General features: G+C 46.2%; 44 protein-coding genes and 1 tRNA gene (1 of these 45 cut by a window edge). 13 read left to right on the plus strand and 32 right to left on the minus strand.

Annotated features, from left to right (window positions below; translation table 11 throughout):
* The first annotated feature begins 427 nt into the window (after positions 1–427).
* Entirely contained in the window at positions 428–1,531 is a 1,104-nt protein-coding gene (locus MAF46_RS03610; RefSeq protein ID WP_219722671.1) for a hypothetical protein, read from the plus strand.
* Positions 1,532–2,163: 632 nt separating this feature from the next.
* Here the strand turns inward: MAF46_RS03610 and MAF46_RS03615 are convergent.
* From MAF46_RS03615 to MAF46_RS03655, 9 genes are all read right to left on the minus strand, one after another.
* Positions 2,164–2,248 (minus strand) — tRNA-Ser (locus MAF46_RS03615).
* Positions 2,249–2,335: 87 nt separating this feature from the next.
* Positions 2,336–3,097, minus strand: a complete 762-nt coding sequence (locus MAF46_RS03620) for a Bax inhibitor-1/YccA family protein (RefSeq protein ID WP_060785684.1) — start codon at positions 3,095–3,097, stop codon at positions 2,336–2,338.
* A gap of 86 nt (positions 3,098–3,183) precedes the next feature.
* Positions 3,184–3,999, minus strand: a complete 816-nt coding sequence (locus tag MAF46_RS03625) for a GTP pyrophosphokinase (RefSeq protein WP_060785683.1) — start codon at positions 3,997–3,999, stop codon at positions 3,184–3,186.
* A 204-nt stretch (positions 4,000–4,203) separates the two neighbouring features.
* Positions 4,204–5,358 (minus strand): class C sortase, encoded by a 1,155-nt coding sequence (locus MAF46_RS03630; protein ID WP_060785682.1) that lies wholly within the window; start codon positions 5,356–5,358, stop codon positions 4,204–4,206.
* A gap of 292 nt (positions 5,359–5,650) precedes the next feature.
* On the minus strand, positions 5,651–7,354 hold the full coding sequence (locus MAF46_RS03635; protein ID WP_060785681.1) for a SpaH/EbpB family LPXTG-anchored major pilin: 1,704 nt from the start codon (positions 7,352–7,354) through the stop codon (positions 5,651–5,653).
* Between the two features lie 255 nt (positions 7,355–7,609).
* On the minus strand, positions 7,610–13,987 hold the full coding sequence (locus MAF46_RS03640; protein ID WP_230953877.1) for a Rib/alpha-like domain-containing protein: 6,378 nt from the start codon (positions 13,985–13,987) through the stop codon (positions 7,610–7,612).
* An 893-nt stretch (positions 13,988–14,880) separates the two neighbouring features.
* On the minus strand, positions 14,881–15,849 hold the full coding sequence (locus MAF46_RS03645) for a nucleotidyl transferase AbiEii/AbiGii toxin family protein (RefSeq protein WP_230953876.1): 969 nt from the start codon (positions 15,847–15,849) through the stop codon (positions 14,881–14,883).
* Between the two features lie 110 nt (positions 15,850–15,959).
* Positions 15,960–16,691 (minus strand): DUF6577 family protein, encoded by a 732-nt coding sequence (locus tag MAF46_RS03650; RefSeq protein WP_060785679.1) that lies wholly within the window; start codon positions 16,689–16,691, stop codon positions 15,960–15,962.
* 355 nt (positions 16,692–17,046) lie between these two features.
* On the minus strand, positions 17,047–18,066 hold the full coding sequence (locus MAF46_RS03655; RefSeq protein WP_060785678.1) for an ORF6N domain-containing protein: 1,020 nt from the start codon (positions 18,064–18,066) through the stop codon (positions 17,047–17,049).
* Positions 18,067–18,485: 419 nt separating this feature from the next.
* Here MAF46_RS03655 and MAF46_RS03660 point away from each other — a divergent pair, with 419 nt between their 5' ends.
* Positions 18,486–18,764, plus strand: coding sequence for a DUF6725 family protein (locus MAF46_RS03660; protein ID WP_060785692.1), 279 nt, complete (start codon positions 18,486–18,488; stop codon positions 18,762–18,764).
* A gap of 159 nt (positions 18,765–18,923) precedes the next feature.
* Here MAF46_RS03660 and MAF46_RS03665 read toward each other — a convergent pair whose 3' ends face one another.
* The 9 genes from MAF46_RS03665 to sufB form a co-directional block, all read right to left on the minus strand.
* Positions 18,924–19,763, minus strand: coding sequence for a ParA family protein (locus MAF46_RS03665; protein ID WP_004121099.1), 840 nt, complete (start codon positions 19,761–19,763; stop codon positions 18,924–18,926).
* A gap of 63 nt (positions 19,764–19,826) precedes the next feature.
* A complete protein-coding gene (locus tag MAF46_RS03670) occupies positions 19,827–20,918 on the minus strand; it encodes a site-specific tyrosine recombinase (RefSeq protein WP_230953880.1) in 1,092 nt (363 codons plus the stop codon).
* 48 nt (positions 20,919–20,966) lie between these two features.
* Entirely contained in the window at positions 20,967–22,028 is a 1,062-nt protein-coding gene (locus tag MAF46_RS03675; RefSeq protein WP_060785676.1) for a prephenate dehydrogenase, read from the minus strand.
* Positions 22,022–23,035, minus strand: coding sequence for a prephenate dehydratase (locus tag MAF46_RS03680; RefSeq protein WP_060785675.1), 1,014 nt, complete (start codon positions 23,033–23,035; stop codon positions 22,022–22,024). The genes MAF46_RS03675 and MAF46_RS03680 overlap by 7 nt, the downstream gene beginning before the upstream one ends.
* Positions 23,036–23,146: 111 nt before the next feature.
* The gene (locus MAF46_RS03685; protein ID WP_016790104.1) at positions 23,147–23,581 is read right to left on the minus strand and encodes a hypothetical protein; all 435 of its coding nucleotides are present in this window, start codon (positions 23,579–23,581) and stop codon (positions 23,147–23,149) included.
* A gap of 55 nt (positions 23,582–23,636) precedes the next feature.
* Positions 23,637–25,562, minus strand: coding sequence for a translational GTPase TypA (gene typA / locus MAF46_RS03690; RefSeq protein WP_004574694.1), 1,926 nt, complete (start codon positions 25,560–25,562; stop codon positions 23,637–23,639).
* A 66-nt stretch (positions 25,563–25,628) separates the two neighbouring features.
* Positions 25,629–26,405 (minus strand): Fe-S cluster assembly ATPase SufC, encoded by a 777-nt coding sequence (sufC, locus tag MAF46_RS03695; RefSeq protein WP_020757535.1) that lies wholly within the window; start codon positions 26,403–26,405, stop codon positions 25,629–25,631.
* A 9-nt stretch (positions 26,406–26,414) separates the two neighbouring features.
* The gene (gene sufD, locus MAF46_RS03700) at positions 26,415–27,740 is read right to left on the minus strand and encodes a Fe-S cluster assembly protein SufD (RefSeq protein WP_060785674.1); all 1,326 of its coding nucleotides are present in this window, start codon (positions 27,738–27,740) and stop codon (positions 26,415–26,417) included.
* Complete coding sequence (gene sufB / locus MAF46_RS03705; protein ID WP_060785673.1) at positions 27,740–29,329, minus strand: Fe-S cluster assembly protein SufB; 1,590 nt, start codon at positions 29,327–29,329, stop codon at positions 27,740–27,742. Before sufB ends, sufD begins: the two co-directional genes overlap by 1 nt.
* 175 nt (positions 29,330–29,504) lie before the next feature.
* Between sufB and MAF46_RS03710 the strand changes: the two genes are divergently transcribed.
* Positions 29,505–29,768: a type II toxin-antitoxin system RelB/DinJ family antitoxin gene (locus MAF46_RS03710; protein ID WP_004113434.1), complete on the plus strand. Its 264-nt coding sequence runs from the start codon at positions 29,505–29,507 to the stop codon at positions 29,766–29,768.
* A gap of 36 nt (positions 29,769–29,804) precedes the next feature.
* On the opposite strand, the gene MAF46_RS03715 is transcribed toward MAF46_RS03710, so the two are convergent.
* The 6 genes from MAF46_RS03715 to coaD all read right to left on the minus strand — a co-directional run bounded on the left by MAF46_RS03715 (position 29,805) and on the right by coaD (position 34,838).
* On the minus strand, positions 29,805–30,917 hold the full coding sequence (locus MAF46_RS03715; RefSeq protein ID WP_060785672.1) for a tyrosine recombinase XerC: 1,113 nt from the start codon (positions 30,915–30,917) through the stop codon (positions 29,805–29,807).
* Between the two features lie 42 nt (positions 30,918–30,959).
* On the minus strand, positions 30,960–31,904 hold the full coding sequence (rnc, locus tag MAF46_RS03720; RefSeq protein WP_060785671.1) for a ribonuclease III: 945 nt from the start codon (positions 31,902–31,904) through the stop codon (positions 30,960–30,962).
* Positions 31,905–32,209: 305 nt separating this feature from the next.
* Positions 32,210–32,404, minus strand: a complete 195-nt coding sequence (gene rpmF, locus MAF46_RS03725; RefSeq protein ID WP_004113441.1) for a 50S ribosomal protein L32 — start codon at positions 32,402–32,404, stop codon at positions 32,210–32,212.
* 111 nt (positions 32,405–32,515) lie between these two features.
* Positions 32,516–33,157 (minus strand): YceD family protein, encoded by a 642-nt coding sequence (locus MAF46_RS03730; RefSeq protein WP_060785670.1) that lies wholly within the window; start codon positions 33,155–33,157, stop codon positions 32,516–32,518.
* A 1-nt stretch (position 33,158) separates the two neighbouring features.
* On the minus strand, positions 33,159–34,130 hold the full coding sequence (locus MAF46_RS03735; RefSeq protein WP_060785669.1) for a hypothetical protein: 972 nt from the start codon (positions 34,128–34,130) through the stop codon (positions 33,159–33,161).
* A gap of 156 nt (positions 34,131–34,286) precedes the next feature.
* Positions 34,287–34,838, minus strand: a complete 552-nt coding sequence (gene coaD / locus MAF46_RS03740) for a pantetheine-phosphate adenylyltransferase (RefSeq protein ID WP_018633895.1) — start codon at positions 34,836–34,838, stop codon at positions 34,287–34,289.
* Between the two features lie 466 nt (positions 34,839–35,304).
* Between coaD and MAF46_RS03745 the strand changes: the two genes are divergently transcribed.
* Positions 35,305–35,589: a DUF3039 domain-containing protein gene (locus MAF46_RS03745; RefSeq protein ID WP_414101494.1), complete on the plus strand. Its 285-nt coding sequence runs from the start codon at positions 35,305–35,307 to the stop codon at positions 35,587–35,589.
* A gap of 49 nt (positions 35,590–35,638) precedes the next feature.
* Here MAF46_RS03745 and MAF46_RS03750 read toward each other — a convergent pair whose 3' ends face one another.
* Positions 35,639–37,048: a nicotinate phosphoribosyltransferase gene (locus MAF46_RS03750; RefSeq protein WP_060785667.1), complete on the minus strand. Its 1,410-nt coding sequence runs from the start codon at positions 37,046–37,048 to the stop codon at positions 35,639–35,641.
* Between the two features lie 366 nt (positions 37,049–37,414).
* On the opposite strand from MAF46_RS03750, the gene cysS reads away from it, so the two are divergent.
* The 7 genes from cysS (at position 37,415) to trmD (ending at position 44,687) form a co-directional block, all read left to right on the plus strand.
* Entirely contained in the window at positions 37,415–39,103 is a 1,689-nt protein-coding gene (cysS, locus tag MAF46_RS03755; RefSeq protein ID WP_060785666.1) for a cysteine--tRNA ligase, read from the plus strand.
* 105 nt (positions 39,104–39,208) lie between these two features.
* The gene (ffh, locus tag MAF46_RS03760; protein WP_060785665.1) at positions 39,209–40,912 is read left to right on the plus strand and encodes a signal recognition particle protein; all 1,704 of its coding nucleotides are present in this window, start codon (positions 39,209–39,211) and stop codon (positions 40,910–40,912) included.
* A gap of 22 nt (positions 40,913–40,934) precedes the next feature.
* Entirely contained in the window at positions 40,935–41,996 is a 1,062-nt protein-coding gene (locus MAF46_RS03765) for an endonuclease/exonuclease/phosphatase family protein (protein WP_060785664.1), read from the plus strand.
* A 499-nt stretch (positions 41,997–42,495) separates the two neighbouring features.
* Positions 42,496–42,957 (plus strand): 30S ribosomal protein S16, encoded by a 462-nt coding sequence (gene rpsP, locus MAF46_RS03770; RefSeq protein WP_004113466.1) that lies wholly within the window; start codon positions 42,496–42,498, stop codon positions 42,955–42,957.
* Between the two features lie 2 nt (positions 42,958–42,959).
* Positions 42,960–43,193, plus strand: coding sequence for an RNA-binding protein (locus MAF46_RS03775; protein WP_004131855.1), 234 nt, complete (start codon positions 42,960–42,962; stop codon positions 43,191–43,193).
* A gap of 8 nt (positions 43,194–43,201) precedes the next feature.
* Positions 43,202–43,786, plus strand: coding sequence for a ribosome maturation factor RimM (gene rimM, locus MAF46_RS03780; RefSeq protein ID WP_060785690.1), 585 nt, complete (start codon positions 43,202–43,204; stop codon positions 43,784–43,786).
* Between the two features lie 31 nt (positions 43,787–43,817).
* Entirely contained in the window at positions 43,818–44,687 is an 870-nt protein-coding gene (gene trmD / locus MAF46_RS03785) for a tRNA (guanosine(37)-N1)-methyltransferase TrmD (RefSeq protein ID WP_060785663.1), read from the plus strand.
* Between the two features lie 408 nt (positions 44,688–45,095).
* Here trmD and MAF46_RS03790 read toward each other — a convergent pair whose 3' ends face one another.
* Positions 45,096–45,677 carry an RsmD family RNA methyltransferase gene (locus tag MAF46_RS03790; RefSeq protein ID WP_060785662.1) on the minus strand — a complete coding sequence of 194 codons (582 nt, stop codon included), beginning with the start codon at positions 45,675–45,677 and terminating at the stop codon, positions 45,096–45,098.
* Positions 45,678–45,919: 242 nt separating this feature from the next.
* Between MAF46_RS03790 and uriH the strand changes: the two genes are divergently transcribed.
* Together uriH and uriT are read left to right on the plus strand one after the other, a co-directional pair.
* Positions 45,920–46,867, plus strand: a complete 948-nt coding sequence (gene uriH / locus MAF46_RS03795) for a uridine-preferring nucleoside hydrolase UriH (protein ID WP_004131838.1) — start codon at positions 45,920–45,922, stop codon at positions 46,865–46,867.
* 125 nt (positions 46,868–46,992) lie between these two features.
* Positions 46,993–48,414: a uridine transporter UriT gene (gene uriT / locus MAF46_RS03800; protein WP_004131836.1), complete on the plus strand. Its 1,422-nt coding sequence runs from the start codon at positions 46,993–46,995 to the stop codon at positions 48,412–48,414.
* 611 nt (positions 48,415–49,025) lie between these two features.
* Here uriT and MAF46_RS03805 read toward each other — a convergent pair.
* The 6 genes from MAF46_RS03805 to mvk form a co-directional block, all read right to left on the minus strand.
* Positions 49,026–50,174, minus strand: coding sequence for a PfkB family carbohydrate kinase (locus MAF46_RS03805; protein ID WP_004574712.1), 1,149 nt, complete (start codon positions 50,172–50,174; stop codon positions 49,026–49,028).
* Positions 50,175–50,282: 108 nt separating this feature from the next.
* A complete protein-coding gene (locus MAF46_RS03810) occupies positions 50,283–52,664 on the minus strand; it encodes an ATP-dependent DNA helicase RecG (protein WP_060785661.1) in 2,382 nt (793 codons plus the stop codon).
* 482 nt (positions 52,665–53,146) lie between these two features.
* On the minus strand, positions 53,147–53,341 hold the full coding sequence (gene rpmB, locus MAF46_RS03815) for a 50S ribosomal protein L28 (protein WP_004105392.1): 195 nt from the start codon (positions 53,339–53,341) through the stop codon (positions 53,147–53,149).
* 142 nt (positions 53,342–53,483) lie between these two features.
* Positions 53,484–55,952: a type 2 isopentenyl-diphosphate Delta-isomerase gene (gene fni, locus MAF46_RS03820; protein WP_060785660.1), complete on the minus strand. Its 2,469-nt coding sequence runs from the start codon at positions 55,950–55,952 to the stop codon at positions 53,484–53,486.
* A complete protein-coding gene (mvaD, locus tag MAF46_RS03825) occupies positions 55,945–57,099 on the minus strand; it encodes a diphosphomevalonate decarboxylase (RefSeq protein ID WP_060785659.1) in 1,155 nt (384 codons plus the stop codon). The genes fni and mvaD overlap by 8 nt, the downstream gene beginning before the upstream one ends.
* A gap of 21 nt (positions 57,100–57,120) precedes the next feature.
* A protein-coding gene (gene mvk, locus MAF46_RS03830) for a mevalonate kinase (protein WP_081090800.1) crosses the window boundary here: on the minus strand, positions 57,121–57,671 show its end. It continues 613 nt past the right edge of the window; the window shows 551 of its 1,164 coding nt (coding positions 614–1,164); its start codon lies off the right edge, out of view; the stop codon is at positions 57,121–57,123.

The raw sequence follows: 57,671 nt of genomic DNA on the forward strand, positions 1-57,671 counted from the left end.
ACACTACACAAACACGCAGTCCTGTAGTGCGATTGTACCGAATTTCGGTGTTTTTTAATACAAACACACTACACAATCATTAAAAAATAGCCTTTAACCACATTGCTAAAAATCTATTTACAAGAAAAACGTCGCCACTTATTATCAGCCTATGGAAAGTAGAAAAGTTTTATACAACACAGAGACATCTTGTAGAAATACAAATCTCCCTGCCAGACTCATGAACAATTTACTTGAGTCGGAGCGAAATAATTCATGCCTAATGGCCTCAAAAGTCAACTCTCGCAATGATTTGCGTCCTAATTTCAAATCTGGAAATTTAGTTGAACCGTATTGCGGTCTATATGTAAGAACTGAAATTTGGAACAACATGCACTACAAGGACAGAGTTAGATTTGTTGCTACGGGAATTTCACAAAAAATAAAGATGAAAAAATGGAAATTCACAGCATCAACTGGCGCAGCATTGCTTGGACTGGAAGTTGTTGCACTACCAACAACACATGCCAACAATATAGAAATTTTTATAGCATGTAGCAAAAAAGCTAAGCGCAATCATGATATAAATATGCGCAAAATCAAAAATCCTGTGTTGCGAAATCAGATTAAAAAGATTGCAATTCAAGATATTATTAAAAATCAAAACGGAATTTATCTAGATTCAGATGCTGACAATTTTAATAAATTAGATGAGAATACGAATTTTTTGACGACATCGTCATTTGGACATATTGCAACTGATGAAGAGCTTGCGATTAGTCATGTTGCCAGCATTTACAACGTTCTCTACGTGTGCGCTTGGAAGGGGTCGTTCGCCGAGTCGCTAGCAACTTTCGATTCTGCTGCTCGAAAAGGTGAAGATCTTAACAAAATTTTGCGTGTTTGTCGTAAATTTTACGGCTCCATGGATTGTTGTAGTGATACGCCGCAGTTCTTGAACAGTGTTCAGAATCCAAAAAACGCGGATTTTTATGGTGTAAATTATTCGCCTATCAACAATCCAAATTTTCTTGGCACCGATGAATTTGATGTTTTGTCGCGAATGGAGACTTTGGTAAACTATGCGAACCCTAAGAGCGAAAACGGCGGAGAATCGCTTGCGCGGGCGATAATGCTTGAGCTTGGTTTTGTGGAGCCAGAGTTGCAGCACGAGTTTCCAAACCCGAATTATCCACAGAGCCCATATCGCGCAGATTTTATGTGGAAAGTTAACGGAAAAATTATTGTTGGAGAGTTTGATGGCACTGATAAATATTTGATTGAAGATAGAACTTTGCTTGATAGCCGCTCGGCTGCTTACGACTTGCGCACTGAGGATTCTGATGGAAGTGTTGAAAATATCAACAACTTAAGCACAAATACCTTATATAGATATAATCGTGATGCAGTTAGGAAGGAACGCAATAGAGAACGGTGGCTTATGGATTGCGGAGTTGTTAGGGTTGTGCGATTTGATTATTGCGATATCTTGAATCCGATTGAGTTTAAGAAGAAGCTGCTTTCTGCGGGAGTTCCTGTGGCCGTTGCGTAACCAAAACAAGTATTAAGGGTGTAGTGCGATTGTACCGAATTTCGTCATTTTTTTATACAAACGCACTACACAAACACGTAAAACTGTAGTGCGATTGTACTGAATTTCAGCGTTTTTTAATACAAACACACTACACAAATAAACAAAACCGTAGTGCGATTGTATCTAAAATACGGCAGGTCGTCGTTCGCGCAGATTAGCTGCGCTCACGTCTTCGCCGCCGTAGAAGCACACCGTGCTTCTACGCTAAGCGGCTCAGCGAGTCGAGGTGATTTCTCGCGCATTATGCAGCTCGAAATCGTCGACTCGCACGCAGATTAGCTGCGCTATTCCTCACGGCTATTAGTAGCCGTTCGGCTGATTTGGCGCATGCTAAGCCACGCATAGCGTGGTGTCTGCTGCGTCAATCGAGACGCAGCAGACCTCGCTTGCGTTGAAAGCACACCGTGTGCTTTCAACCTTAATCAAGCTCAGCGCTCCGAATTACCTTTTCGCGTGACTCTCAAGCGAAAAGGCAGGTCGTCGCGCAAACACACTACACAAAACCACTAAAAACAAGCCAAAAACGTTGATATATCGAGGGTTTTCGGCATGAAAAAGGGCTTCTAGCGATTTGCTAGAAACCCTATTTGCGGATGAGGCGAGATTCGAACTCGCGGTAGGTTTCCCTACAACGGTTTTCAAGACCGTCTCCTTAGACCGCTCGGACACCCATCCATGTGTGCTCGCTACGCAATATGCGTGTCAATCACACAAGCGAATAGCCTACCATAATCCCTAGGAAAAAACGCGCAGGCTCCGCACCTAGTCGCGTCTATTCCCCAGTAACTCTAGCAAGTACACAAACATGTTGATGAAGTCCAAATAAAGATTAAACGCGCAAATAATCGAAACGCGCTTAATCATTTCTGGCTGATTAGCATACGCTTCAAAAATCGCACGAGTTTTTTGTGCATCGTAAGCCGTAAGACCTGCAAAAATCAGCACTGCAATCGCAGCAATAAGTCGCATTGTTCCAGCGCTTGGAGCAACAAACATAAGAATTACCTGGCTCACGCACAGCACCAACAAAGCCACCATAAGAATCGGGCCAGCCTTAAGCATATTCACTTTTGTAGTAAGCGCAAGCATTGTAAGACACAGGAAGAATCCAGCCGTTAAAGCCAGAACCATTGCAATAGAGCCTAGGCTAAACACAGTAAAAATCGTGCTAAGTGTAAAGCCTGTCAGTGCCGCATACGCGTAGAACATTGCGCGCGCAGCAAAAACGCTCATTTTCATAACGCGCATTCCAAGAATAACAGCAAGCACCACTTGCGCAATAATAATGCCAAAGAAGCCGAACCTACCAGTAGCATACAAGTAAGAGTAAAGAGCACCCGTGCTTTGCGTAAACATTGCAACAAGCGTTGTGACGATTAGACCAACGGTCATCTCTGCGTAAACGCGACGCACACTCACTCGCTCTGCCTGCTCGCGCACATAAGTAGCTTGCGAGTCTACAATTGTTGGGTTTTGCGCAAAATCGCCAGCATAATTGCCGTTAAAATTTCCAAAATCTCCCATATATCCTCCTAAATCCTTATTAAGTATCTAATTATAGTACATTTGTACGACTATGCGTGTCGAACAGATCAATATGTATTGGCTTGCTACGACTCAGGCGCATCCTCCACGCGCGGCGCACCATTAATATCGCGATGAATACCCTGCATTTGCGCCTCAATGGCCTGCAAATTCTGCGCACACTCAAGCAGCGTCTTGGAATGCTCCGCCAACTTTGCGTCCGGCAAATCAGCCTTATACCGCAGCGCATGCTCCAAGCTCGCCCAATAATCCATTGCAATTGTGCGGAATTGCACCTCCACCGGCGTGTAATGCGCGCCCGACGACAAAAACACCGGCACAGCGTAAATCACATGCAAACTGCGGTACCCATTCGGCTTTGGGTTTTTAATGTAATCCTTAACCTGCAGCACCTGAATATCCGTTTGCTTGGAAAGGTATTGCGCAACCGCGTACACGTCGTCGCGATAGTTGCAAATCACGCGGATTCCAGCCACGTCGAACAGGTTGTCGCGAATCGAACGCGTTGATATGCTTAGGTTTCTGCGGCGCAACTTCTCAAAAATCGAGTGCACGGATTTTAGTCGCCGCTCCATGTGATGCACGGGGTTGTGCGAAAATCGCACCTGAAACTCGCCGTCCAAAATCTCCAGCTTCGTGCTAATTTCGTACATCGCGCCTTCGTACACCTGCATCATGTTTACGAATTCGTCCATTTGCTCGGGCGGAAGATGCGGCGTTTCGCTTTTTATAGGTGATTTTTGCGCGGACTTTTCGTCGGCGGTTGCTTGCGACTTTTCCGCGGCGGGTGCAGAGGCGCCTTGCGCCCCACCATCGCTAGCCCCTTGCAAGCTTGCGTAAAGTTCGGACAAATTTAAACGATTATGACGATCAAGTATCACGTCTTTTTATTTTACTCGCAATTTTGTTATAAGTCTGATAATCGCCTGAGAATATGCGCGCTACGCTTTAAGCGCTCATGCAGGTCGATTCGTGTGCAGTTTAACCTCTCCGCGCATCGTTCGCGCGGTCTAAGCGCGCGAACGTCTTCGCTTGCGTTGAAAGCACACCGTGCTTTCAACCTTAAGCAAGCTCAGCGCTCCGAATTACCTTTTCGCGCTACGCTCGAAGCGAAAAGGCAGGTCGTCGCGCAATATGTGCTTGCCGCGAATATCCCACTTGCGCCGCCTCTTACCAGCCGCCGCCGTAATCATCATGGAAAGAATTGCCGCCGAGAATATCATCGCTATAACAAACAGCGTCATCCAAAGCGGCCACTGCACATGGTCCTCTGGCGCCGCAACAGGGTCTGGCAGCACGCGGTAGCCAGTCACCAGCAGCCTGTGCGAGTTGATTCCGTACGGCGTGCACGTAAGCAGCGTTGCCAAATCGCGCCCATGCTCGCGCTGCAGCAGGCTTATGTCGTGCGGATCCACCACGTTTATGCGGAACACCTTGTATCGCAAGGTCTCGCCTTGCACGTCAAGGTAAAAGTAGTCGCCCTTTTTAAGCTCGGTTAGCGAGTCAAACATGGTTGCGTTCGGCAATCCCGTGTGCGCGGTGATAACGGTGTGCCGCCCCTTGCCGCCCACTGGCAAATCCGTGCCGTACAAGTGCCCAGCGCCTCGCGCCAGAGTATCTTGCAGCGTGCCGTGGTAAATCGGCAGCTTTACGCCAATCTTCGGAATTTTTACGATGCCAATAATGCCCATCGGCTCCTCAAGCGTTTTAAGGTAACGCTTGTACGCGGGCGTGTTGACTATGCTTTCCTGGCCGTCGCCGCCGTACGGGTCTCGCGTGAGCATATCTTTGCGCGTTGCGTTGTAGCGCTTTGCTGCGCGGATATGCGCGCGCCGCACGTCGCCAGCCTGGTCGTGGTTGTATTTATCGTACGCAGTGGAAATCTCCTTAGAAACGTGATTATTCCACAGCGTTGAGCACACAGGGTAGCTAAAGCACAAAATGCCTGCAAGAACCAGCGCAATCGGCTCTAGAATGCGCATCAGCGCGCTTTTCTTTTTAGTTATTTTTTTAGTTGTTTTTTTAGTTTTAAGTGTATTTTGGTTTATATTTTGGCTTGAGATTGAACGTGGAGTTTGCTCTTCGGAAGCTTCCGACTTTTCCGCTAGCAAATCACTCGCACCAGCCACACTGCTCGTGCTAACCACACTGGAGGTACGCTTCGCCTTATTCTTAAACAACTTAGCAACCGCGCGCTCGCTCAACGAGTGGCACCAATTGCTAATATCGGCTAGCTTCATAACTCCTCCAAGCTCAAGCTATTGAATGAAAGATAATATTTGGTTTGATTTTGCTACAAAAGCTGTAGTGCGATTGTACCGAATTTAGGTATTTTTAGTACAAACGCACTACATAAATACGTAAAACTGTAGTGTGTTTGTATTTGATTTTGGTGTTTTTTGGTACAAACGCACTACATAGGATTGAGTCTAGGGTTTTTGCCCTAGACTCAATCATTTATAGACTCAATCATTTATAGATTTAATCTTTATAGACTCAATCACTTATGATTTGCTGATTAACTAAAGCAAATCACGCAGCCTGCTCTTCTTCCTTCTTGCGATTCTTAAGGAATACGAACATACCAGAGCCAACAAGACCGAGGCCAATAAGCGCAAAGATAATCACGCCAGCAGCACCAGTCTTTGGAAGCTTGAACCAAGAACCGTCGTCTTTAGTTGGAACATCCTTAAAGCTGTAGGTGAAGGTAGCAGTTTGAGCATCATAATGACCACCATCGGTGACACCTGCAGCATCTGCTGTATTGCGAGCAACAACCTTCTCAACTATTGGAGACAAAGCAAACTTTTCTGGAGCTTTAGTTTCCACAACGTAGAATGGCTCTTGAGCATCTGTAACCTTTACCTTAAATGTGTTAGTCAAACCAGTATCAGGCGTTCCAGTTGCAGCATTTTCAAAGCCCTTAGCAGACTTGTTCTTGCAGTTAACATCAGAACGAGCAGGATCCGCTGCGCAAGCCTTTGCTTCTGCTTCGTTAGCGAAAATTGCAAACTCAGCGCCAGCAAGAGGAGTTTTACCGTCGGTTCCGTTAACCTTCTTAATATTGAACTTAACAAGAGTTACCTTAGACTCTGGACCTGGAGTTGGATCTGGCGTTGGATTTGGCGTTGGATCACCAGTCTTATGACCCTGCTGGAAACCATACTTGTTAATAACATCAGTTAAAGTAGTATCCTTCTTAAGCGTAAACTTAAGCGAAACAATTACTTTCACGTTAGTGCTAGTTTTGCGCTGATTAGCAATCTCAGTAAGACCACCTTCATTAAACGTAATCTTTAAACGAGAATAGCCTTCACCGATGCCATTTGTTGCACTACCCTCTTCTGGAGCATTAACCTTATAGTCAGTCTTTTTAAGATCCTTAGTAGTAGAAGCAGTCTCTTTACCACTAGTAGTTGTATAAGTTACAACACTAACACCAGTTACAGCAGTTGTTGCAGCAGCATACGCTTTAGTTGGCACATCATCCCACACAGCAAAATCGGTGAAGTCATCCTTCGTATACTTGCTTGCCTCGGTATTGCTGGTAGTGATTGCAGAAGCAGAAATCGTGTATGGCACTTCATCGCCTACGCCAACCATGCCCTTAGTATCAACGGTCTTCTTAACAGCATTCTTAATGTATGCGTTCTTAGGATTAACCTCTACGTTGTACGTGTAGGTGTTATCCTTGTTTGTTGCATCGCGCGTAATTTCTGGAATAGTCATGAAGAATGGGTTAGCAAGCTTTTGGTAGCCATCCTCAACACTTTCTTCTTCAACCTTATACAAGCCGATACCAAGATTGTCGAACTCTGCAACACCGTTAGTAGTATCTTTTTCGGCTGGAGTACCTAAAGTGATACTAGTTGTATCATTTGGAGTTGCATTAAGTGTTGGCACTGTAGCAGCAAGTGCTAACCAATCATCTTTTGATGTTAAATCAAGGTTTTGTTTGGTGCCAGATTTAGTAATCTGCGTTACCTTGGTAACCTTAAACTTGGCTTTAACGTGTGTATTCTTTACGTTATCGCCTTCATACTTCCACTTATTGATGGTAATTTTACCAGTGCAATTCTTCTTTGTCTGATCCCATGGTGCCTTAGAAGCATCACAGGCAGTTCCATCAGCAGCCCAAGCGGAGCTGCCAGCAACCACGGCGCCAGCAACGCACAGCGTGCCAGCCATCGCGAGCGAGGCCACCGCGGCCACGCACTGCTTTGTTATCTTATTCATAATTTCTCCTTGTTTGTTTTGTTCTTGCGAACACTTTGAGAGATATGTGTTATGTTTTGTGTTGCGCACGGTCGGCGGAGTCATCGCAAAGCCGCATGAACTCTGTCGGCGGCTACGATTTGCGCCGCGCGCAGCAAGATTAAATCCGAACCATGCTTCGGCATAATTGTCGTTACTATGTAATGCAACTACGTAACGCCATTGCCGTCATATGGAACGTTGACACTGCAGTTTTTAAGCTGCAGAAAATTTTCATCAGCATCGCCACCTTTCGCTACGTCGCCTTAAAGCGCGAAGCTTTTTGGCAGTTTTGCGGATAAAAGCTTTAATTTTCACATTGCGCATCAGTGTCTCGCGCAGCAACGCCTTACGCAGCAACGCCTCCAGCATCGCGCGCCCCCACTTGGTCTGTTCAAGGAAGAACCCAGCCGCCATAGCGCCCGTGCCAAGCACGCACACAACGCTCATCACCATGTTCCAGTTCACGCAATCTTCCCCACCTGTCTTTGGCAGAGCGAATTTAGGCGGATCGATCACGGTCACATTAACAGCAATTCTGTTCCAGTCTTTTCCAACGACTACGCCGGTAAGCTGAGTTGTTTGCATATTTGTAGACGAATACTTTTTATCAGCACTAAGCCCAGCATCAACAGTGTTATTAAACACCGTCAACGCATTCGGCTTCAACGCAAACACAGCGCACGTGTAATTTCCAGCCTTTTGAGGTACGCCAGCAATATCGTCTTCACTGCGAGACACAGAGTTTTCTATGCTGTTCGGATCTTTATCATTCTTCGTAAAGCCATACAGCAAGTTAGCCATGCAATTCTTACTGTCTTGACTGCAAGACTTTCGCTGCTCAGCACTTGCAAAAGCCCACGGCTTTACATCTTCGCCATAATTCTGGTTCAGATGCATATTGAGCGTATCGTCAAGCCCGCGACTCCACTTTTGCTCGCTTTGCTTAGAACACATCATACGCAATGAAATATCGCGACGATCCTTCAAGCTCCACGCGAGCACATACGGATTTTTAGTAAGGCTCGTGCCGCTCATGACGGTAAGAGAATTGGCACCACCAAGCTTGTCATGTTCAGGATCAGCATCTTGAGATCTGAGCAATGTCATCTTAAGATCCTTGTCAGATCCACTGAGACCTCCAACCGTAACTTTCGCATACACAGGCTTGCCGTTGTTTCCAGAATCCGAATCGTCCGAAGTGGAACCATCCGGGTAATGGATGACAATCTCTTTCAAGTACGCTTTAGGAGCAACAGATTGATCTGGGTGGAAGGTCACTTTACCGTAACGCGTGCCGTCATCCTTGGCACTGTGCTTGCCATTCTTTTGCTTGGAAGGATTGTCAGGCTTATTGCTCTGCTCACCGGTGTTATCTGCGGCGTTGCCAGAAGCCCAATACGACCAGCCTAAAGACACCTTGTTTCCAGCAGTGCCGTCATTATTTACTTCAAATCCGTGAGTAGCATCCTTAAACTCAAACCAAGTTCCGTCCGGAAGCGCACCAGCCTTCACAGCATCCTGGTATTTATCCGCACCGTTAGCACTCTTAACGCTTTGCGGCACAGCATTCTCAACCTTTTGACCAGCCGTAACGCTCACATCAACATACTTCGGGTTGTAGAAGTGGTTGTCGTTGTGAATGTGGATTGGTATTGCGCGATACTCGTAGTCAACACCTTTAACCGCGTTTTTGTTGCCGTTATTACCATCAAGCTTCCACTTGAAGTCTTTCAAAGGATCAGTGTTATTCTTACTTGCATCTTTGTTAAGTGCACCAACAGCTGCATCGAATCTAGCAAGCAAATCGTTATTGTCTGTCTTAAACTGTTTTGCTTTAATCGCGTAAACTACGCATTCGTAGTCGCCGGATTCGTTAGCCTTGCCTTTAATCCACCCACGAGTACGCTCAGTGGTATCTTTTGAGTTACCATTTGCAATGTAATCGTCGTATAGCTGCCTATCAGGGTGGCACTGACTTGCATCCTTCTCGCAAGCTTTCTGCGCTGACGCATCTTCAGTATGATCCCAAATCTTTACATCTTGCATCTTAATACCAGCAATACCGCCCGACTGGTAGTGAGACTTAGTGCCGTCTGAATTAATCTTATTGCAAATTGTGCGCAAATTGATTTTTCCAGGCTTATACTTGGACCATGAATCAAGCCAACGGGTCGTCTTTTTAGAAGTACCAAGTTCCTCGCCCTTAGTGAGTTTGATTGTAGTATCATTCCAATCGCCGCTACCTTCACGATCGCCAACATTCAGCCGTAAATTACCAGCATCCTCATCATGCGATCGCGTAATGTCTACCTTCGCATAAATAGGTTTACCAAGATTACCAGAATCCGGATCTTCAGAAGTAGAACCGTCCGGATAGTACACAATAACCTGCACTTTGTCAGAACCAACAGGGAACCACTTGTGCGGTCGGAACGTAACCTTACCAAACTGACCCGTGCCATTCTTAGCTGAATTACCAGAGTCAGCTTTATTATCTTGATCATCCTCAAAGAATGTGTAGCTTAAAGGTTTCTTAAACTTAAACCAAGTTCCGTCCGGTAGATCACCTTCACGCACATCGTCTTGCAACGTATTAGCATCGTTGGCAGTCTTCTTGCTCTTAGGCACCTCAGTGGCTTTTTTGGTACCAGCCTCCATGCTAATAGTCTTATACTCTGGGTTGTAGTAGTGAGCATCACTATGCACATGAATTGGGAAGGTTACCGAATCCCAATCGATATGCCTTTGAGTGGCTTCTTGAGGACTATCTTCACTACCCGGCTTATCTGTTAAGACTGATTTAATAACATCTTCAAACTTGCGATTACCCGGATTCTTTACAAAACCTTCTACAGCACTATTAAACTTAGTTTGTAAACCACCCTTCTTACCATTTTTACCCTCAAGGTCTTTAATAGCGTACACAGTGCACACAAAGTCGCCATTTTCCTTAACTTTGCCATGTAACCAACCCCAAGTGCGCTCTACGGTATCATGCTCATCACCGTATAAGTAAAGGTTACGGTTGCAGTTTTTACCATGAACAGTACATTCATCCTTATTCTTTTCAGTAGCTCTTGTCCATTGTGATGGTTGTTTATCAATAAATTCACCGCTTGTAGTATTACCTTTTCGACCGGCAAGTGTCAGACCATTAATACCATCAATCTCATAGCTTTCAGGTTTACCAGTTTGTGGATTCTTTTTATAGCAAAGCATGCGCTGATAAATTTTTCCTTGCTTAGCACTTGACCATGAGTCAAAGAACATTGGCTTAGTGTTACCAGTAGCGTCGCCTAACACTTCATCTTTACGGAAACGCATACCATTGTTATCATTGTCTTCAATTCGTCTTCCGCCATATTGCGAATAAACATTGAGTTTTAAATCATTTTTTTGGATTGGTTGACTAGTTACCTCTACAGGCGCATACACAGGCTTGCCAAGATTACCAGAATCCGGATCTTCAGAAGTGGAACCATCTGGATAATGCACAATTACAGGAGCAAAATATTCACCAAGCGTTACAGTTTTTTCTGGAGAAAAAGTAACTTTGCCATATCTAGCGTCAGTAGTACTATCTTCAGGCTCATCCTTGCCTGATTTCTTGTTACTTTGCTTATTGACAAATTTATACCATGTAAGAACATGTTTACTATCCTTGGGATACTCTTTTAGCTCAAACCAAGTGCCTTTTGGCAACCTAGTACCATTCTGCACAAGCTCCTGTTGACTCTTGTCATTAGCTTTCACGCCGTTAGCACCAGAATGGCTTACTGGAGCAGCCGATTCTTTAGACTTACCACCAGCCTGCACATATACCTTATCGTATTGAGGATTATATTTGTGAGCCAAAGAATGCGCAACAAAAGTTACTGTCTTAGACTGCCAGTCGTATTTTCTAGTATTATTATTCAGAGTAAAGTCATGTTTTTTTGCTTTGGCAGCATTATCAAAATCAGTTTTTGCTTGGCTTCCATCTCTCAAAGCAAACACGCGGCAAACGTACTTACCGCCCTTATTAGGCATGCCAGAAATCTCACCACGCGAACGTTCAATAGTAAAAGCGTCACCATCATATAACTTTGAATTATTGCACGTTCCATTAGTGAAGCAAGATTCCTGCTCCTTATCATCAGCGTGAGGCCATTTTTCAGTCTGCTTAAAAGTCAAACCATTAAAAGTATTATCGTTATACTCCTTGGACAGGTCACTAAAGGTATAGTCTGACTTTTCTACTTTCCCACCTTTTTGCGTTGTTTCCTTCCAACAGAGTGACTTTAACGATATTTGACCAATTTGATACTGAGCCCACGAATCAATCCAAATACTTGGTTTGAGTGGATCGTTAACAGTAATAGTGACAGAACCATTATCTCCTAAATTAGATCCTGCATAACCGTTATGAATATTCAACTTCAGCTCAGAATCTTTAGGATTTGGACGCTTAAGATTAAGCGAAGCATACACTACGCTCTTATTAAAATCTCCATTTGCATCAGCATTACCTGCATCGTCATCAGTAGAACTAGAACCATCCGCATAGTGAACTACTACAGGAGTACGGTACTTCCCAGAATCTCCAGGATCCCTCCATTTGTTTGAATAAAAACGTACTTGCCCATTATTTTTATCTTGAGATTCTATGCGCGACCAACCAAGAACTGAATCGCTCTTTAGAGTATTCCTACCAGATTTTTTCGTATACTGTTGCAGTTCAAAAGTAGCATCTGACGGAAGAGGTCCAACTTGAACAATATCCGAGTGTTTCTTGCTTGCATCCTTAACACTTTGTGGTTTGGCAGTGTAAACAATCGGCGTAACATATCTCTGATCATCACCGGTTTTTTCTGTCAAATCAACTGGAGTATAAACAGGGTTGTACAAGGACGCCTGTGAAACGATCTTTATTTTAGTTGGGTGCTGCTCCGTAACGAAAGAGCCACGATCATAATACTTACAGTTATACGGGTATCTAGAAGGATTAGGATAAGTAATTTTTGTCCCAAATTCAAGAACTTTGCCCTTATCTTCTTTTCTAGGATTATAAGTTACATGACCAGTTCTGCTATCAATATACACAGAACCCTCAGGCATATTAGATGGAGAATTAACTACTTTTACACCTTTAGGAATTTTGTTAGTAAGTTCATATTTTATTCCAAGATTGGTAGGCAAATTAGTAGTCGTACCACCATCGTATTCAAAACTGCCCTCCGAAGAATTACCTTCCCACTCACCGGTTTTTGCAAACGGTTTCACTGTAACAGGACGATGATATGTAGTAATAGGAATATTATCTTGCCCATACTTTTTATCATCTGAATTATTGTATTGAGGGTATGAAATCTCATCACCATTTGTCGGATTCATTTTTACTTGATGCTCAATGTAATCAGGAATACCATCACCATCAGTATCAAATGGACCCATAGCAGCCCACTTGTTACGTGTACCACTTCCCCAACTGCTAAGAGTACCATTTGAATTCCAACCAGCGATAATAGGCAATGTTTCCGGATTAACACCATCCTCAACGAAAGCCTCTATGTGCCACTTATATCCATAAGTGGTATCAGCCTGTCCCCAATCGGCTAGCACGCGACCAAACTTATTGCTGGAATCATTTGGATTATGCGGACTACCTCGCCATTTACGAATTTCACAAAAACCATATTGATTCTTAAATTCGCCGCAAGTAGCGTTATCGCCATATTTGCCAAAAGTTGCATTCCAAACAGTCTGAAAATCGTCATCGCCATCAGCGTAAGAGTAATTCCTACCTGTAGCAAATTCTGCAGGACGTTGATGATTATGTTTTACTTCATTTGAAAATACAAATTTATGTAATCCATTGTCAAAAGTACGCACTGTTTTCGTTCGTGTAATGTAAACAGAACTCTTATGATTTTCATCCCCATCCCTAAGACCCTTTGGAAGAAAAACAATAAAAAGCGGTCTACCTTCCCAAGACGCACCATCCTTAGGCTGATTGCCGTGAGGAAGTTGTTTCAACGAAGCAGAAGCAAACCCAATGGACTCCTGGTTGAAAACAATATCCCAGCTGATCTTAGTTCCGCTTTTGCCATAATCACTATCCCACTGATTATATTCGATATTCGGATAGGTAATAGAGATATCACGAACAGCATCGCCAACCCAGAAGTTTCCATCAGTAAAGTAGCCATTGCCAGCGTAATCCCACCAAGCCTGAGTTGCATTAGCTTCTTTTACCGGCGGCACTATGAGCATGGTTACTATGGTGGCAAAGGTGACAATTATTGCGAGAATCGAGTTTTGCAAGATATGCGATTTTCTTGCTGTTTTACCTACGTATGAGCCTAATGAATCATTCTCAGATGATGAAGAATATGAGGAAGAAGATGATGAAGAATTTACTTGCATATTTGAGTACGAATAAATTGGCGCACTGTGGTAATCGGAATCTGGGCGCGTTGAATAGGTAGAGTCAGAACCAGCAGGCGCATCTGCCACGCTATTCGCATTGTCAGTATCGCTCACAGAAAAAACCTTCTGCGCAATACGGCACACGCGAGATGTGAAACGAGCAAACTTTGCAGGTAACATAATCGACTCACCTTCGATTATCATTTTTGGCTAGTTTGTACATCCTAGCCATTTTGGCAATTTCGGCTATTGCATAAGCAACACCCTGCTTTTACATGAATCCCAAAATTGGGCAGAATACTACACGTATCCAGTACAGAAGTACTAAGAGCATTCAAATACATGAACTAGCATTTAGCAATCGCAACATTTACACAACGCTTAATGCAATTCCACATGTGAGCACAACAATAAAGCAGCAGAACGCGCAGCTTTACTAAAGTACTCAAGCAAAAGCATTTAGCAAATATACCCCCCCCCCCAGAACGAATTGCAAGTTAAAACCTCTACAAATCGCGGAGTGCGTAAAAGTTTTTATAATGATTGACTTTTGCAAAAAAATCTATTGAATACTAGATAATAACCGAATACTTTTATGTAGCAGGTGGAGTGTTTTTTGTGACCCGCGTGTCGCAAAAAAACACAACATCTTGTGGCTTGGAGTGCCATTAACCACAAGCGCGAGCAAATCGTAAGGCTAAAGCCCGTGCCCGAGCGCAAAAATCGCAGCTAATCTGCGCGCAATGTAGTGCGATTGTACTGGATTTCAGCGTTTTGTGATACAAACGCACTACATATACACACAAAACTGTAGTGCGATTGTACCGAATTTCGGCGTTTTGTCGCTCGCGCAGGTTAGCTGCGCTCACGTCTTCGCCACACGTAAAGTCCACTGGACTTTACGTTTGAGCGGCTCAGCGCTCCGAATTGCCTTTTCGCGCTGCGCTTTAAGCGAAAAGGCAGGTCGTCGCGCAAACGCACTACATCACAAAGCGAAAAGGCAAGTCGTCGCGCAAACGCTTTACCGAAAATGTAGCTCTAGTCGTGTGCCAGTTTGTTTACGTTCAGGCCAATTTACAAAAGTAAGAACACACTATCTATAAAATGCTCTCGTTATACAGCCCAACATCATTTAACATTTGCAACGCTTTAATCATATAAGCATATGACAATGGATTAGTGTTTCGAATACTACTAATCTTTTTCATACCACTTATTTTCAAACACACATCTCTGTATTCATCTGGATTTGTAATACGTCTGAAAACAGTTTTGCCAGTTAAAATGCATGCAGCAAGATACATTACTTCGCTAGCATAAATACAAGCATTCTCGCCATTGATTCTTTCGGAAAAAACATGACCCTTAATAGCATTTATACCTAAAGAAAAACTCTCATAATCATTTGAATTTACAGAACCTCTGCCCATAATACAAATGCAACTATCAATAGTATCTTTTAAGCAATCCGATGAACTAATACTAAGATTCCTATACTCAAGCTCAATTTGAGAAACTCTGTTATAGGATTTAACTACTAAGTTGTAATCGTCCATTTCTTGTATAAGCGTCCAACAATCAAACAATTGCTTTATAACCTCTAACTCCTTGCCGTCACCTAAAAGAATGCCAGTAGTATGAGGTGCAAACGCAGTGAGTTTATCTCCTAAAATACAATTTTTATTAGGAACATTTACAATAAGATTGTTATCATCGCTTAAAAGGAACTTATTCTTAATTGGATATTTAACTATATCTTCGTATGGATTATTCTCAAACAAGACATCTAACAGCACGTTAATATCTTTACCAGTTCTTGGAGAAAGAAAATGGAATCTAAAATGACGCTTTTCTATGTTACGAGAGCTTTCCCGAATATTCTCTTCTACACTTATAAACGGGAATATTTTCCCAGCTTTTTCAATATAAGCATCAATATCTGTATTCGGATTAACAATAATATCAATATCAGTGCTTAAACGCTTTGGAGAATTAAGCATAACTAAAAGAGACGTTCCGCCCTTAAATATAAAGGGAAGACCAACTTTAGCAATCGCCTCAAGCAAACCAAAAGCAAAAACAGTTCTCTCTAATATAGAAGGATCAGATTTCGTTTCAGCCCTAAGCCTAGAGAGTGTTCTGCTGTAAAATTTTCTTTAAGAAACATAACCACCTTCTATCCTTCTAGGTACTTTACGAGCATATTCCTGCGATTCCGCCTTGCTGCGTATCTAAGCATTCTCACTTTATCGAGAAGATATACACTTTTAGCCTGCGCAATAACATCACTAAATTCAGCGATACTATAAGTTGTAGATATTAATTTATCCGATAACATATCAACAAGAATTTTCTCTAAGGTTATTGAATGAAAATCAGTTGACAAATAAGAATCCACTGCAAAAACTGGAGACTCAGATATCATATCTGTTACAACAATACAATCTTTTGACCAATACAAATCAAATTCTTTTTTACTAGGATTATACATAACATTTTTATATCCAGCTTCTTGAAGAAATCGAAAAACATATATACTGCTTTCTTTCTCAACTTGCAAAAAAATTGTATTTTGAGCAACTAAATGATTCAAAAAATCATTCATTAAAACTGTTTCAAAGACTGTAAAAAGAACGCGGGGATATTTTCTAGCAATAACCTTTATTAATTTAATAGCCTTATTGGAATAATCTGGATAATACTGTTTTTTGCGAGAAGCTTCTGGCAGACTATACGAATCATACCCAAGCCTAAGCAATTTTCCATTGCGAACTAAAGACGATATAGACCAATGATAAGTACTATTTGACATATTTGACTTCAACGATTTAAGCTTGCTCACTAATTCCCCATGAGAATAAGTTCTGCTTGCACTAATTTCGTCAAGCACTTCTTCATACCACTTCATGTTTTTATTGCCCTCTTCCCTCTTATAAAAACATTATAACGCACATCGGCAAATCTTATAGTTTTTTGCCGATATCTAGTTACTATTTATCTAGCATTTCATCTATTAAACATAAAGTCAATATTCAAATGTAAATACCGTATAGAGCACGAAAGATAATAACAAAATATAAAAAGACAACACTTGCTAAAGACAGCAACATGTCGCTATACAAACGCACTACAAAAAGCGGAAATGTCGTTCGCGCGCTAAATCGCCGCGCTCAAACAGATCGTCGCGCAAACACACTACGCTCTAAACGCGAAGGCAGGTCGTCGCGCACATTTGGAGCAAAACACTAGAACATTATAAAACCCTAAAACTCTAACTCGGGATTCTTTAACAACTCATCAAACATCGCATGATACAAGCACAAATTAAAAGATTCTATTTGCATAATAGTCGAGATTTTGCCGCCAGCATCTTTCGACGAAGCGCCACAAAGGTAGACAGTCTCATCATCCGTACCATAATCTATAACAACATACCTATCGTGATACTTCCTACCAGCAGTCTTAAACTTCAAATCAACACTAGGATAATCGCTTACAAAATCGCTCAACATACTTTCCGTAAGCATATTCTTATTCCTAGCATTATCACTAAAAACTACAATTTCAACACCTTCACCAGCAAAGCGTAATAATTCCAACGTTTTAAGACCAATATAATTATCTACAACATAAATGCTTCTCTTAGCTGACTTATATATTTTGCAATACGCAAGATCCGCTTCTATTTTGTTACCGTCCATAAGAAGAAAATGTTTATACGAATCTGGATTAATAAAATTATCCATTACCTTATTAAAATCTTCCTTCGTTGCCATTTTAGATTTTATTTCCGCTATGTCTTTAGTATTCCGGCTTGTTTGAATCGCAAGCTGCGCTAACTCGTTCGCGCCAATAAAATCCTTATTTTCAACAATATAATCCTTCATTTGCTTAAAAGTTCTAATAAGCGCTTTCGACTGCATTGTGGCAAGTTCGCCTCTTAACACTGTCATGAGCATATAAATACCTTGCTCAGTAAAAGCATATGGAAGCTTTCTGCGACCACCCCAACTTGATGTAGAATTTTTTGACATCAAGTTTTTGAACTCATCAGCGGTTAGCTGAAACATAAAGTCGTTATCAAATTTTTCTATGTTATTTTTTACTTGTTGATTGAACGCTCTTGTACTGTATCCGTATATTTCAGCTAAATCCACATCAAGCATGACTTTTTGATTGCGAATGTTATAAATTTTTTCTTTTATCGTTTTAGCGTCTATAAGCGCTTTAGATGGCACGCTTCTAGTGTCCGCGATAATTAAATTTTTATTCTGCTCTACCATAAGACACCTCCTAAAAATGTACGTAAAACCTAGCGCCGTGCAACAAAAACTACACTTCTGACACAATCCCCATAAATCACAAGCAAAATTACAAAATCAATCGCAAGCCATATAACATCTAGCAACTAGCAAAACTAGCATGCATCAGCGCATAAATATAATTCTACAAAACAAGAGGATTTACCGAAAATGTTGCTCAAAACCACAAAATCAACAACAAAAAACGGAAATATCGCTCGCGCGCTGCAGAGCATTGCAAAACGTTACGAGTTTGATAGCACTACGATACAATTAACAAAGTCAAAGCAAAACACACAGCAAATAACGCAAAGACACAAACAACGCGGAGGCGCACTACGATCAGCTTAATTAGGCGGCAGATTCTGCCAGAGTTTATACCAGTTGGAGCGCGGATTGTGGTGCGAACGTACAAAATTGCACAATTAGGCTGCGGCGAAAGATTGCAAAACGCTGGCAGCGCGCAAGCAAACAATGACAGTGCTAAAACAGACGACGCCAACACGCAAAAAATCGAATACCACGACGCGATTGGTCACGTAATCAGCTGGGACGGAGCAACATTGCACCTTATGCGCGACGCAGCAGCAAACGGAAGCCGACCCGAGCAAGAAATGTTCATCAACGCGCGCGCAATCGTAAGACTAAAGCCAATACCCGAGCGCAAACATCGCAGCTAATATGCGCAAGGCATGTAGTGCGATTGTACTGAATCTCGGTGCATTTTAATACAAACACACTACATAAGTAGCGCAAGGCAGGTCGTGTCGTTCGCGCGGTCTAAGCGCGCGAACGATTCGACGCACTTTGTAGCTCTAATTAGCATTTTGAGCAAAAAATTACGCAACCACGCCGTTAGAAATAAGCTCGCGCGCAACCTCGCGATACTCCTTAGCAGTCTTATGCTCAGGAGCAAAAATCGTAATCGGAACCGCCGCGACAGTGGAATCTGGTAACTTAATCGAACGCGAAATCACAGAATGCAAAACGCGCCCCTGGAAAGCCTCGTAAATCCTTTGCAAAACCTCTTCGCTGTGCAAAGTGCGCGTAAACATGGTAACGAGCACGCCAAACACTTGCAAATCTGGGTTAATTCTGTGCTGCACTTTTTCAATCGACTGCATAAGCAGCGCCACGCCTCTAAGTGCAAAGAACTCCGCAGCAACAGGAATAATCACACCATCCGCCGCCGTAAGCGCGTTGACGGTAAGCAAGCCAAGCGAAGGCTGGCAGTCAATAATAATAACGTCGTATTCGTTACGAACCTTGCGCAACACTCCAGCCAAAATCTGCTCGCGACCAACCTCGGTAACAAGCTGAACCTCGGCTGCCGAAAGATCAATGTTTGCAGGCATAACATCAATGTTTTCTGTGGCAGTGTGGCGAATCACATCGTGCACGTCTACAGAAGAATCAAAAAGCGCCGTGTAAACAGTGTTATCAAGCGCGTTCGCATTAATCCCAAGCCCCACCGTTGCAGCGCCTTGCGGATCGAAGTCAACAATTAAAACGCGCCTACCGTATTGACTCAGCGCACCAGCGATATTGATGGAGCTGGTAGTTTTACCAACGCCACCCTTCTGGTTACACATAGCAATAATGCGCGCAGGACCGTGCGTTGTAAGCGCATCGGGCGCGCGGAAAGTCTCATATTCGCGTCCAAGTAAATCAGTAGGCATACGCTCCAGTCTATCAAAAGGTATGTTCAGTGGATTTGCGCGATGCGGCGGCGAATATCACACCTATCTTGCGCGCGGATGGCTCATAACATACGCCTCCATAAGCGCGTCTGGACTTATATGCGTGTAGATCTGCGTTGTTGTAACGGATGCATGGCCAAGCAGCTCCTGAACTGTACGAACGTCGGCGCCGCCCGAAATCAAATGCGTTGCAAAGGAGTGACGAAGCGTGTGCGGATGCAATTCTTTGCCGATTTTTGCCATCTTGCCAGCATGCGAAATCGCCTCCCACGCGGATTGACGAGAAAGCGATTTGCCGCGTTTGTTTAGGAAAATCATGTGAGAATTTGCGGATTTTGACGCGGATTTTGACGATGAGTTTAAGGACGATTTGAGTTGTAACTCTGCGGTTGCTGGCGACTTTTGCGCGCGACTTGCAAGAATCGGCCTAGCTTTATCTAAATAATCGCGCAACGCACTAACCGCGCACTTTCCAATCGGCACAAGCCTCTGCTTTTGCCCCTTGCCGCTAAGCCGCACAACTGATTCCGCCAAATCAATGTCCTCGAATTTTATGCCAACCGCCTCGCTCACGCGCGCGCCAGTCGCGTACAAAAATTCCACAAGCGCGCGGTCTCGAAGCGAGATGGCATCCGTGCTACCAAAGCCACCAGCAGCATCGATTACGCGCTCCACTTCGCTAATGCTGAGCACGTCTGGAAGATGCTCCGACTGCTTTGGCGCTTTGACTTCTGCAGAAGGGTCGCTTGCGATTTGCGCGTTGGAAAGCATGAATTTGTTCCACTCGTGTATGCTTGCGATTCGCCGCGCAATCGTGCGAGGCCCTAACCTTTGCGCTGCCATTGCTTGTGATGACATTGCTTGTGATGACATTGCGCGCACGTATTCTTCAATATCTAGTTGCGTGATTTTGCTAACATCGTTGATTTTTCGGACTTCGCGCAGCCAGTTCGTGTATTTTGTAAGATCCGACTCGTATGCTTCAACGGTTTTTGGCGAAAGCCCGCGCTCCACGCTTATGTGGTTTAGAAACTGCTGGATTTTTGGGGAAAATGGCGATTGTTGCGGTTGATTTGCATGCGATTGTTGCGATTGATTAGTGCTCGGCTGATGCGGTTTCTGCGATTGGTTCATGCTCGGTTGCTGCGATTCGGTCATATGATAATTATATGCCGCTCGAATCTACCAGTTCGAGTTGCGCAAATCGCAAGTAACCACAGAATCGCTAAACGACACGCAAACAATCTGCTCGCCACTTTGCGCGCTTTGAATCAGCTGACTTTGCCAATCACCTGGGCAATCAATCGCAAATCGAAGCTCGCGCAAATCGCCAGCTGACTCATCGCAAGCAACCGCGCGCTCCTTATACTTGTATTCGCGCCAAGAATCAGCCTTAGCAAAAAACGCGCGCTCATCGCACTCATTGCACTCATCGCTCCCCTCAAGCATCTTCTTAGCAAAACTCAACTCCGCAATAACGCTACCCAGCAAATCCGCCACATTTCGCCGATTTTCCACAACCATCGCACGCGTGCGATTCGGGTCTGTAAGCGCCACTCGCGTCATATCTCTCCAAGAACCAGCCGACATTTGCAACGCAACATTGCGATTCTCGTTTTCACACAAAACATTCGCAAGCGCTGTAGAAACAACGTGCGGCATGTGTGAAATCAGCGCCGCAGAAGCATCGTGTATAGAATCGTTCAACACAAGCGCGCGGTTTCCACACAGATTAACAATCACGCGCAAAATCGCCAAAAATCGCCAAAAATCGCTGCTTTCATCAACGCTAACTGCCCAAAGCGCACCGCGCAGCAACTCCGCGCTCGAAGCCTGCCAACCCGTAAACTCGCTTCCAGCCATAGGATGCGCGCCAATGTAGCAATCGCCAAGACCTGCAGCCTTAACCTGCTCTCGCACAAGCCCTTTAACGCTGCCAACATCCGTCAAAGTAGTGCGCTGCTTGTTGATTCCGCGCGAAATCTCGCCAAGAACTTCTGGCATAGATGCAAGCGAATTGCACAAAATCAAAACATTCGGCTGCATACGCGCAAGATCCACAACGCTTTCAACGCAAGTGATTCCAAGGGCGCGCGCCTCGCTGTACATTGTTTGATGGCGATTATACGCGTACACTTTGCAAGAGCCCGCATCCACCAAACGCTTTGCGATTGATCCGCCAATAAGTCCAAGTCCTACAATACCAACAGAAAATTTTTGAGAAAATTCAGCATCTTCTACCATAATAATTCTCTTTCTGCACGCATTACGTTCAAAGTACTCAAATCGCTCGAAGCCTCAATGCACACTCCACCATTTGGCAGCATCCAATCATTCATAATCGGATTATTGCGATTATTAGAAGGGTACACTGCTAAAACTCGAACCCAATCACCATGTTTAACAACTTCTTGAATCATAGCTTTACACGTAGAATCCCAAGGAGCAGAATCAACAGTTGCAATAAAACTATATAAACCATCTTGACCCTTAATCGGCCTAGACATAAAAGAAGTCATATTAAGACCATGATCGCGCACAACGTCAAGCAAATTTGCTAGCACTCCAGCACCTGTACAACGCGGAATAAAAGCAATAATCGAAGAAAAAGATGAATAGCATTCGCGATGCATACTAACAAAATTGAAAGCCTCATCTCTAGGAGCTAACACTAAAAACTCAGTGCGCGCGCCAGAAAAATCTTCAACGCCTTCGCTCACAATCTGCCTATTGTATAAATCAGCACAAATTTTAGGGCACAAAGCAACTTCGCCAGGAACTAAATCCCTACAAGCAGCAGCGTTTGAAGACGCGGTTTTTTCTTTCAATCCATGCTTTTGAGCAAACTTACGGCATTGCGCCAACGCGTGAGGATGAGCAACAATAGTCGAACAGTTATCGATTGAATCCGACTGGCAAACAACAGCATCAAAACTTATATCAACGCCCAAGCGAGCAATGCCAACCATATTTTTTGCATCAATTAATAAATCTAAATTAGGTATTACTACGCCTTCAATATTGTTTTCCCATGCGATAATACCCAAATCGTGACAATCTTCAATTTTGCTAGCGATATTACAAATATTCTCACACGCAGTTGGAATAAGACGCGAAGCACCTAACGATTTACATTGCTCTTTAACTTTTAAAGCCGCTTGATGAGTAAAAGAACCTTCTGGCCCTAAATAGCATAATTTGCGGTCACTACTGCTGTTCTTATTACTATTCATGACTATATTGCTATTCATGACTATTCCTCAAACTACTTTAAGACTAATAAGACTAAGACTATAAGACTAAGACTATAAGTAAGACTACCTTACACTGATTTGGCACCACTTATTTAGCGCCACTACCACTTATTTGGCGCCAGAAATAACAAAGAATTTATTAGGCATACAAAGCAAAACTGCGTGAGCAATAATCACGCCATAAAGCCAAAAATATCCAGCATTTTGTGCAATCCACGGAAGATTATCCACACCAAAGCCAATGGCAACTAGCACGCCGCGAAACGCGCCAAAAACTCTAAACCATCCAAGCGCAATCATCCACACAACCGAACAGCACACGATTGCGTACAAAATAAAGCCAAACATGCCACAAAGCATGCGAGCAAAACACGCGCTCAAAGTAACAAGCAAAAGCGCGATTACAAGACCGTACGGAAAGCCGTACATAGCTCCCATTCGGTGCGCAAAAGTGCCCAAAACCGCGCAAAATACCGCCAAAACGCATAAAGCCGCACACTTGCTAGCAAATAGCACGGAATGCGACTTTATGTTAAACATCATTTTGAGGAATATTTTAAGCGATATTTTAAGAAATCACGCTAAATTTACGCAGCAATCACGCAGCGTTGTTGTTCTGCCTACGCTGCTTAGCGCGCCACTTATACCATTCATCACGGCTCAAAATAATCTTGCGCACGCGAATCGACTCAGGTGTAACTTCCACGCACTCATCTTCGTTAGCAAAGTCAAGCGACTCTTCCAAGCTCATCTTAATTGGTGGAGTCAAAGTCTCAAGCACATCTGCTGTAGAAGAACGCATGTTAGTCATATGCTTAGCAAGCGTAATATTAACATCCAACTCGTCCGGCTTATTGTTAATACCAACGATTTGACCTTCGTACACAGGGCTTTGCGGATCCACAAAGAACACGCCGCGCGCCTGCAAACGCTGCATAGCGTAAGGCGTTGCAACACCCTTACGATCGCAAACCATGGAGCCATTCTGACGAGTTACAATCTGACCAGCCCAAGGCGCATAGCCTGCGGAAATAGAGCTTGCGATTCCCGTTCCGCGAGTTGCAGAAAGAAGAGCCGTGCGGAAGCCAATAAGACCGCGAGAAGGAACAGTAAATTGCAAGCGAATCCAGCCAGATCCGTGATTGCTCATAGAATCCATGCGACCCTTGCGATCCGCCATAAGCTGCGTAACAGTACCCATGTATTCTTCTGGAACGTCAATCGTAGTGTTTTCCATAGGCTCGTTAATTTGGCCGTCAATCGTCTTAGTAACAACCTGAGGACGGCCAACTGTAAGCTCGTAGCCTTCGCGACGCATTTGCTCCGCCAAAACTGCCAGCGCTAACTCGCCACGACCCTGAACTTCCCAAGCATCTGGGCGGTCTGTTGGAAGAACCTTAATAGACACGTTACCAATAAGCTCGCGATCAAGCCTATCCTTAATCATGCGCGCTGTAAGCTTGTGATCCTTGCCCTCTGTGCCAGCAAGCGGCGAATCGTTAATGCCGAAAGTCATGGAGATAGCTGGGTCGTCAACGTGAATCAATGGAAGAGGCTTTGGATCGTTCTGATCCACAATCGTCTCGCCAATCATAATGTCGTTAACGCCTGCAACTGCAACAATATCTCCAGGACCTGCAGATGCAACAGGAGTGCGCTCCAAGCCTTGAGTGCGCAAAAGCTCGGAAACACGGAAGTTTTCAATCGAGCCGTCTACACGAGAAAGCCCGTAAGTCTTGCCCTTTTCCAAAATACCATTGTAGATTCGCACTAAACCTAAGCGGCCAAGGAAGTCGGAGGAATCGATGTTTGCAACGTGCGCCTGAAGAGGCGCGCCTTCCTCGTATTCTGGTGCTGGAATATTGGAAATAATGGAGTCAAAAAGCGGCTCCAAATTATCATTGTCTGGCAAACCGCCGTTTTCTGGCTGATTCAAGGATGCATAGCCAGCTTTTGCAGCACAATAAATAACAGGCAAATCAAGAAGCGAATCAATATCGAGGTCGATTCCTTCTTCAACAACATCTTGTGCAAGGCCTAGAAGCAAATCTGTAGCTTCGCTAACAACCTCGTCAATACGCGCATCTGGACGATCCGTTTTGTTAACGCACAAAATCACTGGCAGCTTTGCCTCAAGTGCCTTGCGTAGAACGAATCGAGTTTGCGGAAGTGGGCCTTCGGAAGCGTCAACAAGCAGCACAACGCCATCAACCATAGAGATGCCGCGCTCCACCTCGCCGCCAAAGTCGGCGTGACCTGGGGTATCGATTACGTTAATTGTAATTCCCTCTGGATGACCGTACTTTTCTGCAAGCGGGCCAGTGTATTGCACGGCCGTGTTCTTGGCAAGAATGGTGATGCCTTTTTCGCGCTCGAGGTCGTTGGAATCCATTACGCGGTCTGGCACTTCTTCTCGCTCGGAGAATACGTGCGACTGCTGAAGCATGGCATTTACGAGCGTTGTTTTACCATGGTCAACGTGCGCTACGATTGCCACATTTCTGATATCACCGCGAACAGTCATTACAAACCTCTTCCGTTTTATTTAGCCAAACCTAAACGAGTTTACTCGCGGCTTTAGACACGCCGCTCATGCAATAGCAGACTCGCTTGCGCCTTCTGGCAAATACTTGTCGTATCCTTCTTCTTCCAACTCGTCTGCAAGCTCTGGTCCTGCTGTTTTTACAAAGTGGCCTTGCGCAAAAACGTGCACAATATCTGGCTTAATATACTTAAGGATTCGCGTGTAATGCGTAACCATCATAATGCCCAAACCAGTGCTTTCTTTAGCACGATTTACGCCTTCCGAAACAATTCGCAAAGCATCCACATCTAGACCAGAATCCGTCTCGTCTAAAATCGCAAACTTTGGCTTTAGAATCTCTAGTTGCAAAACTTCCGCGCGCTTTTTCTCGCCGCCCGAAAATCCCTCGTTTACAGAGCGAGACGCAAACTTTGGATCCATTCTTAAGCGTTTCATTGCCTCGTTAAGCTCTTTAACCCACGAGCGCAAAGTCGGAGCCTCGCCACTCACTTCTGTTTTTGCTGTGCGCAAAAAGTTCGTCATCGACACGCCTGGTACCTCTACCGGGTATTGCATCGCAAGGAACAGCCCAGCTTTTGCGCGCTCGTCTGGAGTCATTTTCAAAATATCTTCGCCGTCTAAAAGCACCTGGCCCGAATCCACTTCGTACTTTGGGTGACCTGCCAAAGTGTATGCGAGAGTAGACTTTCCAGAGCCATTCGGACCCATAATCGCGTGCGTTTCACCAGAATTAACTGTAAGATTTACACCTTTTAAGATTTGCTTCTTGCCTTCTTTTGTTTCTACAGACGCGTACAAATCCTTGATTTCTAAAGTTGACATGTTTATCTCCTATTCTTCCGCATATTTCGATTCGTCGGCATTTACAGATTCGTCGGTTGCTTGCGATTTTTCGGTTGCTTGCGACTCGTTCGCATTTACAGATTCGTCAGTCTTAGCTAAACGCCTCTCAATCGCAGCCATCAAATGATCTACGATTTGCGGCACGCCAATCTCATCAATAAGCTCGTTAAAGAATCCGCGCACAACAAGCTTTCTAGCATCTGCCTCGCTCACTCCGCGAGATTGTAAGTAAAACAGCTCCTCGTCGTCGAATCTGCCAACAGAACTTGCGTGACCTGCGCCAATAATATTTCCGTTTTCGATTTCTAGATTTGGCTCCGAATCGGCAATCGCGCCAGGAGTTAGCACCAGGTTTCTGTTCAACTCGTACGAATCCGTGCCTGGAGCTTCTGGCTTAATAAGCGCGTTTCCAACCCACGTAGAATGCGCTCCTTTGCCGTACAGCGCGCCCTTATACACTACTCGCGACTTGCATTCTGGGTGACTGTGCACAACCATAGTGCGATGCTCAACATGCTCGCCTGGATCCACAAAATACATGCCAAGCATGTTCAAATCGCCCTTTTCACCGCCAAAATCCTGATCCATGCGGATTCGCACAACGTCTCCGCCAAGAGTGACCATTGTGTGACGAAGTGAAGCGCCCGCACCCACGTGAATCCTATGATTTCCAACGTGTTTGCTGCCTGAATCCCACTCTTGAATGAACGTTGTAGAAACGTGCGCATTATCTCCAAGAATGATTTCTACGCCTTCAGCAAGCTTTGCAACTCCTGTGTGTTCTACAATAATATCCGCATTTGTGCAGGAATCGGCTTCTATCACTAAGTGCAATGCGTCTAGTGATTTCACAGCGTCTAGTGATTGCAAGTTGTTTCCGTGGATTTGCAATATTATTGGCTTTGTAACTTCGCCACAAACATGCAAAACGTATGCCGACTTTGCAGAATTCCACGCAACAGCAGCCACTCGATCCGAAGGCTTCATTTCTGTGTGCGGAGCCTCGTTTTTTGGCAGAATTTGTAGCGTTGCGCGCGAATCGCCATCAACGCCTTTTAGCTCTACCGTAACGTTATTAGACGGCTCAAAGCTTTCAAAAAACTCATCGATTCGCTCAACTGGCGTGTATCGCCAATCTTCCTGCTTGCGCGTTGGAATAGCAAAGTCTTGCACGTTAAAAGAGCGCACGGATTTATCTGCACTAGAAGGCATTGCAGCAGGAACAGCATAAGGATCGTTAGGGTCTGCTACAGGAATATTAATTTCTTTTTCCGTCATTTTATTGCCTAAATTCTTTTTCAGATCTTCGCTCATCACCCCACGGATCCTTCCATTTGCAATTCCACAAGACGATTAAGCTCCAGAGCATACTCCATCGGCAGCTGGCGACTAATCGGCTCCACAAAGCCGCGCACAATCATTCCCATGGCCTCTTTTTCTTCCAGCCCTCGGCTCATCAAGTAGAAAAGCTGATCCTCGGAAACCTTGGAAACAGTGGCCTCGTGAGCCATAGAAACGTTATCTTCGCGCACGTCAACATGCGGATAAGTGTCGGATCTAGAAAAATCGTCAACAAGCAAAGCGTCGCACACAACCGAAGAGCTAGAGCCACTAGCGCCCTTAACAATCTTCACAAGACCGCGGTAAGCCGAGCGACCGCCGCCGCGCGAAATCGACTTAGCAACAATCGTAGAACTCGTGTGCGGAGCCAAATGAATCATCTTCGCACCCGTATCCTGATACTGACCGCGGCCCGCAAAGCTCAAAGACATAGTCTCCGCTTTTGCGTACGGCTCGGCGAGAATACAAGCAGGATACTTCATAGTAGCCTTGGAGCCAATGTTTCCATCAACCCACTCCATTGTGCCACCTTCGCGCACGTAAGCTCGCTGAGTTACCAAGTTGTACACGTTATTTGACCAGTTTTGCACGGTTGTGTAGCGCACGCGCGCATGCTTTTCTACAACGATTTCAACGTTTGCAGCGTGGAGCGAATCCGTGGAATAAATCGGAGCTGTGCAACCTTCAACGTAATGCACGTACGATCCTTCGTCTGCAATAATCAAAGTGCGCTCAAACTGACCCATGTTCGGCGTGTTAATGCGGAAGTAAGCCTGCAGCGGAATATCCACATGCACGCCTTTTGGCACGTACACAAACGAGCCGCCACTCCAAGCTGCGGTGTTAAGAGCCGCAAACTTGTTGTCGTCAACTGGAATAACAGTTGCAAAATACTTTTTTACAAGATCTGGATACTTTTGAACTGCCGTATCCGTATCCACAAAAATCACGCCTTGAGCTGCTAAGTCCTCGCGAATCGAATTGTAAATAACTTCCGACTCGTACTGTGCTGCAACGCCTGAAACTAAGCGCTTTTTCTCCGCTTCTGGAATGCCAAGCCTATCGTAAGTTTTGCGAATGTCTTCTGGCAAATCATCCCAAGTTTTCGCTTGATCGTGTACTGGGCGAACGTAGTACTTAAAATCGTCTGCGTCAAAGCCGCGCAAATCCACGCCCCAATCAGGCATCGGCTTTTGCAAAAACGCGCGGTAGCCTTGCAAACGAAGGTTTAGCATCCATTCTGGCTCGTGTTTGTCGGCAGAAATTGCGCGAACAACCGACTCGTCAATGCCCTTCTTAGCAGCTTCGCCTGCAGCATCCGAATCGTGCCAACCGTAATTGTATTCGCCAAATTCGGCAACGATTTGCTCGTCTTGGCGGATTTTATCTTCGTTTACGCGAGCGCGATCTGCTACATACTGGCTCATTTCAACGTCTGCCGCGCTGGATTCGGCGGCGCTTACCTTTGAGTCGCTGGATTCGTTTTGATTCGCTACATTCTTATTCGTCGATACGCTATTCATCAATGCGCTTGATTCAGGCTTATTTGAATCATCAACCACTGTTTTACCCTCCTATCAAGCTTATAAGTCGATTATACATTTAGCCACGCGGCGGCATTACGTGATTCAAATCACATCTTTTCATTCTCTCTATATGTCAATTAAACACAAAGAAAAATACTTTATTTTTTATTGCATTTTTATTAAAATCTTATTTAGAAAGGTGGTAATCTATATGACAACAAATACAGTGAACATTAATTTCAAGCTAAATGCAGACGATAAACGACTTATGGAAAATGTTTGCCGAGAGCTAGGACTTTCAATGAGTGCAGCATTCACAATATTTGCTAAGAAAGTTGGAAGAGAGCACAGAATACCATTCGAAGTTTCAGCAGATCCGTTTTACAATCCAGAGAATATAAGTCGTCTAAAAAAATCCATAGCACACATGGAAGAAACAGGCGGAACTATACACGAGGTCCCGCTCGATGATTAAAGCCTGGACAGATGAAGCGTGGGGGTGGAGCAAAAATCACGCACGCGGGAAGGCTTGCGAGTAGCGCTGCTTAAGAGCCTGAATAGAAACGTGCGTGTAGCGCTGCGTTGTGTTAAGCGACGAATGCCCCAAAAGCTCCTGAACCTCGCGAAGGTCCGCTCCACCGTTGAGCATATGCGTTGCAGCACTGTGGCGCAGCGCGTGCGGTGCAACATCTGGCACGTTTGCAGCAGCTGCAGCTGCATGAACAATACTCCTAACAATGCGCTGATCAATGCGCTTTGCTCGCGCGCCCAAAAACAGCGCTTGCGAGCTTTCTGCGTGCTTTTCCAGCAGCTCACTTCGACCATGCTCAATCCACTCTTTGCAAGCGTTTGCAGCAGGAACGCCAAAAGGCACAACGCGCTGCTTGTTTCCTTTACCTGTAACTTTTACAGTGTGATTTTCAAAATCCATATCTTGCACATTAATGCTTGTAAGCTCCCCCACGCGCATGCCCGTTGCGTATAAAAGCTCTAGAATCGCAGCGTTTCTAAGGGCGATTGCATGTTCTTGAGGGGATTTTTTGGGCGATTTTTGTGGCGTATTTTCTTTACGCTCGGAAGCTTGCGACTTTTGCGCGCGCGGCTTTTTTTGCGTGCAATTTTGCGGAGTTGAATCCTGCTCAGTTGAATCCTGCGCAAAGTTATCCGCGCAATTATCCGCATAATCAAGCAACTTTTGCGCTTGCGCTTCGTCTAAAACAGTAGGAAGCTCATTAGCAATCTTAGGAGTTGCAAGAATTTGCGCAGGATTCGCGCTAATCAAACCAACGTGCGTAGCCCACGCAAAAAAGCCGCGCACAGCTACCACTTTGCGCGCCAAACTCGAGCGCGCGTGATTCTTGTTAAGCCAATACATCCATTGGCGCAAAACACTCGTAGAAACCTCGCGCAAATCGCAAAAACCATTGCGATTGCACCACTCTAAGCATTGCAAAACATCAGCGCTATACGCGCGCAAGGTGGCGCTTCCAAGGCCTTTGTTTGCGCGCAAATAGTCAACGTAGCGCGCACAGTGGTAGCGTAAGTCGCAAAAGTCGCAAGCTTCCGTTGACGATACCAAATCATCGTCAAATAATAAATCATTATTATTACGACTGCTAGCCATAGAACCGCCTCGAATCGCCTATATAACAGCAATCAGAAAGACCTAATTACCGCTTTCTCCGCTCGACTTACGCCTTCTATCCAACACATGCCAAGCTTTATCTGCAGCCGCAAGCTGAGCCTTGCGCTTGCTAGAACCATCCGCCTCGCCGAGCAGCTCATCACCACTTTCGTGCGCCAAAACAGCACGCGCATGGAACACGGGCGCATAATCTGGGCCAGAAACCGACATCCTATATTGCGGCTCGTCAAGCCCCATCTCGTGCGCCAAAACCGTAAGCGAAGTCTTCCAATCCAACGCAGGGCCTTCTGTAAGAACCTCCGCCAAAGTGTCGTCAATCAAGCGATGCACTACAGCGCGCGCCTCGTCAATGCCATGCTCAACAAAAGTTGCGCCAATAAGCGCCTCCACAATATCGCACAAAATCGAGTCTTTTTGAGCGCCGCCATGCTCCATCTCGCCATGACCCAAAAGAATATACGGCCCAACGTGCAACTTATCTCGCGCAACCGCGCTCAAAGCCCACTCCGAAACAGCCTTAGCGCGAAGCTTAGCCAACTGGCCTTCCGTCATGTCTGGGTGAGCAGAAAACAGCGTTTCTGTAGAAACAAGCTCCAAAACAGCGTCTCCCAAAAACTCTAGACGCTCGTAGTTTTTAGTGCCTGGATGCTCGTGCGAAAAAGATCGATGAGTGAGAGCCTCAACAAGCAAATCTGGAGAAATCGTAGTGCCGAGCGCGCGCAAAAGCTCCTGAGTGGGGTCACCATTCTGCGTGTGGCCATCTTGAGTGCGCGCAACGCCAATGCTGCCAGTTCTAGTATTTTCTGGATGATTTGGGTCCTTGTACGCGCTATTTTGAACGTCATTTTTGACGTCACTTTGAACGTCACTTTTGTCATTACTTTTGACGTCACTTTTTACATCATTTTGAACGTCATAGTGATCTTTTGTATTGTTCCCACTCATATTTTCAACATTATAGCGCATGCGTTGAAGTCATTAATTTGCGCTATATGCTTCCCGACTTTGTAGCATATTTGACAAATCGTTCGCGCGGATTAGCCGCGCGAACGTCTTCGCTTGCGTTGAAAGCACACCGTGCTTTCAACCTTAAGCAAGCTCAGCGAATCGAAGTGCATTCGCGCGCTACGCTCTAAGCGCTCATGCAAGTCGATTCGCGCTTTTGTACCAAATTTGACCTAAATCACGTACATTTTCGGGAAACAACAAAAACTAGGAAAAAAACAAAAACCCTGCCACCCGTCGATGGCAGGGTTCTCTTAAAATACAACCTACTTGGTGTGCGCAGAGCGAATTGCTTCGCGATACACGCGACCGCGGAAGTTACCGCAGGTTGGGCAAGCCATGTGAGACAACGCTGGCGAACCGCAGTTCGGGCAGGTAATAGTCTGCACGGCAGAAGCCTTCCAATTGGCGCGACGCGAATGAGTATTAGCGCGCGAGGTCTTGTACTTTGGCAGTGCCATAATCTTTCCTCTATTTCGTTCAACCGATTGAGCTTAAGCGTTCTGTATATTACAGCAAGCGCCATACATTATTCAGAATCGCACTACATGACAGGTAATCGTTCGCGCGGATTAACCGCGATTTTGCGATTTTTCAAGCTTTTCCTTAAGACCTTCAAGCGCCACAAAACGAATATCCGTAACGTCGTGATGATGCTCTGGATGCTCATTCAGATTCTCGCCACACTGCGAGCAAAGCCCCTTGCAATCTAGCTCGCACAAAGGCTTAAGTGGCAACTCGCTAACCATCGTGTCTCGAATCAGCGCCTCAATGTCGGCAAAATCGCCGCCACCAACCAGCGGATACACATTTCCAGAATCGTCGCCCTCGTCCCAAATATCAGCATCTTCTAAATCATCATTAGAGTTATTAGAACGCGCGCCGCCATTTGCGCTCTTGCCGCCTTTGCCGCTTTCCACGCGCGCAAAAAACGCGCACACATCAACAGGCCAATCCCTATGCAACGGCATCAAGCATCGCGAGCACTCTGCATGTACTCGCGCCGTAATCGTGCCCTGGAACATAAGCCCGTCCACAACGGAATCAAAATTGCCGTCTACTGTAACATCGCTCCCTGGCTGCACGCCAATAACGCTGTCTCCAATGCCCTCTGGCGCTGGGAACGCGCGATGCAACTGCATGCTACTTCCCGCTCGCGCCGCCATTTGCGCAACTGGTACCGCCCACAAAGACTGGGAGGGATGCGATGTCATTTTAATTCCTTTCGTCGTCGCTTCTTTCACTGCTTTCGCTGTCAAATTCGTCATCTATCTTACTCGCAGCCTGATTTTGCACATGTGCAGCTGCGCGTCTACGCTCTTCCAAAACGCGCTGACCTGCTTGAACGTCTTGCTCAAGCTTATCTAATTGCTGCTTTAAGCCTTCCATAACCGTGGCACTGTACTGATCCGCACCGCGAGTAAGCTTTTCAGCCTTTGCTTGCGCATTGCTTACAATCTCGCGCGCTTGATTCTTTGCAATCGCAACAACATTTTCTTGACCTGCCAAGAATCTGGCTCGCTCCTGAGCTTCCTCAACCATTTGCGCAGCCTGACTTTGAGCCGAACTTACAACAGAATTTGCTTGAGCTTGAGCCGTTCGCAAACGCCTCTCTGCCTCTCGCATTAACGCACTAGCGCGCTCCAGCTGAACAGGCAGCATGTCTTTTAGCCTAGACAAATAATCGCCAAACTCTTCGCGATCCACCTTTGCCATTCCAGCAGCAAAAAGCACTCCCTTTGCGCTATTTAACGCCGTTTCCATCGTGTCGATTATGTCGTACACAGTAGTGAACTCTTCACGCGACTTTGTGCGCACTTCCTCACTAACGGTTTGCGGATCCGCTGCCTTAAACACGTTTTCTTCTTCGTCGTCAAACGCTATTGCGCCGCCGTCTTCTCGCTCGCGCAAATCTGGCATTGGGAACAAGTTTTGCGCATTATCGCCAGCAACCGCAGAATTGGCAGCCTCATCGCCAGCAACCGCAGAGTCGCCAGCAGCCGCTGAGTCGCTAGCAGCGTCACTAGCATCATCATTAACCTTACTTGCCGCAGGCACAGCGTCGTAAGCTTCAAAAGCAGCACTAGGCGAATCGTCGTTGTTTGCAATCACTGGATTTAATGGCAACTTTTGGCTGCGATTTGCCGATACTTGGCTTTCCATTGTGTCGTCTTCGTTTTCGCTCATTTTCGCTCCTTCGCTAAGTAGCTGCTCTCTTATCTCTTAACAATTTTATTGTATGTATTTTAGTACGTATTTATTTAGTACGTATTTATTTTAGTAATATTGTACTTATTTCGGTGATATTTAACTTGCCATTACAATATTTCGCTAATTTTATGATTACGATACATTTGTTTTAGAAAAAACGCTTTGCAAAAGTGGAATCACATTATTTGGCACCATTCCCGAAACATCGCCACCATGACGAGCCACATCTTTTACAACAGAGCTAGAAACATGCTCCAAAATAGGATCCGCTGGCAAAAACATGGTTTCAATGCCAGCCAACTTGCGATTAACCAGCGCCATTCCAAGCTCCGCCTCGTAGTCACCATTTTGACGCAATCCCTTAACGATTACGGTTGCTCCAACTTTTTTGCAATAATCTGTAATAAGACCATCTGTAGAAGAAACAACTATTTTACACGCTGGCGATTTAGCTGCACCGCGCAAAGGTGGCGCAAACTTGCCGATTGGCGAATCGTCTTTTAAGTCTTCCAGCGCCTTGCGAATAATATCCACGCGCTCCGACTCGGAAAACATGGGCGTTTTGGCCGCATTAACCGCCACTAAAACATGCACTTCGTTAAAAAGATGCGTACAACGTTGTATCACGTCTAAGTGTCCGGCTGTAACGGGATCGTAGGAGCCTGGGCAAACAGCTATAGTCATACTTTTAGGTTACCACGAATCTGCCACGAGCTAGACACTGGTTATGCAGGAATCAGCCACGAGCAGGCACAAGCCCACTACAGATTCGTTAGATTTGTATCACTCATGAGACATTTGTAACATTTTTTGGCTGATTTTCGTTATATTTGTCTCGCTCATGAGACATTTGTAACATTTTTTAGCCTAAATTCGTTATATTTGCATCATTGATGAGACAAATCTAACAAATCTGAGATGAAACACTTGGCAGATGTATCGTTTGATTGTTTGTTGCGATTATGGCTTATGCTTGTATAAACATAAATCGCAAGCAACAAAACATGATTTATGCAAACATGATTTGTGCAAACACGATTTGTGTGAAAAGGATTTGTACGAAAGGGATGCAATGACGTTTTCAAATGATTCATCTTCAAATGATTCAAAATATGGCGATAGCTTAAACGCTGCTAATTTGAACGCTGTTATGGAAGACGATTCGCAAAGCCTCCCAGATTCTGGGTCTAGCACAAGCACAAGCGTGCTCGAAAAGCCAGAAGTAGACGAATCCGCAAAAATGGACGATGGCGGCGACGCAGACCGCTTTGCACACTACGTTTCCAAAGATCGCGTAATCGAATCGCGCTTGACTGGCCGCCCTGTTGTGGCGCTGTGCGGAAAAGTGTGGATTCCAAAACGTGAAGCAAACGATTACCCTGTTTGCCCAGAGTGCAAAAAAATCTACGAAGAGATGAACAATCTGGGCTTTTAGAGCAACTCAAATTAAAGCTGATTTAGAAACTAGTCTAAGCTAACTCAAACTAGCCTAAAACGCTGATTTCTGTAGGAATCGCAGGGTCGCCACGCATAAGACTTTGAGCAGAAATCGGAAGTCTGCTAAGCGCTTTGGCACAATAATCTTGTGCTCGCATAATCGCGTCATGCCCCATAAACTCCGTATTAAATTCGCCATTTTGCACGTAGTCAACTAGCAAATCTTCCCAAGAATCTTGCGGCTTAAAAGTCGCGAGTGCGCTCTCCGAACCAGAAATTACGTGTTCGCAGTCAGCCACGCCATTGCCAGCAGCACCACCATTCGCGCCGCCACTAAAATCGTAGGAACGATACGCAAGTTTACGCCCTGGAACAGTCGCCTTATTCTTAGACTTCTTAGCAACAGGTTGCATAACGCCATCCGCGCCCTCGCGCTCTGTAAGCTTATAAACCATTGCGCAAGTAGGCGCGCCCGAACCCGTAACAAGCATTGTGCCAATGCCGTAGGAATCGACTGGCGCGTTTTGCAAAGACGCAAGCGCATACTCATCCAAATCGTTAGTAACCGTGATTTTAGTGTTTTTAGCGCCCAACGCATCGAGCTGCGCGCGCACGCGACGAGCCATAACACACAAATCTCCCGAATCAATGCGCACGCCGCCAAGATCCGCGCCAGCAACTTGCACGGCGGTTTTAACAGCCTCCTCCACGTTGTACGTGTCTACAAGCAACGTTGTGCCTTTGCCAAGCGCGGCAATCTGCGACTCAAAGGCTGCGCGCTCCGAATCATGCACAAGAGTAAAGCAATGCGCAGCCGTTCCAATCGCCTTAAGCCCGTAAAGCTTTGCCGCAAGCAGGTTTGCAGTTCCCTTAAAACCGCCGATTACCGCCGCTCGCGAGGCAGCCACCGCCGACCACTCGTTTGTGCGCCTGCCGCCCATGTCCATGCACGGCCTTCCAGCAGATGCGGAAACCATGCGTGCGGCGGCGCTTGCCACTGCGCAATCGTAGTTAAGCACGGAAAGCAGCAGTGTTTCTAGCAATGTGCACTCGCCAAAAGTTCCTTCAACTTGCAAAATCGGAGAATCTGGGAAAAACATTTCGCCTTCCCTATAACCGCGGATTTTGCCGCTAAAATGGTAGTTTTCTAGCCATTTAATGGTGTCTTTGCTTACGATTTTTCGGTCTTGCAAAAATCGCAAGTCCTCGTCACTAAAGTGGAATCGCGCTAGCTCCTCTAAAATTCTGCCTGTGCCTGCTACCACTCCGTAGCGGCGACCTTGCGGAAGATGCCTCGTAAAAATCTCAAAAACGCATTTGCGGTCTGCTGTGCCGTCTTTTAGCGCTGCGTCTAGCATTGTGTACTCGTACATATCGGTCATGAGTACGGAAGAGTTTGCGTAGGATTTTACGTCAGACTTTACTTCAGACTTTGCGAAATCAAAAGAATCAATCATTTTCAATCCTTTCTTGCGATTTTAGTGGCGTGCATTCGGCGGGCGGTTAGTGGCCATTTTTCCGTAGCAGCGCTTGCGATTTCTATCTGCTTGCAATCATAGTCCTATGCCTATCTACGCATTTTGTTGCTCAACACGCCGATTTGAGCAACATTCTCTGCAAATCGCTCGCGAGTTACGGCGTGCTCAAAGCGTAGCGCGCGAGCGATTTCCTGCGTTTGTTTCTTTTTGCCCGCATTTGTTTACATTTCGGCCGATTTTGGAAACAAAAGCAAGCGCGACGACCTGCCTGAGCCGCTTAAACGTAAAGTCCACTGGACTTTACGTGCGGCGAAGACGTGAGCGTGAGTTATTATAATTGAGATTATGCTTGAAAATACGAACAGAACTCTTACAGCAGCAGCCGCGCGATTGCGCTTATACAACACGGCAACTCACAGCACTAGCGAGTTTACAACCGTTACTCCTGGCCACGTTGGAATGTACGTGTGTGGAGCAACTGTGCAAAGCTCGCCGCACATAGGTCATATTCGCGCAGCAATCGCCTTCGACGTAATCCGCCGCTGGCTGCTACGTTTAGGCTACAACGTTACTTTTGTGCGCAATGTCACAGATATTGACGACAAAATCATGAAAAAAGCTAGTGAAGCCGGCCAAACTTGGTGGGAGCGCGCCTACTTTTACGAGCGCGAATTTAGTGAAGCTTATAACACTTTAGGCGTTTTGCCGCCGACGGTTGAGCCGCGAGCTACCGGTCATATTACGGATATGGTTGAGCTGATTGAGCGCTTGATTGAGCGCGGTCACGCTTACGTTATTAAAGACGATTCGGGAAATCCTACTGGCAACGTTTATTTTGACGTGCCAAGTTGGGAGCATTACGGCGAGCTTACGCACCAAAATCAAAATCGTGATGTAAACAGTTGCGACGAAGCGTCCTCAATTGCGGATACAAAAGGCCCAAGCGTAGACTCAGCCGGCAACGATATTTACAACCCGACCGACCCGGCCGACGCTTCCCCAGACAAGCACGATCCTAGGGATTTTGCGCTTTGGAAAGCTCCTTGCGATTTCGATCAGCCGGACGCGCGCTGGAAAACACCTTTTGGCGAGGGGCGCCCAGGTTGGCATATTGAGTGCTCTGCTATGAGCCACCGTTATCTTGGCGACGATTTTGACATTCACGGCGGCGGATTGGATTTGCGATTCCCGCATCACGAAAACGAGATGGCACAAACGCGTGCCGCCGGCTGGGAAAGCGCAAACGTGTGGATGCATTCCGCGTGGGTTACAGCCAAAGGCGAGAAGATGAGCAAATCGTTGGGAAATGGGCTTTCCGTGCCAACAGTTTTGGCGAATAATTCGGCTTGGGTTGTGCGTTACGCGCTGGGAGCTGTGCAGTATCGCGCAATGTTGGAGTGGTCGGATCAAGCTTTGGTAGAAGCAAAAGCTGCTTACAATCGCATAAGCAACTTCCTTGAGCGAGCCGGACGCGTAATTAAAGCGCAGCCGACACGAGAAGCGGTAGTAAGCGTAAACGCGGACAAGCTTCCGGAAGACTTTACGCGCGCAATGAACGACGATATTAACGTTTCCGGCGCAAACGCAGCAATATTTACAGCAATTCGACAAGGAAATGCATTTCTTGACTACTATACACAAATGCAAAACGCTGCGAAAGCGCATAAAATATCGCAAAATGAGGCGCAATCACAAATCGAAATCATTCAAGAACTGCTATATAACGAGGTTTTGCAAGTGCGCGCCATGCTAGACACACTCGGATTAGACATTTATGCAGAACCTTGGGCTTCTAATGCGAAATCTTCTGCAGAAGGCGCAAATGGCAGCAAGGGCGTCAGTAGCAGCGGCAGCGGCAGTATCAGCAAGAAGCGCACTGCTTTGAACGCTTTAATCAACTCGCTGCTTCAAGCTAGAGCGAATGCCAGAGAGATGAGGAATTTTGCGACAGCGGATGCGATTCGCTACGCGCTAAATAACGCGGGAATTGTGATTGAAGATGCGGTTCAAGGATCTTCGTGGCATTTGAAGTAAGCGTAAGTACAGAAAACGCAACGTTAATAAACGCAACGCTAGTAAACGCAACCAAAATAGCAGTAATCACGCAACGTTAACAACAGCAGATAGAATAGAGCAATTATGGCAGCATTTAGTTCGTTAACAGAAAGACTTTCTGGCGCATTCAAGCACTTGCGCAGAAAAGGCAAATTATCCGATTCCGACATCGACGGCACGATTCGCGAAATCCGCCGCGCGCTTTTAGACGCAGACGTGGCTCTAGACGTTGTGCGATCTTTTACCGCTAAAATCCGCGAGCGCGCACTAGGCGAAGAGGTTTCTAGCGCGCTAAATCCTGCTCAACAGGTTGTGCGAATTGTAAACGACGAGCTTACAAACGTTTTGGGCGCAGGCGTTGAGCGTCCGCTGAATTTTGCAAAATACCCCCCAACCGTAATCATGCTTGCTGGCTTGCAAGGCGCTGGTAAAACAACGCTTGCAGGAAAATTGGGCTACTGGCTTAAAGATTCTGGGCATACACCTTTGCTTGTTGCGGCGGATTTGCAACGCCCTAACGCCGTTACGCAGCTTGAGGTTGTTGCCGAGCGCGCAGGCGTGGCGATTTTTGCGCCAGAGCGAGGTGTGCAAAGTGATGGCGGCAGCGAAGTTGTTTCGGCTGGTTTAGCCACTGGGGATCCTGTTAAAGTTGCGCGAGATTCCATTGACTACGCGCGCGCAAAAATGTACGACACGGTTATTATTGATACCGCTGGTCGCCTTGGCGTGGACGATGCTCTTATGCATCAAGCGCGAGAAATTCGCGATGCTGTTAATCCGCAAGAAATTCTGTTTGTTATAGACGCCATGATTGGTCAAGACGCTGTTCGCACAGCTCAAGCTTTTAACGAGGGTGTTGACTTTACAGGCGTTGTGCTTTCTAAGTTAGATGGCGATGCGCGAGGCGGCGCTGCACTATCTGTTGCAAGCGTTACAGGCAAGCCGATTTTGTTTGCTTCTACTGGCGAAGGTTTGAAGGATTTTGAGATTTTCCACCCAGATAGAATGGCCTCCAGAATCCTCGACATGGGCGATATTCTAACGCTTATTGAGAATGCGCAAAAGCAGTTTGACGAGGAAGAGTCTAGAAAAGCGGCTGCAAAAATATCTGAAGGAACTTTTGGACTAGACGACTTTTTGGATCAGCTTCAACAGGTTAAAAAGCTTGGTTCTATGAAGAAGATTCTTGGCATGATGCCTGGAATGGCAGCGCACAGGCAAGAGCTTGAGCAGTTTGACGACCGCGAGATAGACCGCACAGAGGCGATTATTCGCTCGATGACGCCTAAAGAGCGCAAAGACACAAAGATTATTGATGGTTCTAGGCGCGCGCGTATTGCAGCTGGCGCAGGCGTTTCGGTTTCCGCAGTGAACGCGCTTTTGCAACGCTTTGAGCAGGCAGCTAAGATGATGAAGCGCATGAGCAATGGCGGCGGCGCAGGAATGCCAGGAATGGGCGGAATGCCTGGGTTTGGCGGCGGCGCTGGAAAGTCTAAGCGTAAAGACAAAAAGAGCAAGAAGAAGGGCGGAAAGTCTGGCAATCCTATGCGCCGCGAGGCCGAGGAGCGCGCGCTTAGAGACCGCTTGTCTGGAAATTCTTCTGCAAATAATTCAAATAATGGCGATGACGCTGGCGAGTCTGCCTTTATGAAGAAGAAGCAGGATTTGCCTAATAATTTGCCAGAAAATCTTCAAAATCTTATGAGTGGCGAAGGTGATTTTGCTGGCGGAATGCCTGATTTGCCGCCTAATTTGGGCGGCGGACTCGCAGGACTTTTCGGCAGATAAGCTAATAACAGATAATCAGTAGATGATTTACTCGATTTTACTTGCGATTTTACTTGTTGCGCTTGTTTTGCTTTTAGCTTGGCAGTTGCTTAGGTGGCTGCCAGCTGGAGCAGACGGGCTAAAACCACTGCCCTATGTTATTGCGCTGCTTCCGATTGCGCCGTTTTGCGCAGGGTTTGGGCTAATCGCCAGCATTGTAAGTGCAATTGCAACGCGCTCGCAAAATGGATTTTATAAATCTTACGTATTTTTGTGCGTTGCATATATTGTGTTGTTCGTAATCTCTTTGAAATCGTATTCGCCCTATTTTTCAAGACGATTGCGGGAACAAACGCAGGAAAAATCGCAGACAAGATCGCAGGAAAAATCACTAGAAATCCGCGTTATGACGCTTAATTGCAGATATGGCCGCGCAAACGCAAGTCAAATAATAAAGCTAGCAAAAACGCATAAAATCGATACGATTCTTTTGCAAGAAGTAAGCAAAAAACTTGTAAAAAACCTTGAAAAACTTGGGATTAAACGCGATTTTGCGCATGTTCAATTGGGAAATACAAACAACCACGAAAATGGCGGATTTAACGCGATTTATACGCGACTAAGCAATGTTAAATCTTTTGGTAAGTCGATTAAGATTGATGCAGCAAACGTGCCAATTGTTACGGCGGTTTCTGGCGATTCGCGCGCGGAAAATCTTCTAATAACATTCGCCTCAGCGCATCCAAAATCGCCTATGCGCGGATGCGCGGCTTGGTGCAGCGGAATAATGGCGCTTGCAAAAATCGGCGAAAATCATAATAAAAGCGGATACAAAAAAGTCACAATAATAGGAGGAGACTTAAACTCCACCCCAGACCACCCAAGCTTTAGAACGCTACTAAAATCAGGCTTTTTAGACGCATCAATGCAAATCGGCAAGCGACTAAAGACTTGGCCAACGTGGCAAAAATGGCCAAATCTTGCGCTTGACCATGTGCTAGTAAAATCAACAGGCTGCAGCGCTAAAGCCACAGAGCAAAGCACAATTCGCGTGGACGGCAGCGACCACTTTGCGCTAATCGTTTGCGTTTCAATCCCCCTCTAGCTCCCCTCTAGCTCCCCTCTAACTCCCCGCTTATTCGCCCGAATAACAATGCTCTTTGCATACAATACCCCACTAAGTAAGGTAGAGATTCGAGATTTTTCGCGGCGAATCGACGACTTCGAGCTGCATAATGCGCGAGAAGTCACCTCGATTCGCTGAGCCGCTCAAAGCGGAAGCACTGCTTCTGCGCGGCGAAGACGTGAGCGCGGCTAATCCGCGCGAACGCAGAAACACCCAGCCCTCCTACACACCAAATATGAAGTCGCGCAAATAGCAAGCAAGGAAAAGACGCCCACGTCTTAGCCCGAATTTGTAGCTCAACACGCCAGTTTGAGCAACATTCTTGGCAAAATGCTTAGTCCACGCAATCAGTCATAATAGAAAAGTTATTCGCGTGAATCGAAGCCCTCTTATCGACCACGCGAGGAACAGTGGAACTCGCAAGGAGTGCCCCACACCCGAGCGAAATTCTACGACTCTAGTTATAAGGAGAGCCATTTTGGCAACCAAGATTCGTCTTAAGAGATTGGGCAAGAAGTTCTACGCCTTCTATCGCGTTGTGATTTCTGATTCGCGCAACAAGCGTAACGGCAAGTCCATCGAAGAGATCGGCATCTACGATCCAAACAAGCAGCCATCTTTGATTCAGATTAAGTCTGATCGCGCACAGTACTGGCTTGGCGTTGGCGCACAGCCAACCGAACCAGTGTTGAAGCTGCTAAAGATTACTGGCGATTGGCAGAAGTTCAAGGGTCTTGAAGGTGCAGAAGGCACTTTGAAGACTAGCGAAGCTGGCCCAGACGCTCAGGCTCGCGTTGAAGCTGTAGAAGCCGAAGCTCAGAAGCTTAAGGCTGCTAAGTCCGAAGCCGCTGCAAAGGCTCAGGCTGCTGCAGAAGCCGCTAAGAACGAAGCCGAAGAAGCTCCAGCAGCAGATGCTGAAGCCGAGGAAAAGGCTGAGTAATTATGCTGGCTCAAGCTGTGGAACATCTCATTAAGAACATTGTGGATTTTCCAGATGACGTATCCGTGCGTTCTCATTCAAACGCTCGCGGCGAACTTTTGCGCGTGCGCGTAAATCCAGAAGACATCGGTCGCGTTATTGGAAGAAACGGTCGTACCGCTAATGCTATTCGTATTGTTGTTCAGGCTCTAAGCCGTCGCAATGTGCGCGTAGACATTATGGACGTACGTAAGTGAGATTGAACGTGGCTAAAAACCAACTTTTTGACAACCCTCAGCAAGGTTCAAACACCCTACTGAGGGTTTGTCGTATTGGAAAAGCGCAAGGATTAAAAGGCGAAGTTACGGTTCAAATCTTTACAGACGAGCCTTATAATCGCTTTGAACCAGGCAATGTGCTTTACACTCAAGACGGCAAGCGCGAGTTTACAATTGAAGCTTCTCGCACTTTCAAAAACCGCTGGATTCTGCTTTTTGAACAGAGTCTAAATCGTAATGATGCAGAGGCATTAAACGGCTTGGAGCTTTACACTAAGGCTCAAAGCGCGGAAGAGTTAGAGCAAGAAAACGCCTGGTATATTAAGGATTTAGTAGGCCTTAGCGCGCGCATTTGTAAGAATAATTCACTTGGTGTTGCTCCTCGCGAAATCGGCAAAGTCGTAGACGTTGTGGACGGCGCGCAGTCGCTGCTTAAAATCCGCCTTTTGGAGCCAGTTGGCGATGATAAAATTGCGCTAGTTCCTTTTGTTCAAGCGCTTGTTCCAGAAGTAAATCTTAAAAACGAATATTTAACTTTAGACCCTCCAGGCGGCTTAATCCCTGGGCTTTAATGCGCAGGATTTAAGCTTAAGGCTTATAAAAATGCAAATCGACATAATCTCCGTATTCCCTGAATATTTTCGCATGCTTGATCTGAGTTTGCTCGGTAAAGCGCAAGATAATGGCTTGCTTAAAATTAACGCGTACAATCTTAGAAGATGGACACACGACGTTCATCAATCTGTTGACGATACGCCAGTTGGGGGCGGCGCTGGAATGGTGATGAAGCCCGAAGTGTGGTCGGAGTGCCTTGATGAGCTGCTTTTTAGTGGCAATAATATCGCAGATAACAGCGGCGACGGCTGCGATGTCTGCAATGTCTGCGACGACAATAACTGCATCGCAAACAATAGCGTTGATAACGGTACAATTCTAATCTTCCCAAATCCTTCTGCACCACTGTTTTCGCAAAAAGACGCAACGCAATTAGCAAACGCAAAGCGACTTGTGTTTGGATGCGGCCGCTACGAAGGCTACGACGCGCGAATCCCAGAATACTACAAATCGCGCGGCTTAGATGTGCGCGAGTACTCTATTGGCGACTACGTTCTTAACGGCGGCGAAGTTGCTGTTAGCGTTATGGTAGAGGCCATTACGCGCTTGATTCCAGGCTTTATGGGTAACCCTGAGTCGATTGTGGAAGAGTCGTACACGGGCGCGGACGCGATTCTTGAGCATCACCAGTACACGCGACCAACAACTTGGCGCGGCCTTAGTGTGCCTGCGATTCTAACTTCTGGCGACCACGCTAAAGTGGATCGATTCCGTAGAGATGATGCGTTGGAGCGCACAAGTCAAATTAGACCAGATTTGATTGAAAAACTTGATTGCAAGTCGCTTAGTAAGCAAGATAGAAAAACGCTGATTAGCCTTGGGTGGGAGGTTTCTGGCGATTCGCCAAAACGCCTATAAATCTAGCTATCGATAGAACGGCTCCCTATTGGTTGTTGTTGTGCAATTTCCCACTTAACGTTGCGCGAGGTTTGAGTATTTCTATCCTCGCAGGCGCGCCAACCTGCCTTCGAGCTTAGAGCGTAGCGCGAGAAGGCAATTTGGCGCGCTGAGCCGCTTAGCGTAGAAGCACGGTGTGCTTCTACGGAGGCGAAGACGTGAGCGCGCTGTAACGCGCGAACGACAGGACCTGCCATGTAGTGCGATTGTACCGAGTTTACGGCGTGTCGTCATACAATCGCACTACACAAACAAACAAAACTGTAGTGCGATTGTACTTGATTTTGGTGTTTTTTAATACAAACGCACTACAAGAAAAATCTTGAATCTCTACCTCACTTGGTCACGCTCTAAACGCAAACAAAGCCATCAATGCGAGGTTTGAATAAACATAACGGCAGTTTCGCCATAGTTGCGCGTGTCGAAAATCTCCCACCCCGCGCAAATCTTAGGCACAACGCTGCGCGCGCTACGCTCCAAAACAATCAACGTATCTGCAGCAGCGCTCACAACTCCCCTATTAACCATGTTTTCAATCAAAAGCTCAACTTGCTCTGTTTCCAACGCGTACGGCGGATCTATAAACACCAAATCGAAAGCCTCGCCGCTGTAGTCTTGCACAAACTGCTCTGCGCGCTTTTTATTTACGCGCACGCTTAAATCCTGGCTCCACGCGCTTTGACTTTCTAGCACTTTAACGGTTTTTGCAATTAGTGACGCCGCAGCCGCGTTCGCCTCTACGCACACCAGCTCGTTTGCACCCCTAGAAATCGCCTCTACACCTAGAGCTGCAGTGCCTGCGAATAAGTCGAGTACGCGCGCTCCCCCGCACACTCCCCACGAGTCAAGTCTAGAAAAAATCGCCTCTTTTGTGCGGTCTGTTGTTGGTCTTGTGCATGACTTTGCGGCGCATAATGGCGTGCCCTTAAATCTTCCTGCAATTACGTGCATATTTTAAGCATATCATTTTAATTTATTTTGACTTATGTATCTTTTTTACTTGTGTCAAATTTTATCCTTGTTAAAATTGTATTGGTCATTTGTTTATTAACATCAACAAATGTTGCTTAGCACTGGTTTCTGGCGATTTATCCAAAACTACGCTAAACAATGAAGTTTGCTAAAAAGCCTAAGCATAAAATATCTAAATCCCAAATACAACTGACATATAACTAAACAACTAAGGAGCAGCAATGACTTCAATCATTTTAGATTGCGACCCTGGCCACGACGACGCGATGGCAATTCTTCTAGCGCTTGGCAACCCAAACATTGATTTGATTGGCGTAACAACAGTCGGCGGTAATCAAAGCCTCGAAAAAGTAACATACAACGCGCGAGCAACGCTAGAAATGGCTCACGCAACAAACATTCCAGTTCACGCAGGATGCGATCGTCCAATGATTCGCCCGCTAGAAGTGGCTGCATCCATTCATGGCGAAACTGGCCTAGACGGAGTAACGCTTCCAAAGCCAACTCGCCCATTAGACGAAGGCCACGCAGTAAACTGGATTATCAACACGATTATGAACAGCGAGCCAGGCACGATTACACTTGTTCCAACTGGCCCACTTACAAACATTGCAATGGCTGCGCGAATGGAGCCGCGAATCGTTAGCCGCGTTAAGGAAGTTGTGCTTATGGGCGGCGGCTACCACGTTGGCAATTGGAGCGCGGTCGCAGAATTTAACATTAAGGTAGATCCTGAAGCCGCTCACGTTGTGTTTAATGAAGATTGGCCTATTACAATGGTTGGTCTTGATTTAACGCACCAAGCACTTTGCACGCCGCAAGTACAAGCTAAAATCGACGCAATCGGCACACCTCTTTCTGCGTTTGCAAGCGGTTTGATGGACTTCTTCCGCAAAACATACCAAAACAATCAAGATTTTATTGACCCACCTGTGCACGATCCTTGCACGGTTGCGTACTTGATTGACCACAGTGTTGTACAAACTCGCAGATGCCCTCTAGACGTTGAAATTAAAGGCGATTTAACACTTGGAATGACGGTTGCAGATTTGCGCGGACCAGAGCCATCAGCCAGCGAATGCCATACGCAAGTGGCCACTAAGCTTGACTTTAACAAGTTCTGGGATTTGATTATCGACGCTCTAAAGCGAATCGATGGAATCAAATAAACCAAATAAGTCAAATAAACCAAATAAGTCAAACAATAGACATCAAACAAATAAATAAAAGATAATAGAGAAAATCCCTAACAAGAGAAGATCCCTAATAACCAAACAAATATATAGGAGTTATTATGACTGAGGTTTCATCTCCAGCTCCACACATGTTAGACAAGGGCGGGCGCTCAATCGTAGCACTTATGACCGCACTTCTAGTGGCCATTTTTGCGTTCCAGCTAAACGCATCCATGCTCTCCCCAGCACTCGCCACTATGACGCACGAGCTTAAAACAACGGATACGCAAATCGCGCTAACACAAACCGTGTTCTTTACGGCGGCAGCGCTGTTTTCGCTATTCCTACCTCGCTTGGCAGACATTGTTGGTCGCAAAAAAGTACTTACAGGCATTCTGGTTTCAACCATTTTAGGATGCGTTATTAGCGCCATTGCACCAAATGTTACGGTTCTTATGATTGGCCGAATCCTTCAAGGCGCAAGCGGTCCTGTTGTGCCAATGTGCTTGATTATGCTGCGCGTGCGCGTTAGCGAAGAAAAGCGCTACGCAAAGTTGATGGCAATTTTAACGTCTGTAAACGGCGGAATTGCAGGCGTGGACGCACTTGCAGGCGGCTGGCTCGCAGGCAACTTTGGCTTTAGATCCGTATTTTGGACTATGGCTGTAATCGGCGTAATTGCAGTTCTTTTGGTTATATTCCAGACTGAAGAATCGCACGCTCAAGACACTCCTAAGATGGATTGGGTTGGCGTTGTAACGCTTGGCATCGCGTTCTTGGCTGCATATCTTGCGATTAACGAAATCGGCAAGCTTGCTGGCGCCAACTTGACGCTTGTTGCAGTTCTTGTAGTTCTTGCAATCGTTTTCTTTGTAATCTTCTGGAACGTAGAGGGCAAAAACTCCGCTCCGCTTGTTTCTACAAAATATATGAGCCAACGCCGCACTTGGGGCTTGCTTTCTTGCACGCTTCTTACAATGACGGGCGTTTTTGCAATCATGAATGGCGTTGTTCCACAGCTTGCACAAGATGCTAAGTCTGGTGCTGCAATGAGCGCAAGTGTTGTGAGCTTTGCAACTCTTACGCCATACGCAATCATTGGCTTTGTGTTTGGCCCTGTTGCTGGCATGCTTGCTGCAAAGTTTGGCTACCGACTCGTTTTGCGCGCTGGAATCCTCGTAAGCGTTCTTGGCGTTGTATTTGGAATGTATGTTTCCGAGATGCCTTCTGTTTGGGGACTCGTAGTGCTTTCCTTGTGGCTTGGAATTAGCTACGCAGGTGTTGCAAACATTATGCTTAACGGCCTTGGAATTGTGCTTTCGCCTAAGGATAATCCTGGATATTTGCCTGGTATGAATGCTGGAGCGTTTAACCTTGGTGCAGGATTGAGCTTTGCGATTCTTTACGCTGTTATGACCAATTTTGCGCAGAACGCTGGAGCCACCACTGGCTACGTTGCTTCGATGATTGCTGGAATCGTGCTACTTGCGCTCGCGTTTGCATGCTCGTTCTTAATCCCTAAGCCAGAAGATTGCGAGTGATTTACTAATCAATCACAAGAAAATAGCAGAATAAACTAAGACCGCAGTTTTTTTAGCTGCGGTCTTTTTTATATCAAAACAAAAATCCTACCGACTTTGTAGTGCGATTGTATAGCGACACGCCGTAAATCATATACAAACACACTACAAGGCAGGTAATCGTTAGCGCGGTCTAAGCGCGCTAACGTCTTCGCCACACAGAAGCAGTGCTTCTGTTTTGAGCGGCTCAGCGCTCCGAATTGCCTTTTCGCGCTACGCTCTTTAGCGCTCAGGCAGGTTGGCGCGCCTGCGAGGAGAGAAATACTCAAACCTCGCGCAACACCAAATAGGAAGCCGCGCGCTATGCGCTAAACGAAAAGGCAGGTAATCGTTAGCGCGGTCTAAGCGCGCTATTCCTCGCGGCTATTAGTAGCCGCTCGGCTGATTTGGCATGTAAAGTCCACTGGACTTTACATTTGAGCCAAATCACGCTTTGAAGGAGCTTGAAATGCGTTTTGCAATTTCAATCTCAGTCAAAGCGCTTTGCAGCACAGAAGCAGTGCTTCTGTTTTGAGCGGCTCAGCGCTCCGAATTGCCTTTTCGCGCTACGCTTTAAGCGAAAAGGCAGGTCGTCACGCGCGCTCATGAATGCTTTGCATACGCTCCTCAACAAGCTCTGGCGTCATCGCCTCGTGCACCGCTTCAACAGACTCCATGTTAAGCGCAGCAGCAGCAACCGCAAATCGCCCAGTCTTAGAATTGTCAAAGTGGTTGTATCGCGCGTAAATCAAAGCAGCAGTCGCAGTATCGCTAGAACCGTTGTCGTTGCCAACAGCCTTAGCGCCTTCGGATCCGTTTCCTCTAGAAACAATCATTCTTTGAACGCGCCGCAAAGGAACAGGGTAAAATGCAATTCCTTCCCCAAGAATTCCATACGCAACGCCTTCTCGCCCAGAATTAACAAACACGCGCTTTACTCCGCGCTTAAGCAGCGCCTTTGCGCATTGAACGGCTGACCTTTCGTCTACAGCGCAAATTCCAGTAAGCGCTTGCGATTCTGCAGTGTCTAAGACAAGAGTATCAATGCAATTTAGGCGCGAAAGTATTCTCGGCGCTTTTGCATCCGTTATTGCGCGCACCATAATCGGCTTCTTGTAGTTATCGCACACCCATTCAAACGACTTTTGCGAAATGTTGGTGTCGAGCGCAACAATATCTGCGTTTTCTATGATTGATATTCTTTCACGCAAAAAGTCTGGCGTCATGTAATCGTAGATACTCATGTCATCTAGCGCCAAAAGCCTTTGACCAGAAGCGTCTCCAACGTACATGTAAGATGCTGTCATTGCGTCTGGCAGCTGCTTTGAGTAGCCTATGTCTAGTCCGTTTACAGATGCGTCGATTTTGAACAGTTCGCCATTATGGTCGCCTCCGTACACAGAGACCAGACTTGCGCGCGTGTTCATCCTCTCTAAAGCAACTGCGATATTTCGCCCAACTCCGCCAAGCGCATACCGCACTTTTGCAGCGTTCGACGTGTAGTCCATAAGGTCTCCGCACGCAATTCCCAAAACATCCATGCTTATTCCGCCGATTACAGTCACGTAGCTTGGTGGCGTAACAATGTAACCTTTGCCTCTAAGGTATCCCTTGCGAATCAAATTAGAAATGTGCGCGGCCACGCCCGATCGCGTAATGCCAGCTAAATCTGCAAGCTCTTGCTGACTAATCATAGGATTCTGCTGAATCCACGACAATATTTGTTGTTCGCGTTCAGTCATCTTTGCCTCGTCTCTCGCGTTTTTACCTTATATCTCTAGAATATTCAAAAATTGTCTTTTTCGCACGTAAATTGTAAAAAATTGTGCGATTTTCTTCTCGATTTTCTTCTAATTGCTCAAAATCGCAGTGCTACTTCCACGAGTAAAGTCTAAAACAGCTCCAGCGAGTTGCGTGTGATTTTGCAAAGTCGGGTCGATTGCAAGAATCGAGGTTGCGCATTGCCTTGCGTCTGCAATAATATGCGCGTCTTTAACAACTCGAAGCAGCTTTAAGCTTGATTTTCCGCCAGACTGACTGTCTCCTAAAACGTCTCCAGCGTTTCTAAGCTCCAAGTCTTTTTGCGCGATTACAAAGCCATCTAACGACTCTTCTACAACTTGCAAACGCTCTGCTGCCAACTCGTTGTCTTGAGCTGCAGATACCAAAAAAGCCCATGATTGCGTGCCAGAGCGCCCGACTCTGCCTCTAAGCTGATGAAGCTGCGCAAGGCCGAATCGCTCTGCGTTAAAAATCACTATGCAACTTGCTTTTGCAACGTCTACGCCAACTTCGATTACGGTTGTAGAAACCAAGATTTGCACTTTTCCGCTTTCAAAGTCGCTCATAATTTTGCGCTTCTCGTCGTCGCTTGTGCGGCCTGTAAGCTCAGCAAAATTGACGCCACTAAATTGAGCGAGATTTTTAAGACGAGTTGAAATTTGCGATACTGTGTGAACTTGCGAGTTAACTTGCGAATCGTTTAGTGGATTAGATGCGTATGCGCCAAAATCGCCAGCAACCGCGCAATCGCGATTATCGCCATTATCGCCATTATCATCATCGTCGATTCGCGCACAAACAATGTACGCGCGCTCCCCTGCGTCAATTCTGGAGCGAATGTGACTAAACATAGCGGCCATTTTTGCAAAGTCCAGCTCGTTTATAACAAAGGTGCGAATCGGCTTGCGGCCGCCTGGAAGCTCCGTTAAATAAGACGCGTCTAAATCACCAAACCAAGTCATTGCAGCGCTCCTAGGGATCGGCGTAGCAGTCATAACAAGAAGATGAACATCCGCATTATTGCTCATTTTTCGTATAAGCGAATCGCGCTGCTCAACGCCAAATCTGTGTTGCTCGTCGATAATCGCAAGCGCAAGGTTTGTGGGCTTAAAACTGGCGGAAAATGCGGCATGAGTGGCCACTATAATCGCTGGCTCGCCGCTTGCTACTTTTGCCAAAGCACTTCTTCGATCCGCCAGCTTCATCCCGCCCGTCACAAGCGTAATTTCAACGTTTATATGCGCGCGCGCAATCATTTTGCGCAAATTTTCGGCGTGTTGATGAGCCAGCACTTGAGTTGGCGCAACAAGAACCGCTTGATGGCCCGAACCAACAGCTTGAAGCATTGCGCTCATTGCAACAACCGTCTTTCCAGAGCCGACTTCTCCTTGCAAAAGACGACGCATTGGTTTTAATGGGGATTCTGCGGCTGCTTGCGATTCGCCCTGCGCGCCTTGCATATCTTCAGTAATCTCGCTAATAACGTTTTTTTGACCTTCCGTCAACGCAAATGGCAAACTTTCTTCAAACTGCTGCCTTAAAGCGCCATTGTTGCATTTATAAGCAGAGCCTAGACGCGAATTCTCGCGCGATTGCAAAACAGCAATTTGAGATATAAACGCCTCTTCAAAACGCATTGTGTTAATTGCACACGCAAAATCCTCTTTGCTGTGCGGATTGTGGATTGATTCAAACGCATCCGCACGGTGCATAAGATTTTTACTTGCGATTACGGATTGCGGAAGAATGTCTGGCAGGGATCCAGACAAGGATTCAGGCAGGGATTCAGGCGCAAAATCGCCACTACAATAACTCTTACAAAGTTGCAATAATCCTAAAATCGTCTCGTGAATATGGTCGCTAGAAATACGCGAATTTGCGTGATAAATCGGCCGAGGAGCGCATAACTTTTCAAACGCTTCTTCAACACTTTGTGCAACAAAATCGCCAGACGCGCTAGACTTGTCATCGTTGCTCTCATTGCTATCGTTGCTAGACTTCTCATCATCACTACACGCCGCTAAAACGCTTATAACTTGCGGATGCGTAAATTGCAAAACGCCATTAAACGCGCCGCTCGTGCCGCCCACAACAACGGTTTGACCAACGCTCATGCGGCTGCTAACCCATTGCGCGTATTGCTTGCTTTTTGAAAAATAGACGATTTGAGCGCGCGACGCATCTTGCGCAACGTTTACGTCTAGGCGATACCCTCTTCGCGCATTCATTTGCACTAAGTTTATGGAGTGTACAATCGCACAAAACGCCACTTCTTGACCTGGCAAAATTTGGCTTAAATGCGCGCGTTTTAGCGGATTTGTGACTCTAAACGGGTAGTACGTTAGCGCGTCTTTTACTGTGACTACACCTAGCGATTTTAATGCAGACACGCGGCGCTTGTTGCTTACGATTGAAGATATTGCTGTGTTAAGTGTTATGCGTGCTGCCATACTTCGATTATAATCGTTGCGCTACGATTTAAGCGCGCCGTGACGCGCGAGCGCAAGTGAGGTAGAGATTCGAGATTTTTCGCAGCGAATGAAGCGAACCTCAGCATGAAATGGTGATTCGCTGAAGTAGCAAGAAAAATCGAGAATCTCGGTGATGAAAGATACAAAAAAGTTCTAGCATGCAAGAGGGCTGGGTGATTCTTGGTCGAACAGTATAAGAGCGGCAGCCGATACCAAATAATCCAATGACTCACCCTACAAACAAACTTTAACCCAAAAAACAAAATCAAAGCCAAATCGGAACAACCGCAACAACAAACTACACGTAATAGGCGGAGCGTTGTGAGACAAGAATTAGCCAGCCCTCCTACAACATCAAACAGAGAATGTCGTTCGCGCGCTACGCTCTAAGCGAAAAGGCAGGTCGGAGCGAACAAAAAAGGCCCCGAGCACTGCTCAGGGCCTTACATTTAACACGCGATTCACGCTTCAACACGCTGAACCTTGCCTGCCTTAATGCATTTTACGCACACACGAAGGCGAACATTTTCGCCATCAATGGTGGTGCGAACTGGCTGAAGGTTCGGGCGGAAGGTGCGCTTATTGCGAATGTGCGAATGTGAAACACTGAAACCGGTCTGCGGTCCCTTGCCACATACTGCGCAACGAGCTGCCATAATGGACTCCTATTTTCTTTGACTTGCAAGTCTTGCGTCGCTCATTCATGCAAATCCAAACGCGACTAACCAATGTTAAATCGCATAAACAAATAAGCATGCCTGAACGCACAACTACACAAGTATATCACTACGCCAGACATTACAGCGTGCACGAGTTGGAATCAATCAAGATGCGCGAATTTTTGCGCAAGGCGGCAATATTCTTGCATCCAAGCAACGCCATAATCACGCGAATCTGCGCCTTCCAATCCTCAATTTGATCAACAAGCGCATCCTGTCCACCGCAAGTGAGCGTATGCAAGAACTCGCCCGCAACTCCAACTGCACTCGCCCCAAGCTTTAGCGCGCGCACAACATCAAGCGGCGTACGCACTCCTCCGCTTGCAAACACTTGCATTTGCGCACAATCGCCAGCAACCGCAGAATCGCCAGAATCGCAAGAACCGCGCAAAATCTTATCGCATTGCGCTATGTCTAGTAACGACTCAACGGTAGTAAGCCCCCAAGAATCAAGGAACTCGTAGCCGCGCCCACGCCCACGCCGTGCATTTTCAATCGCAACAAAATTCGTGCCGCCGCGTCCGCCAACATCAACCGCGCGCACGCCCACATTTTGCAAGCGCAACACATCCCGAGCGCTCATTCCGCATCCAGTTTCCTTAACAACAACTGGCACTTTCATTGAATCAAGCGCGCGCGCAATGGCCTCAATATTGCTAAGCCACGCGCTAAAATCGCGGTCTCCTTCGTTCATAACAAGCTCCTGCGCCGCGTTAAGGTGGATTTGCAACGCGTTTGCCTGCAAAATTTCCACAGCTTTAATCGCCTGCTCAACGCTTGCCCCAGCGCTTACATTCGCCATCACAAATCCGCGCGGATTAAAGCGCCGAATCACGCTAAAAGTCTCTGCAAGACGCGGATTTTTAAGCGCTGCGCTTAGCGAGCCAGAAGCCATTGCTACACCAGTTTTTTCCGCCACTTTTGCAAGCATTGCGTTTATATTTTCGCCATTCTTGCTGCCGCCCGTCATTGCGTTAATGTACAGCGGAACGTCCCATTTTTCGGATTCTCCAAACACGCGCACGCTTGTATCTACATCGCTTAGCGCCAATTGCGGCAACGCATTTGGAATAAATCGCACTTGTTCAAAACCAGCGTCCGCGTGCGATTTATATTGTTCGCACGCAAGTTTTATGTGATCGTTTTTGCGTTGCTCGATAAGCGAAAAATCGCCACTTTCATCAATTTCTGCGACTTTCAGATTAAGCGCCTCAATCCCACTTTTTTGCCATTCGTCTTTAATGCGAGCAAACACGGCATCAAAATCTTGTGCGCGCGCAATCGCGATTCCGCAATCTCCGCCGCCTGCGCCGCTTGTTTTTGCTGGCAATCCTGCGCAATTTGCTGCTTCTATTAGTCGCGTAAGTTTTGGCGTTTCGATTAGCGTTCCCGTGATTTCGCCAAGATCTTTTAGTAACGCACGATTTTGCGCGAATCCGCTTAACAACGCGTTAAAATCACCATTTTCTAGCGCATTTGCGATTTTTTGCACGCATTTTTCGCTTTGCGCGCAAAAATCTTCGTAGGTTTTAGCACATGTTTTAGTAGGATTGCGCGCGGTTAAATCACTAGCTGCTGCGCCATCATCCGCGCCAGCCTTAACGCCAGCCTTCACGCTTCCAACAAGCTCCGCGCTACTTGCAGGGCTACCCGTCCACCCAACTAAAAGTCGCAAGCCGCCGCCCACTTTTAATCGTTTTACTTCAAATCGCGGCCATTTTCTTTGCATCAACTCGCACAAGCTGGAGTCTCCGCTTTCAATCATTTCTACTTCTGCTTTAAGCCATTCGCGATTGTACGCGCGGTACAATACCCATCCGCCGTATGCGCTGGCTGCCACGTCTCCGCCACTTCCCGACTTTTTTACTAGCGAAGACGCAATTATGGCTAGCTTGCACAGTTCTGGCGTTGCAAGCGCCAATCCGTACCATTCACACAGCGCGCGCACAGCAGCCACCGTTACTGCAGCCGAAGATCCAAGCCCGTATTTTTTGCCCGTTTTTTTATCGTCTAAATCGCTTTCAATGTGTACGTTATACTCGCGCGTGTTGCCCAGTGCTTCCGCCGCACCCAACGCGCCCACCTCGCGCGCATATTCATCTACAACGTTCATTGCGGAAATCACATACGCGTAGTATTTTTTAATTTTTTCTACATTAGTTTGTTCTAGCAAATCGTTGGTTGCTGGCGATTTTTCCGCTGGCAAATCGCAAGCAACCGAGCGCGAATCGCATCCGCATCCATCATTTTTATCTAAAATAAATTCCTTGTTATTGCCAAAACGCGTGCCGTCACCGTTTCCGCCGCCAAACTTCCAATATAATGGCTCAAAATTTTTATCCTCACACGTAATTTTTCCGTAAAAATTCCTGCCGTAAAAATTCCTACTACATGCGCCATTTTCAAGAAAATCACAAGCTCCAGCCGCATCAACCGTAACTTTTACATAACGATTCACAGCTGCTACGATTGCCGCTCTTCCATCCACAACAGCGTATTCGCCTGCTATATAAAGCTTTCCAGGTGCTTCCGCTTGAAACTTAGTCATGATTTTCTCCGTACGCCGTTACGCTAACCGCATCGCCTGGGCGCGCAATAACAAACTGCGGATTGGATTGCGCTGATTCAACAGATTCCGCAAAATCCACATGAGACAAATCCGCCAAATCCGCCGATTTCTGCAACTCGCGCAAACTCTTAATCTCACTCAACACGCGCAAACTCAACTCATTTTTAACGCGCAAAGCATGCTCCGCGTTAGTTAAAACCTTAACATTTGGACCTGCGTCCATTGTAGCCCAAACAGGCCACCCCTCGCCGCGCATTTGATGCACAACTCTAAGCACGGCGTGCGATTCTTCGCTAAGGTAGTCAACGCTAGGATTGGCCGCGCGCATTGCAGCATGCATTCCTAAAGCGTTTCGCTCCGAAACCTCGCCCAAAGCCTCTAAATCACAGTTTTTAATCGCTTGCAAAGCCGTTGCAATGTCATCTTTACAACTTTCAATCCAACTTTTATAAAGCGGCGATGTTTCAACCGTTTGCCGCATTGCATTGCGGCTCGAAATCTTCTTTTTGCTTGTATTCAAAACAACAGCCACCATTGCAAGATTCAAATCTTTTGGCGATTCAATTGGCTCCGCATAACTTGTTTCGCTACTCACGCCCGCGTTCCACAACACCAATCCGCCATAAATCGACCTGCATGCCGACCCCGACCCTTTGCGCGATAAAATCGAAAGTTCGCGCGCGTTTAACCTAAGACCAGACGCATACGCTGACGCCGCAGCCAGCGCCGCAAAACCCGAGGCGCTAGACGCAAGACCTGCAGCCGTTGGAAACGTGTTTTTGCTTACGACTCGCGCATGGCTTTCGATTCCAGCCATTTTCCGCACCATGTCTAGCATTCTTACGATTCGCGCACGCTCTTCGCTTTGCAATAAATCGCCACTAAGCTCTGTGTTGTTTAAACAAACGGAGTCTTCTTTTAGAAAATCGTCAAAATGCACGCTAGTTTTAGTGGAAAATCCGCCTAAAGTCAAAGATAGCGAGGAAGAATACGGCAAAATAAGCTGCTCGTCGCGCTTTCCCCAATACTTGATTAGCGCAATATTTGCGTTTGCTTCCGCGATTGCGCAATGCGTTTGCATCGACTCGTCAAACGCTATTTTTGGCTCAATTTCAACGTTTTCCACAATAACCTTTCTATAACCTTTCTAACTGCCGATTTCCACAATCCACGTTTTGGCAGCACCTGCACGCTCTAAAGCCAGCGCCACTTTAAGCGCATCCTCGTAACTTTGCGCAAGCGCGATAACGCATCCGCCACCGCCTCCACCAGTTAGCTTTGCTCCCAAAGCACCACTTTTGCACGCAGCACTAACCAACTCGTCTAAAAGTGGCGTGCTCACGCCTAATTGCGCAAGAATCTTGTGCGCGCGGCTCATCTTAAGCCCAATTTCCAGCGGCTGCCCAAGCTCTAAATCCTCTTGCGCGCTAATAGCAATTTTCCCAAGCTGCTCTAGCATCGCATCAACCGCATGCGGATTCAAATCGCGCTTTTTGCGCAATTCTTCAACCGTATCGCGCGTTTGACCCTTGCATCCCGAATCAGCCAAAACAAGACACGCGTGCAATCGTATATTTATGTTGCTAAATTCGCCGCACAAAAATCGCACCGCGCGCGCCGAAGCAGTAGCCTTAGCGTCTAATCCCGATGCCTTTCCATGAGCAACATTTTCCGCCTCCTGCGTAAGCGCAAAAAGCT

This window comes from Gardnerella pickettii, from assembly GCF_029226345.1.
GTDB lineage: Bacteria > Actinomycetota > Actinomycetes > Actinomycetales > Bifidobacteriaceae > Bifidobacterium > Bifidobacterium piotii.

Coding starts and splice junctions, on each gene's coding strand:
- sufC (WP_020757535.1), bottom strand. CDS start 26,405: ATGTCAACTTTAGAAATCAAGGATTTGTACGCGTCTGTAGAAACAAAA.
- MAF46_RS03685 (WP_016790104.1), bottom strand. CDS start 23,581: ATGATGTTTAACATAAAGTCGCATTCCGTGCTATTTGCTAGCAAGTGT.
- MAF46_RS03730 (WP_060785670.1), bottom strand. CDS start 33,157: ATGACATCGCATCCCTCCCAGTCTTTGTGGGCGGTACCAGTTGCGCAA.
- MAF46_RS03750 (WP_060785667.1), bottom strand. CDS start 37,048: ATGATTGATTCTTTTGATTTCGCAAAGTCTGAAGTAAAGTCTGACGTA.
- rnc (WP_060785671.1), bottom strand. CDS start 31,904: ATGCGCTATAATGTTGAAAATATGAGTGGGAACAATACAAAAGATCAC.
- MAF46_RS03775 (WP_004131855.1), top strand. CDS start 42,960: ATGCTGGCTCAAGCTGTGGAACATCTCATTAAGAACATTGTGGATTTT.
- MAF46_RS03745 (WP_414101494.1), top strand. CDS start 35,305: ATGGAAGACGATTCGCAAAGCCTCCCAGATTCTGGGTCTAGCACAAGC.
- ffh (WP_060785665.1), top strand. CDS start 39,209: ATGGCAGCATTTAGTTCGTTAACAGAAAGACTTTCTGGCGCATTCAAG.
- MAF46_RS03680 (WP_060785675.1), bottom strand. CDS start 23,035: ATGAATAGCAATATAGTCATGAATAGTAATAAGAACAGCAGTAGTGAC.
- MAF46_RS03610 (WP_219722671.1), top strand. CDS start 428: ATGAAAAAATGGAAATTCACAGCATCAACTGGCGCAGCATTGCTTGGA.
- MAF46_RS03650 (WP_060785679.1), bottom strand. CDS start 16,691: ATGAAGTGGTATGAAGAAGTGCTTGACGAAATTAGTGCAAGCAGAACT.
- MAF46_RS03640 (WP_230953877.1), bottom strand. CDS start 13,987: ATGATAATCGAAGGTGAGTCGATTATGTTACCTGCAAAGTTTGCTCGT.
- MAF46_RS03790 (WP_060785662.1), bottom strand. CDS start 45,677: ATGCACGTAATTGCAGGAAGATTTAAGGGCACGCCATTATGCGCCGCA.
- MAF46_RS03805 (WP_004574712.1), bottom strand. CDS start 50,174: ATGACTGAACGCGAACAACAAATATTGTCGTGGATTCAGCAGAATCCT.
- sufD (WP_060785674.1), bottom strand. CDS start 27,740: ATGAGCGAAGATCTGAAAAAGAATTTAGGCAATAAAATGACGGAAAAA.
- cysS (WP_060785666.1), top strand. CDS start 37,415: ATGCTTGAAAATACGAACAGAACTCTTACAGCAGCAGCCGCGCGATTG.
- fni (WP_060785660.1), bottom strand. CDS start 55,952: ATGACTAAGTTTCAAGCGGAAGCACCTGGAAAGCTTTATATAGCAGGC.
- MAF46_RS03670 (WP_230953880.1), bottom strand. CDS start 20,918: ATGAACCAATCGCAGAAACCGCATCAGCCGAGCACTAATCAATCGCAA.
- MAF46_RS03630 (WP_060785682.1), bottom strand. CDS start 5,358: ATGAAGCTAGCCGATATTAGCAATTGGTGCCACTCGTTGAGCGAGCGC.
- typA (WP_004574694.1), bottom strand. CDS start 25,562: ATGACTGTTCGCGGTGATATCAGAAATGTGGCAATCGTAGCGCACGTT.
- MAF46_RS03655 (WP_060785678.1), bottom strand. CDS start 18,066: ATGGTAGAGCAGAATAAAAATTTAATTATCGCGGACACTAGAAGCGTG.
- uriH (WP_004131838.1), top strand. CDS start 45,920: ATGACTTCAATCATTTTAGATTGCGACCCTGGCCACGACGACGCGATG.
- rpmF (WP_004113441.1), bottom strand. CDS start 32,404: ATGGCACTGCCAAAGTACAAGACCTCGCGCGCTAATACTCATTCGCGT.
- MAF46_RS03735 (WP_060785669.1), bottom strand. CDS start 34,130: ATGAGCGAAAACGAAGACGACACAATGGAAAGCCAAGTATCGGCAAAT.
- MAF46_RS03635 (WP_060785681.1), bottom strand. CDS start 7,354: ATGAATAAGATAACAAAGCAGTGCGTGGCCGCGGTGGCCTCGCTCGCG.
- coaD (WP_018633895.1), bottom strand. CDS start 34,838: ATGACTATAGCTGTTTGCCCAGGCTCCTACGATCCCGTTACAGCCGGA.
- MAF46_RS03665 (WP_004121099.1), bottom strand. CDS start 19,763: ATGCCTACTGATTTACTTGGACGCGAATATGAGACTTTCCGCGCGCCC.
- MAF46_RS03620 (WP_060785684.1), bottom strand. CDS start 3,097: ATGGGAGATTTTGGAAATTTTAACGGCAATTATGCTGGCGATTTTGCG.
- MAF46_RS03715 (WP_060785672.1), bottom strand. CDS start 30,917: ATGGCTAGCAGTCGTAATAATAATGATTTATTATTTGACGATGATTTG.
- MAF46_RS03710 (WP_004113434.1), top strand. CDS start 29,505: ATGACAACAAATACAGTGAACATTAATTTCAAGCTAAATGCAGACGAT.
- rpmB (WP_004105392.1), bottom strand. CDS start 53,341: ATGGCAGCTCGTTGCGCAGTATGTGGCAAGGGACCGCAGACCGGTTTC.
- MAF46_RS03675 (WP_060785676.1), bottom strand. CDS start 22,028: ATGGTAGAAGATGCTGAATTTTCTCAAAAATTTTCTGTTGGTATTGTA.
- uriT (WP_004131836.1), top strand. CDS start 46,993: ATGACTGAGGTTTCATCTCCAGCTCCACACATGTTAGACAAGGGCGGG.
- trmD (WP_060785663.1), top strand. CDS start 43,818: ATGCAAATCGACATAATCTCCGTATTCCCTGAATATTTTCGCATGCTT.
- MAF46_RS03810 (WP_060785661.1), bottom strand. CDS start 52,664: ATGGCAGCACGCATAACACTTAACACAGCAATATCTTCAATCGTAAGC.
- MAF46_RS03765 (WP_060785664.1), top strand. CDS start 40,935: ATGATTTACTCGATTTTACTTGCGATTTTACTTGTTGCGCTTGTTTTG.